This window comes from Streptomyces humi (genome assembly GCF_001005085.2).
Taxonomy (GTDB): Bacteria; Actinomycetota; Actinomycetes; order Streptomycetales; family Streptomycetaceae; genus Streptomyces; species Streptomyces humi.
Genome location: NZ_LBMU02000086.1, coordinates 1 through 48,677 on the forward strand (window position 1 = coordinate 1; position 48,677 = coordinate 48,677).

At 72.4% G+C, this 48,677-nt stretch carries 49 protein-coding genes; 23 read left to right on the forward strand and 26 right to left on the reverse strand.

All coding sequences use genetic code 11. The features are described from left to right. The first annotated feature begins 333 nt into the window (after positions 1–333). From AAW13_RS33890 to AAW13_RS33900, 3 genes are all read left to right on the forward strand, one after another. A complete protein-coding gene (locus AAW13_RS33890; protein ID WP_046732498.1) occupies positions 334–1,251 on the forward strand; it encodes an MHYT domain-containing protein in 918 nt (305 codons plus the stop codon). 64 nt (positions 1,252–1,315) lie between these two features. Next, positions 1,316–2,818 carry a metallophosphoesterase family protein gene (locus tag AAW13_RS33895; RefSeq protein WP_046732497.1) on the forward strand — a complete coding sequence of 501 codons (1,503 nt, stop codon included), beginning with the start codon at positions 1,316–1,318 and terminating at the stop codon, positions 2,816–2,818. A 66-nt stretch (positions 2,819–2,884) separates the two neighbouring features. Beyond that, positions 2,885–3,928 carry an LLM class flavin-dependent oxidoreductase gene (locus tag AAW13_RS33900; RefSeq protein ID WP_046732496.1) on the forward strand — a complete coding sequence of 348 codons (1,044 nt, stop codon included), beginning with the start codon at positions 2,885–2,887 and terminating at the stop codon, positions 3,926–3,928. Position 3,929: 1 nt separating this feature from the next. Here the strand turns inward: AAW13_RS33900 and AAW13_RS33905 are convergent, their stop codons facing one another. Further along, positions 3,930–4,895, reverse strand: coding sequence for a TauD/TfdA dioxygenase family protein (locus AAW13_RS33905; protein ID WP_046732495.1), 966 nt, complete (start codon positions 4,893–4,895; stop codon positions 3,930–3,932). 133 nt (positions 4,896–5,028) lie between these two features. Here AAW13_RS33905 and AAW13_RS33910 point away from each other — a divergent pair, with 133 nt between their 5' ends. After that, positions 5,029–6,006, forward strand: a complete 978-nt coding sequence (locus AAW13_RS33910; RefSeq protein ID WP_046732494.1) for an aminoglycoside phosphotransferase/kinase family protein — start codon at positions 5,029–5,031, stop codon at positions 6,004–6,006. On the opposite strand, the gene AAW13_RS33915 is transcribed toward AAW13_RS33910, so the two are convergent. Continuing rightward, a complete protein-coding gene (locus tag AAW13_RS33915; RefSeq protein WP_046732493.1) occupies positions 5,996–7,546 on the reverse strand; it encodes a glycoside hydrolase family 32 protein in 1,551 nt (516 codons plus the stop codon). The two genes, AAW13_RS33910 and AAW13_RS33915, sit on opposite strands and share 11 nt — an antisense overlap. A gap of 177 nt (positions 7,547–7,723) precedes the next feature. Here AAW13_RS33915 and AAW13_RS33920 point away from each other — a divergent pair, with 177 nt between their 5' ends. The 4 genes from AAW13_RS33920 to AAW13_RS33935 are packed head-to-tail and all read left to right on the forward strand — an operon-like array spanning position 7,724 to position 12,327. Continuing rightward, complete coding sequence (locus AAW13_RS33920) at positions 7,724–9,133, forward strand: extracellular solute-binding protein (RefSeq protein ID WP_046732502.1); 1,410 nt, start codon at positions 7,724–7,726, stop codon at positions 9,131–9,133. Next, positions 9,130–10,083 (forward strand): carbohydrate ABC transporter permease, encoded by a 954-nt coding sequence (locus tag AAW13_RS33925; RefSeq protein ID WP_046732492.1) that lies wholly within the window; start codon positions 9,130–9,132, stop codon positions 10,081–10,083. Before AAW13_RS33920 ends, AAW13_RS33925 begins: the two co-directional genes overlap by 4 nt. A gap of 28 nt (positions 10,084–10,111) precedes the next feature. After that, the gene (locus AAW13_RS33930; protein ID WP_046732491.1) at positions 10,112–10,966 is read left to right on the forward strand and encodes a carbohydrate ABC transporter permease; all 855 of its coding nucleotides are present in this window, start codon (positions 10,112–10,114) and stop codon (positions 10,964–10,966) included. After that, positions 10,963–12,327: a glycoside hydrolase family 32 protein gene (locus AAW13_RS33935; protein WP_046732490.1), complete on the forward strand. Its 1,365-nt coding sequence runs from the start codon at positions 10,963–10,965 to the stop codon at positions 12,325–12,327. Before AAW13_RS33930 ends, AAW13_RS33935 begins: the two co-directional genes overlap by 4 nt. Here the strand turns inward: AAW13_RS33935 and AAW13_RS33940 are convergent. Then, on the reverse strand, positions 12,290–13,354 hold the full coding sequence (locus AAW13_RS33940; protein ID WP_046732501.1) for a LacI family DNA-binding transcriptional regulator: 1,065 nt from the start codon (positions 13,352–13,354) through the stop codon (positions 12,290–12,292). The two genes, AAW13_RS33935 and AAW13_RS33940, sit on opposite strands and share 38 nt — an antisense overlap. Before the next feature lie 100 nt (positions 13,355–13,454). Here AAW13_RS33940 and AAW13_RS33945 point away from each other — a divergent pair, with 100 nt between their 5' ends. Continuing rightward, the gene (locus AAW13_RS33945) at positions 13,455–14,282 is read left to right on the forward strand and encodes an aldo/keto reductase (RefSeq protein ID WP_046732489.1); all 828 of its coding nucleotides are present in this window, start codon (positions 13,455–13,457) and stop codon (positions 14,280–14,282) included. Positions 14,283–14,286: 4 nt separating this feature from the next. Here the strand turns inward: AAW13_RS33945 and AAW13_RS33950 are convergent, their stop codons facing one another. Continuing rightward, entirely contained in the window at positions 14,287–15,162 is an 876-nt protein-coding gene (locus AAW13_RS33950; protein ID WP_046732488.1) for a helix-turn-helix domain-containing protein, read from the reverse strand. Positions 15,163–15,323: 161 nt separating this feature from the next. Between AAW13_RS33950 and AAW13_RS33955 the strand changes: the two genes are divergently transcribed. Further along, positions 15,324–16,199 carry an oxidoreductase gene (locus AAW13_RS33955; protein ID WP_046732500.1) on the forward strand — a complete coding sequence of 292 codons (876 nt, stop codon included), beginning with the start codon at positions 15,324–15,326 and terminating at the stop codon, positions 16,197–16,199. 9 nt (positions 16,200–16,208) lie between these two features. On the opposite strand, the gene AAW13_RS33960 is transcribed toward AAW13_RS33955, so the two are convergent. The 4 genes from AAW13_RS33960 to AAW13_RS33975 form a co-directional block, all read right to left on the reverse strand. Next, entirely contained in the window at positions 16,209–16,679 is a 471-nt protein-coding gene (locus AAW13_RS33960) for a peroxiredoxin (RefSeq protein WP_046732487.1), read from the reverse strand. Further along, the gene (locus tag AAW13_RS33965) at positions 16,680–17,057 is read right to left on the reverse strand and encodes a DoxX family protein (RefSeq protein WP_046732486.1); all 378 of its coding nucleotides are present in this window, start codon (positions 17,055–17,057) and stop codon (positions 16,680–16,682) included. It abuts the gene before it with no gap. 65 nt (positions 17,058–17,122) lie between these two features. Next, a complete protein-coding gene (locus tag AAW13_RS33970) occupies positions 17,123–18,565 on the reverse strand; it encodes a family 43 glycosylhydrolase (protein WP_046732485.1) in 1,443 nt (480 codons plus the stop codon). Positions 18,566–18,712: 147 nt separating this feature from the next. Next, the gene (locus tag AAW13_RS33975) at positions 18,713–19,213 is read right to left on the reverse strand and encodes a MarR family winged helix-turn-helix transcriptional regulator (protein ID WP_046732484.1); all 501 of its coding nucleotides are present in this window, start codon (positions 19,211–19,213) and stop codon (positions 18,713–18,715) included. A gap of 199 nt (positions 19,214–19,412) precedes the next feature. On the opposite strand from AAW13_RS33975, the gene AAW13_RS33980 reads away from it, so the two are divergent. Together AAW13_RS33980 and AAW13_RS33985 are read left to right on the forward strand one after the other, a co-directional pair. Next, on the forward strand, positions 19,413–19,832 hold the full coding sequence (locus tag AAW13_RS33980; RefSeq protein ID WP_046732483.1) for an SH3 domain-containing protein: 420 nt from the start codon (positions 19,413–19,415) through the stop codon (positions 19,830–19,832). Between the two features lie 212 nt (positions 19,833–20,044). Continuing rightward, on the forward strand, positions 20,045–20,809 hold the full coding sequence (locus tag AAW13_RS33985; protein WP_071659773.1) for an XRE family transcriptional regulator: 765 nt from the start codon (positions 20,045–20,047) through the stop codon (positions 20,807–20,809). A 59-nt stretch (positions 20,810–20,868) separates the two neighbouring features. Here AAW13_RS33985 and AAW13_RS33990 read toward each other — a convergent pair whose 3' ends face one another. From AAW13_RS33990 to AAW13_RS34020, 7 genes are all read right to left on the reverse strand, one after another. Beyond that, the gene (locus tag AAW13_RS33990) at positions 20,869–22,194 is read right to left on the reverse strand and encodes an MFS transporter (RefSeq protein WP_046732561.1); all 1,326 of its coding nucleotides are present in this window, start codon (positions 22,192–22,194) and stop codon (positions 20,869–20,871) included. A 206-nt stretch (positions 22,195–22,400) separates the two neighbouring features. Further along, positions 22,401–23,351, reverse strand: coding sequence for a VOC family protein (locus AAW13_RS33995; RefSeq protein WP_046732560.1), 951 nt, complete (start codon positions 23,349–23,351; stop codon positions 22,401–22,403). Next, positions 23,332–24,450 (reverse strand): 4-oxalomesaconate tautomerase, encoded by a 1,119-nt coding sequence (locus AAW13_RS34000; protein ID WP_240528808.1) that lies wholly within the window; start codon positions 24,448–24,450, stop codon positions 23,332–23,334. Before AAW13_RS34000 ends, AAW13_RS33995 begins: the two co-directional genes overlap by 20 nt. Further along, positions 24,447–25,160, reverse strand: coding sequence for a 4-carboxy-4-hydroxy-2-oxoadipate aldolase/oxaloacetate decarboxylase (locus AAW13_RS34005; RefSeq protein ID WP_046732559.1), 714 nt, complete (start codon positions 25,158–25,160; stop codon positions 24,447–24,449). Before AAW13_RS34005 ends, AAW13_RS34000 begins: the two co-directional genes overlap by 4 nt. Continuing rightward, on the reverse strand, positions 25,157–25,912 hold the full coding sequence (locus AAW13_RS34010) for a PIG-L deacetylase family protein (RefSeq protein WP_046732558.1): 756 nt from the start codon (positions 25,910–25,912) through the stop codon (positions 25,157–25,159). Before AAW13_RS34010 ends, AAW13_RS34005 begins: the two co-directional genes overlap by 4 nt. A 52-nt stretch (positions 25,913–25,964) precedes the next feature. Beyond that, the gene (locus AAW13_RS34015) at positions 25,965–26,615 is read right to left on the reverse strand and encodes a GntR family transcriptional regulator (protein WP_046732557.1); all 651 of its coding nucleotides are present in this window, start codon (positions 26,613–26,615) and stop codon (positions 25,965–25,967) included. Positions 26,616–26,730: 115 nt separating this feature from the next. After that, the gene (locus tag AAW13_RS34020) at positions 26,731–27,588 is read right to left on the reverse strand and encodes a LysR family transcriptional regulator (RefSeq protein WP_046732556.1); all 858 of its coding nucleotides are present in this window, start codon (positions 27,586–27,588) and stop codon (positions 26,731–26,733) included. 146 nt (positions 27,589–27,734) lie between these two features. Between AAW13_RS34020 and AAW13_RS34025 the strand changes: the two genes are divergently transcribed. Then, entirely contained in the window at positions 27,735–28,541 is an 807-nt protein-coding gene (locus AAW13_RS34025; RefSeq protein ID WP_046732567.1) for an EamA family transporter, read from the forward strand. A 70-nt stretch (positions 28,542–28,611) separates the two neighbouring features. On the opposite strand, the gene AAW13_RS34030 is transcribed toward AAW13_RS34025, so the two are convergent. The 3 genes from AAW13_RS34030 to AAW13_RS34040 are packed head-to-tail and all read right to left on the reverse strand — an operon-like array spanning position 28,612 to position 31,234. Continuing rightward, positions 28,612–29,772, reverse strand: coding sequence for an NAD(P)/FAD-dependent oxidoreductase (locus AAW13_RS34030; protein ID WP_046732555.1), 1,161 nt, complete (start codon positions 29,770–29,772; stop codon positions 28,612–28,614). Continuing rightward, the gene (locus AAW13_RS34035) at positions 29,769–29,966 is read right to left on the reverse strand and encodes a ferredoxin (RefSeq protein WP_046732554.1); all 198 of its coding nucleotides are present in this window, start codon (positions 29,964–29,966) and stop codon (positions 29,769–29,771) included. Before AAW13_RS34035 ends, AAW13_RS34030 begins: the two co-directional genes overlap by 4 nt. A 38-nt stretch (positions 29,967–30,004) precedes the next feature. Continuing rightward, positions 30,005–31,234 carry a cytochrome P450 gene (locus AAW13_RS34040; RefSeq protein ID WP_046732553.1) on the reverse strand — a complete coding sequence of 410 codons (1,230 nt, stop codon included), beginning with the start codon at positions 31,232–31,234 and terminating at the stop codon, positions 30,005–30,007. Positions 31,235–31,725: 491 nt separating this feature from the next. On the opposite strand from AAW13_RS34040, the gene AAW13_RS34045 reads away from it, so the two are divergent. Further along, the gene (locus AAW13_RS34045) at positions 31,726–32,766 is read left to right on the forward strand and encodes a zinc-dependent alcohol dehydrogenase (protein WP_046732552.1); all 1,041 of its coding nucleotides are present in this window, start codon (positions 31,726–31,728) and stop codon (positions 32,764–32,766) included. Here the strand turns inward: AAW13_RS34045 and AAW13_RS34050 are convergent. Continuing rightward, positions 32,750–33,421 (reverse strand): TetR/AcrR family transcriptional regulator, encoded by a 672-nt coding sequence (locus AAW13_RS34050; protein ID WP_046732566.1) that lies wholly within the window; start codon positions 33,419–33,421, stop codon positions 32,750–32,752. The two genes, AAW13_RS34045 and AAW13_RS34050, sit on opposite strands and share 17 nt — an antisense overlap. 214 nt (positions 33,422–33,635) lie before the next feature. Between AAW13_RS34050 and AAW13_RS34055 the strand changes: the two genes are divergently transcribed. The 5 genes from AAW13_RS34055 to hemC all read left to right on the forward strand — a co-directional run bounded on the left by AAW13_RS34055 (position 33,636) and on the right by hemC (position 39,351). Further along, a complete protein-coding gene (locus AAW13_RS34055) occupies positions 33,636–35,108 on the forward strand; it encodes an MFS transporter (RefSeq protein WP_046732551.1) in 1,473 nt (490 codons plus the stop codon). Positions 35,109–35,140: 32 nt separating this feature from the next. Beyond that, entirely contained in the window at positions 35,141–36,421 is a 1,281-nt protein-coding gene (locus AAW13_RS34060) for a histidine kinase (RefSeq protein ID WP_079179066.1), read from the forward strand. Then, complete coding sequence (locus AAW13_RS34065) at positions 36,409–37,053, forward strand: LuxR C-terminal-related transcriptional regulator (protein WP_046732550.1); 645 nt, start codon at positions 36,409–36,411, stop codon at positions 37,051–37,053. Before AAW13_RS34060 ends, AAW13_RS34065 begins: the two co-directional genes overlap by 13 nt. Before the next feature lie 146 nt (positions 37,054–37,199). Continuing rightward, a complete protein-coding gene (locus tag AAW13_RS34070) occupies positions 37,200–38,156 on the forward strand; it encodes an ATP-dependent DNA ligase (RefSeq protein WP_046732564.1) in 957 nt (318 codons plus the stop codon). 259 nt (positions 38,157–38,415) lie between these two features. Further along, entirely contained in the window at positions 38,416–39,351 is a 936-nt protein-coding gene (hemC, locus tag AAW13_RS34075) for a hydroxymethylbilane synthase (protein ID WP_046732549.1), read from the forward strand. A gap of 26 nt (positions 39,352–39,377) precedes the next feature. On the opposite strand, the gene AAW13_RS34080 is transcribed toward hemC, so the two are convergent. The 4 genes from AAW13_RS34080 to AAW13_RS34095 all read right to left on the reverse strand — a co-directional run bounded on the left by AAW13_RS34080 (position 39,378) and on the right by AAW13_RS34095 (position 42,192). Next, entirely contained in the window at positions 39,378–39,905 is a 528-nt protein-coding gene (locus AAW13_RS34080) for a hypothetical protein (protein ID WP_046732548.1), read from the reverse strand. 193 nt (positions 39,906–40,098) lie between these two features. After that, complete coding sequence (locus AAW13_RS34085) at positions 40,099–40,953, reverse strand: ABC transporter permease (protein WP_046732547.1); 855 nt, start codon at positions 40,951–40,953, stop codon at positions 40,099–40,101. Then, a complete protein-coding gene (locus AAW13_RS34090) occupies positions 40,913–41,740 on the reverse strand; it encodes an ABC transporter ATP-binding protein (protein WP_046732546.1) in 828 nt (275 codons plus the stop codon). Before AAW13_RS34090 ends, AAW13_RS34085 begins: the two co-directional genes overlap by 41 nt. Beyond that, complete coding sequence (locus tag AAW13_RS34095) at positions 41,737–42,192, reverse strand: MarR family winged helix-turn-helix transcriptional regulator (protein WP_046732563.1); 456 nt, start codon at positions 42,190–42,192, stop codon at positions 41,737–41,739. Before AAW13_RS34095 ends, AAW13_RS34090 begins: the two co-directional genes overlap by 4 nt. Positions 42,193–42,483: 291 nt before the next feature. On the opposite strand from AAW13_RS34095, the gene AAW13_RS34100 reads away from it, so the two are divergent. After that, a complete protein-coding gene (locus AAW13_RS34100; RefSeq protein ID WP_046732545.1) occupies positions 42,484–43,275 on the forward strand; it encodes an RNA polymerase sigma factor SigF in 792 nt (263 codons plus the stop codon). Between the two features lie 6 nt (positions 43,276–43,281). Here the strand turns inward: AAW13_RS34100 and AAW13_RS34105 are convergent, their stop codons facing one another. Continuing rightward, a complete protein-coding gene (locus AAW13_RS34105; protein ID WP_046732544.1) occupies positions 43,282–43,599 on the reverse strand; it encodes an ANTAR domain-containing protein in 318 nt (105 codons plus the stop codon). Between the two features lie 132 nt (positions 43,600–43,731). On the opposite strand from AAW13_RS34105, the gene AAW13_RS34110 reads away from it, so the two are divergent. Then, a complete protein-coding gene (locus AAW13_RS34110) occupies positions 43,732–44,547 on the forward strand; it encodes a VOC family protein (RefSeq protein ID WP_046732543.1) in 816 nt (271 codons plus the stop codon). Positions 44,548–44,553: 6 nt separating this feature from the next. On the opposite strand, the gene glgX is transcribed toward AAW13_RS34110, so the two are convergent. Next, entirely contained in the window at positions 44,554–46,815 is a 2,262-nt protein-coding gene (glgX, locus tag AAW13_RS34115) for a glycogen debranching protein GlgX (RefSeq protein WP_240528809.1), read from the reverse strand. 23 nt (positions 46,816–46,838) lie between these two features. Beyond that, the gene (locus tag AAW13_RS34120; protein ID WP_046732542.1) at positions 46,839–47,342 is read right to left on the reverse strand and encodes a hypothetical protein; all 504 of its coding nucleotides are present in this window, start codon (positions 47,340–47,342) and stop codon (positions 46,839–46,841) included. 317 nt (positions 47,343–47,659) lie between these two features. Between AAW13_RS34120 and AAW13_RS34125 the strand changes: the two genes are divergently transcribed. Then, positions 47,660–47,953, forward strand: a complete 294-nt coding sequence (locus tag AAW13_RS34125) for a DUF5133 domain-containing protein (RefSeq protein WP_046732541.1) — start codon at positions 47,660–47,662, stop codon at positions 47,951–47,953. A 102-nt stretch (positions 47,954–48,055) separates the two neighbouring features. Next, positions 48,056–48,677: maltotransferase domain-containing protein (locus AAW13_RS34130; RefSeq protein WP_143145063.1), on the forward strand; the 622-nt coding region annotated here is incomplete at its 3' end.

Consider the following 48,677-nt stretch of genomic DNA (forward strand, 5'->3'; position numbering starts at 1 on the left):
CCTCCCTTCCGCTCCCACCCACTCCCCTTCCGCCCCCTCCGCCGGCCCCATCGGCCCCATCGGCCCCATCGGCCCTATAGGCGGTCGGCCCCATCGGCCCCATCGGCTCCGTCGGCCCCATCGGCTCGGTCGGCCCCATCGGTCTCATCGGCCTTATCAACTCGGTCGGCCCCATTCGGCTCCGTCGCCGTGGCCGGAAGTCGTCGTTGTGACGGGCGGGTCGGACGGTGCCACCCGAGGTACGGCCGGCGTCCTGGCGAACCTCCCGGCGCACGCCCCCGGCGCGTAGTACCTTGCCCCACAATGGCCGTGACTCTGGGGGGAGTTGCACATATGCACGGCACCATCGACGGGTTCCACTACGGCGCGGTCACTCCGGTGGCAGCCTATCTGATGGCCTGCCTGGGCGGAGCCCTGGGGCTGCGCTGCATCGTCAGGTCGCTCTACCACCAAGGGCAGTCATGGCGGCCCGGCTGGCTCGCGCTCGGGGCCGCCTCCATCGGCTGCGGCATCTGGACGATGCACTTCATCGCGATGATCGGCTTCCACGTACGGGAGACCACGATCCACTACGACGCCGGCCTCACCCTGCTCAGCCTCGCGGTGGCGATCGTGGTGGTCGGCATCGGCGTCTTCGCGGTCGGCTACCGCGGCGCGACCGCCGGGACCCTCGGGGCCGCGGGCGTCGTCACCGGGCTCGGCGTGGCCGCCATGCACTACCTGGGCATGTCCGCGCTCCGCCTCGACGGAGCGGTTCACTACGACGGGGTCACGGTCGCCCTCTCGGTGCTGATCGCGATCGCGGCGGCCACCGCCGCGCTCTGGGCGGCCGTGTCCGTCCGCGGCTTCACGGCGAGCCTGGGCGCCAGCCTGGTGATGGGCCTCGCGGTGTCCGGCATGCACTTCACCGCGATGGCCGCGGTACGCGTCGAGGTGCATCCGGCCTCCGTCACCGCCTGGCCGAGCACGTCGTCGACCTCGCTGCTGCTGCCCATGCTGCTGGGCCCGGCGGTGTTCCTGCTGCTGGCCGGGGTGGTGGTGATGTTCGACCCGCTGCTGGTGCTCGGCGAGGGCGACTGGAGCCGGGAGCCCGCGAAGCAGGACGCCGCACCGCCGGTCCGGGCGGCCCGCTCCCGGCCGCCGGGCCCGCGCGGCGGCCGCACTCCCAGGAGCCGGGACGGCCGCCCGACCCGCCCCGCGCCGGGCACCCCGGCGCCCCACGGCACCCCTTCGCACCCCGAGCGGTGGTGACCCGGCCCGCGCCGCGCCAACCCCCGCACCCCGGCACTTCGTTGATCGTTGCTACGGTTCCGGAGTGTCTGACTCCTCACGCGATACCGCAGAAGGCGCCGGCTGGGGCGAGGCCGAGCGGGGTGCCTACCGCCGGCTGATGCCGGACCATGTCGAGAAGCTGTTCTGGTTCGACCCCGGCACCATGTGGGCCGCCCGCAACGGCGTACTGGCGTCCTGGTTCGGCGACCCGACCGGCCGTACCCGCGGCCGCTGGGTGGCCGGGCGGGAGGCCGCCGGGGCACCCGCCGACAAGGTGATCAGGCGGCACGAGGGGGAACGCTTCTCGTTCATGGTGATCGGCGACCCGGGCGAGGGCGACGACTCCCAGTACGCCGTGGTGCCGGGCTTTCTGAAGGTGAGTCAGGGCACCGACTTCGCGGTGATCACGAGCGACGTCATCTACCCGGTCGGCACCACCGACGACTACGGCCCGAAGTTCTTCCGGCCATACCAGGACTACCCGGCGCCGATCTACGCGATCCCGGGCAACCACGACTGGTACGAGGACCTCGGCGCGTTCATGCGCGTCTTCTGCGACGACGCCCCGCCCCTCACCCCCGAACCGAAGCCCCGTCCGCTCACCCGGGCCTGGTGGCGCACCCTGCTGTGGCACCGGCCACGCCCGGCGGACGAGGAACTGCTCGCGCAGGCAAGGAAGTTGCGGGCGACGCCGGAACAGACGGCCGTACAGCCGGGCCCCTACTGGGCGATCGACGCCGGACCGGTCCGGATCGTCGGCATCGACACCGGCCTGCTGGGCACCATCGACGCCGAACAGGGCGCCTGGCTGCGCGAGGTGTCGCGGGGACCGCGCCCGAAGATCCTGGTCACCGGCTCCCCGTTGTACGTGGACGGCGCACACCACCCGTGCCCGATCGAGGGCGGCGGCACCGTGGACGACATCGTCCGCGACCCGGCGCACCACTACGTCGCGGCGATCGGCGGCGACATCCACAACTACCAGCGCTACCCCGTCGACGTGGACGGCCGCACCATCCAGTACGTGGTCGCGGGCGGCGGCGGTGCCTTCATGCACGCCACCCACACCATCCCCCGGGTCTCGGTCGCGAACGTCACCGAGGACGACTTCCGCTGCTACCCGCTGCGCGGTGACTCGCTCGCCTTCTACAGCCGGCTCTACGGCCGCCGGCTGCGGCTCCCCCGCCTCCTCACCCTCACCGCGGCGGAGGCCACGGCCGTGATCACCGAGCGGCTGGGCATCCGGCCCGGCCGCACCCCCACCGCGGACACTCCGGTCACCCGCCGCGCCCGGCTGGTCGCGACCCTGCTCGGCACCGGCAGCCGGCCGGACCGCGGCTCCCGGTTCCGGCTCCCGGTGAAGAAGATCTACACCCAGCTGTTCTCGCCTGGCTCGGTCAGCTACAGCCCGCCGTTCTTCAAGTGCTTCCTGCGTCTGGACGTCACCCCGGAGGCGGTGCGGCTGCGCTGCTTCGCCGCCACCGGCAACCGCCCGCAGGAACTGGACCCGCCGGTCGAGGACGAGATCGTCATCCCGCTCGCCTGATCACACTCCCGCAATGTTCGGGTGCCAGAATCGGGGCAGAACTGACGTACGACCGTTGGAGGACCCGTGCCGTCCACCCCCCGCCCGCTGCGCAGACTGGGCTTCCTCACCATCGGCCTGTTCGACGGCGCGGATCCGGGCAAGGGGCACGAGTCCACACTGGAGATCATCGAGCTGGGCGAGCGGCTGGGCTTCGACAGCGCGTGGGTGCGCCACCGCCACCTCCAGTACGGCATCTCGTCGCCCGTCGCCGTCCTCGCGGCGGCCTCGCAGCGCACCAGCCGTATCGAGCTCGGCACCGCGGTGATCCCGCTGGGCTGGGAGAACCCGCTGCGGCTCGCCGAGGACCTGGCGACCGTCGACCTGCTGTCCGGCGGCCGGCTCAACCCGGGTGTGAGCGTGGGTCCGCCCATGCACTACGAGCAGGTCAGGGAGGCTCTCTACCCGGACACGGCGGACCGCGAGGACTTCGGCTACGAGCGGGTGCGGCGGCTGCTGGACTTCGTGCGCGGCGAACGGGCCACCGACTTCAGCGGGGTGGAGGGCTTCGAGGTCTTCTCCGACGTGGTCCAGCCGCACTCCGCCGGTCTCGGACGCCGCCTCTGGTACGGCGGCGGCAGCCTCGGCTCGGCGCGCTGGGCGGGCGAGCACGGGATGAACTTCCTGACCAGCAGTGTGGTCAAGGCCGAGGGACCGGACGGCGCGGACGGCCCGTACGACTTCGCGGAGATCCAGCGCTCGCAGATCGCCGCGTTCCGGGGCCACCACCCCGACGGCGCGGCGGCCCGGGTCTCCCAGGGGCTGGTGGTGATCCCCACCGACTCCGCCACGCCCGAGCAGCGCGCCCGGTACGAGGCGTACGCGGCCAAGCGGCTGCCCCGCACCACGGCCCCGCAGGGTCCGGCGCGGCTGCTGTTCGCGCCGGACCTGGTCGGGACGTCGGCCGAGATCGCCGCGCGACTGCACGCGCACGCCGGTTTCCGCGAGGTGGACGAGGTGGCCTTCGCGCTGCCGTTCACCTTCGAGCACGAGGACTACGTCCAGATCCTCACCGACATCGCGACCCACCTGGGCCCGGCGCTGGGCTGGCGTCCCGCGGCGGCCGGCTGACTCACCAGCGGCGCGGCCGCGTGCCGGTGACGGGCTGCGACGGTTCGCCGTCCACGCCGACCGGTACCTCGCCGTGCAGCATCACCCGGTGCATGACGCGGGGGAATCCGAGATGGGCGCTGTCGCTGGGCGCGAGGTGGATGGTGGCGCGGTTGTCCCAGAAGGCGACGCTGCCCGGCTCCCAGCGGAAGCGGACGGTGTACTCCGGTCGTACGGCCTGTTCGAGAAGCATCCCGAGGAGCGCGGCGCTCTCCGGACGGGAGACGCCGACGATCTGCTCGATGTAGTAGCCGTTGACGTAGAGCACCCGCTCGCCGGTCTCCGGGTGGACGCGCACCAACGGGTGCACCGAGGCCACCTGGTGGTCCAGCAGGTGCCGGAGGTACGCGTCGTCGCCGGGGCGGGGCTGGTAGCCGACGCCGAGGCGGTGTTCGGCGCGCAGCCCGTCGGCGAACGCGCGCACGGGTGCGGAGAGGCCGGCGTAGGCGGCGGCGAGGTTGGACCAGGTGGTGTCGCCGCCGTACGGCGGGACGGTCTCGGCGCGCAGGACGGTCGCCGCCGGCGGGTCGATGCGGGCGCCGTGGTCGCAGTGCCAGCCGCGCAGCAGGGTGTGCCGACGCCGCTGGAGCCACTCCTCGTGCTCCATCCCGAAGCGGCCGCCCAGCTCCAGCCGGTCGGCGGTGGTCTCCACCTCCGGGAAGTCCGGGGGTGAGGCACCGCCGCGCCGTCCCAGGACCACGGGTTCACCGAAGCGCCGTGCGAAGGCGACATGGCCCGCGTGGTCCAGCCGCTGGTCCCGGAAGAAGACGACCTTCCACCGGAGCACGGCCTCCCGGATCACCCCGACCACCGCGTCGTCGAGGTCCTCGGTGAGGTCGACCCCGGTGATCTCGGCGCCGATGTGCCCGGCGACCGGGTGCACCCCGACCCCCGCGGTGCGCTCGGCCGTGCCCTGGTCCGTCGTCATGCGTGCTCCGATGGTCGTAGGTACCGCTTCCCCGAAGATCGTGACAGTCCGGCGCACTCCGCAAAAGACGTTGCGGAACGCGTCGGACGCGTGATGATCGCAGTGCAGCGGATCTTCACCGAAGGAGTGACCCATGCATGACACGGCCGACCTCATCGCCGAGCGCTACGGGCTCGGACCGGGCCCCTGGACCCTCACCCCCGTCACCCGGGGCGCGCTGGGCCGGATCTGGAAGCTCACGAACGCGGCCGGCACCGCCTGGGCCGCGAAGCAGCTGCTCTTCGGCTGCGACGAGGACGGCGTGGCGCGGGAGGCCGGGTTACGGCTCGCCGCCGAACGCCTGGGCATCGACTCGCCGCGCCTGTTCGCCGACCGCGGCGGCGCCCACGTCACCCGGGTCCCGGTCGCCGACGGCGTGACCCACGTGAAGCTGTACGACTGGATCGAGGGCACCCGGGCGGACCCCACGGACCCGGCGGTCCTGGACTGGTTCGGCCGGACGATGGGCCTGCTGCACCGGGCGGGCGCGGGCGCGACGGAGGCACCCGACGAGTGGTACGAGCGGTGCCCCGCGGAAGCCGACTGGCGGGACCTGCACGCGAAGGTGACCGAGGCCGGGCTGCCCTGGGCGGACGCGCTGGGCACGTTCATCGGCACGTCGGCGCGGGACCTGGCCCGGTGGGTGAGCCCGTCCGGCGCGGACGACCGGGTGATCTCGCACCTCGATCTGCAACCCCAGAACGTCCTGGCCGGCCCCGCCGGACCCGTGCTGCTCGACTGGGACAACGCCGGACCCGTCTCCGCGGAACGGGAGTTCGCGCAGGCCCTCTACGTGTGGTCGGGCGGCAACCGGGCGGACCCGGCCGCCGCCCGGCGCCTGACCCGGGCCTACCGGCGGGCGGGCGGCACCGCCACCGTCCGCGGCCCGGAGTCCTTCGCCATGCTCTTCGCCACCTCGCTGAACTACGTCCACGTCCAGGCCGAGGCCGCCGTGGACCCCCGGCTGACTCCCGATCAGCGCGAGTTCGGGAGCGGTGAGGTCGCCGCCCGGCTGGCCGACGTGCCGGACCTCGCGGCGGTGTCCCGGCTGGTCGCGGCCGTCACACCGTGAACTCCCTGACGACGGTGTTACGGAACACCGCAGGACCGCCGATGGTGAACAGCGCCAGCCGGTCGTCGACGAGATACGGGAACACCTCGCTGGAGTGTGTGTGCCGGCCGTCACCGACGAACATCTCCACGGAGGTGCGGTCGACGAGGATGCGCAGCTTCACCGAACCCGTGGAGAGGTCGAACGGGGTGTGGCTCTCCTGCCGGTCGCCACTGGTGTCGGGGTTCACGGTGTTCCGCCGGTTGAGGAACGCGTAGTCGCCGTAGACCCCGGCGTCGATGTGCCGACCGCCGTCCGGCGACCGGCGCAACTGCGCTCCCGCGCCGGTGACTTCGGACCAGGTGATCTCGGTGGTCAGCTCGTACGACGTGCCCCTGTAGTCGAGGAGGAGGGTGCCGTCGACGGTCAGGTCACCGAGATCGACCGTGCGGGAGACGTACGCGTCGAGCGCGGCGACGGGCTGGGAGGCGAGGTAGTAGCCGCCGTCGGAGGCATGCTTCAGGGTGACTTCGCGGACGATGGAGTCGGTGCCGTTGAAGCCGTCGCAGTCGATGGTGGGGGTGGTGTTCGGGTAGGCCCAGTCGTTGAGCCAGCCCAACGCGTAGCGTGCGGAGTCGTCGAGGACGCCGGCGCGGTCCCGCTTCTCGAAGGTGACGGCCGCGTACCAGTCCCAGCCGTGATCGAGCCACTGCGGGTCGGCGGCGTCGGCGGTGAACGCGCTGCCGTCGAAGGAACCGGTCCAGTAGGCGTAGGTGTTGGGCAGTCCGGAGCCGGTGCCGTCCGCGCTCACCCCCAGCACCCACTTGACGGTGCCGTCGTCGGCGGTGATCTCGAACAGGTCGGGGCACTCCAGGGTGCCGATGCCGTCCTTGACGAAACCGCCCGCGTAGGTCCAGGACCTGAGGTCCGCCGAGTGGTAGAAGCCGACCTTGTTCCGCTCGGCGAGGGCCATCACCCAGCGGTCGTCGACCTCGTCCCGGATCACCTTGGGGTCGCGGAAGTCGGCGACACCCGGGTTGGGCAGGACGGGGTCGGTGCCGTGGTCGGTGAAGGTACGGCCGCCGTCCGTGGAGTAGTAGAGGAACTGCTCCTGGTGGTCGGTGCCGCCGCCCGGTGACATGGTGACGATCACGATGACCGCGCCCGCCCCGAAGCCCGCCGTGTCACCGGTGTCGACGACGGCGGAGCCCGACCAGACGTCGCCGTTGACGGTGGTGTCCTTGGGTACGGCGATCCCCCGGTCGGTGAAGGAGACCAGGTCGGTGCTGGTGGCGAGGCGCCAGGCGGTGCCCACGACGCCGTCCAGGTAGTCGGCGTTGTAGAGGTAGTAGTAGTGGTACTCACCGTCGATCCAGACCGGGCGCTGGGGGTCGTTCTTCCACTGGTCGGGGACCGTGAAGTGGTAGGCGGCACGGTAACTCGCGCAGCCGCGCACGGCTTTGGTCCTGGGCTTGGCGGCGGCCGGTGTGGTGGGCAGCACTGCGGCGGTGGCCCCCGCGGCCGATCCGGCGAACAGTGCTCTTCTGGACAGCCCTGGCATCACGCATCGTCCCTCTCGTGTCAACCGGCCGTCCCTGCGGCTCAGAAGCCGGCCGGTTGAATCCAGGACTGTAGACCTAACTCGTTAAAGGTCAAGCTTTCGCGACCCTTGACAGGCCCCTGACGCCTTCACATCATCTGGGCATCGAACATTTCCTAAAACGAGTTAGGCATGTGGATGACCGACTCGCACCTCTCCCGCCGCGCCCTGCTGCGGTACGGCGCCTACGGGGCGGGGGCCGCCGCGCTGGCCGGCACCGCCGCGAGCTGGGACCGGCTCACCGGGGCCGACATACCCGGCCGGGACGACGGTTCACTCGTCGTGGCCACCCTCGGTTCCGCCTTCGACCCGGCCGCCGTGCAGGCGCTGAGCGCCGGCTTCCGGAAGCTCCATCCCGACGTCCCGCTGCGGGTGAACGCCGTGCAGGCCGTGGACTGGTCGGACTTCTTCGCGAAGATCCTCACCCAGATCGCGGCGGGCACCGCGCCCGACCTGGTCTACGTCGCCACCGAGGGCGTGCAGCTGTTCGCGCAACGGCTCGGGGTGCCGCTGGACCGCTGGGTGAGGCGCGACGCGGCCGAGCTGCGCGAGTACTTCGCCGACGTCCATCCCTCGCTGGTGGAGTCGATGATGTACGAGGGGAGCCTGCACCAGCTGCCGGTCGAGTTCAACGCGGCCGACATGTATCTCAACAGGCAGGTGCTGAACCGGGCCGGCGCGGGCTTCCCGCCGGCCGACTGGACCCGCGACGACTTCACCGCGCTGCTGCGCGAGATGAAGCGGTCCAGCGACTCCCATTTCACCCCGTACTTCTGGACCAACCGGCTGTGGGGCGGGGTGGTGCCGTGGCTGTTCGACAACGGCACCAACCTCCTCGCCGAGTCCAGGGCGCCCGGCGGGAGCTGGCTGTGGGACACCTTCTACCCGGCGGCCGACCGCGCGGGCCGGGGCGGTGGTTTCCGCTGGACCACCCCGCAGGCCACCTCCGCCCGGGTCGAGGAGACGTACGACTACCTCGCCTCGCTCATCCAGGAGGACCTGTGCACCCGGCCCGAGGGCGGCAACGGCACCAACCTGGTCGGGGTCTTCTCCACCGGCCGGGTCGGGGTGACACCGGCGGGCGGCTTCTGGGCGGGCGGTCTGCATCTGGCCGGGATGAAGGCAAACGCCTACGACGTCCAGTACTTCCCGCGCTGGCGTACCCAGCGCATGCAGTTCGGCGCGGCGGGCTACGCGATGCTGCGGACCTCGAAGAAACAGGACGCGGCCTGGGAGTTCATCAAGTACGCGGCCCGCAAGGACGTGATGACCGAGCTGTTCACGGCCAACCAGACCACTCCCGCCCGGCGTTCGATGCTGACCGCCGGCCGCTACCGGGAGACCGGCCCGACGCGCTGGCAGGTCTTCTACGACACCCTCGACAAGTTCCCCGACACCGGCCCGATCCCGGCTCCGCCGCAGGTCGCCGAGGTGACCGACGTGCTGCTCAAGTACACCGGGACGGCGCTGGCGAGCCCGCGCTCGGTGGCGCCGGCGCTGCGCCGGATGCAGGGCGATCTGGAGCAGGCCATGGAGCGTGCCCTATGACGAACACTCAGATCAGCGCCGGGCGGGCCCGTTCCGCGTCCGCTCCGCCCGCGGTGTCCGTGCGGCCGCCGGCCCGGGAGCGCGGCACGCGGTTGCTGACCGCGCTCTTCCTGACGCCCACGATCGTCGGGATTGTCGTCTTCACGGTCGTACCGATCGTCGGGTCGATCGTGCTGAGCTTCTTCGACTGGAACGTGATCGATCCGCCGAGTTTCGCCGGTGGCGCCAACTACCGTGAGATCGCCAGTGATTCGACCGTCCTGGTCTCGTTCCGTAACACCCTCGTCTTCATGGTGCTCGCGGTCGCCCTGCAACTGGTGATCGCGCTGTCGCTGGCCCTCACGCTGAACGGCCGGATGCCCGGCTGGCTGCGCTCGGTCTTCCGGTCGGCGTTCTTCTTCCCGCTGGTGCTGTCCGCCGCGTCGATCTCGGTGGTGATGAAGTACCTCTTCAACCAGGACTTCGGCGTGGTCAACTGGCTGATCGGGCTGTTCGGCATCGCGCCGGTGCCCTGGCTGACCTCGGAGCACGGGGCGATGGCCACGGTGATCATCGTCTATGTGTGGCAGCAGTTCGGCTTCTCGTTCCTGCTGTTCGTCGGGGGTCTGAACAACATCCCGAAGGAGATCCACGAAGCCGCCGCCCTCGACGGGGCGACCGGCCCGCGCAAGCACCTCGCGATCACGCTGCCGCTGCTGTCGCCGACCCTGCTGGTCGCCTCGGTGGTCGGCATCATCAACGCGCTCCAGGTCTTCGAGCAGCCCTACGTCCTGACCGACGGCGGCCCCGGCGACTCTACCCGCACCGTCGTGATGGTGATCTACGAACGGGCCTTCGAGCAGCTCCGCTTCGGCGAGGCGTCCGCGGTGGGCGTGCTGCTGTTCGTGCTGATCATGGCGGTGACCGCCGTCCAGTTCCGGCTCAGCCGGCGTTTCGTCCACTACCAGTGAGCCGGTGAGACCCTTGAGTCAAGCGACCATGAGCCAAGCGACCCCGACCCTCGGCAGCGTCCGGTACCGGCTGGCGCCCTGGGCGCGGATCGCCGGACTGACGGTGTGCGCGCTGCTGACGCTCGGTCCGGTCATCTGGACCGTCTCGACCTCCCTGCGCACCCCGGCCGAGTCCTTCGACCTGCCACCGCGGATCATCCCGGCCCACCCGAGCACGGCCGCCTACCGGGGCGTCTTCGACCAGATCGACGTCTGGCTGCTCGCTCTCAACTCCACCCTGGTGACCGCCCTGGTCGCGGCCGGCCAGATGGTCACGGCCGGCCTCGCGGGATACGCGTTCGCCCGCCTCGATTTCCGTTTCAAGCGACCGCTGTTCGGGCTGGTGCTGGCGACCATGATGGTTCCGCTCCAGGTCACGATCGTGCCGGTTTTCCTGGTGCTGAAGTCGATGGGCCTGACCGACACCCTCCTCGGCCTGATCGTCCCGGCGTTCCCGACCGCGTTCGGCACCTTCCTGATGCGGCAGTACTTCCTCGGCATGCCGAAGGACCTCGGCGAGGCGGCCATGCTGGACGGCGCGGGCCCCTGGCGGATCTTCCGGTCCGTGTACGCCCCGCTGGCCACACCGGGGCTGGCGATCGTCGGCGTGCTGGCCTTCAACTACCACTGGAACGAGTTCTTCCGCCCGCTCATCCTCGAGACCTCCGGCCAGAACTACACGCTGCCGCTGGGCCTGGTCTCCCTCCAGGGCAACCTGGGCACCGGCTCCGTCTCGGTCGTCCTCGCCGGTGTCGTGCTGTCGATGCTCCCCGCCGTCGCCGTGTTCCTCGTCGGCCAGCGCCCTCTCCGCGAGGGCATCACCTCCGCAGGAGTCAACCGTTGAGCCCCGCCGCTCCCCAGGACCCGAACGCCCCGCGGTTCCGGGTCCGCCCGCCCGCCAACTGGATCAACGACCCCAACGGCCCGTTCCGTTGGCAGGGCCGCTACCACCTCTTCTACCAGTACAACCCCGCCGCGCCCGTGCACGCGAACATCCACTGGGGCCATGCCTCCAGCCCCGACCTGGCCCGCTGGGAGCACCACCCGGTCGCACTGACCCCGACCCCGGGGGGCCCGGACGAGGCCGGCTGCTGGTCGGGGTGCGTGGTGGACGACGACGGCACCCCCACCGCCGTCTACACCGGGGTCGGCCACGACCACACCGGCCTCGGCACGATCTGCCTGGCGCGGGCCGCCGACCCGCTCCTCGTCCGGTGGCGCCCGGAGCCGGCCCCGGTCGTCGCCGCGCCGCCCGCGGGCCTCGACGTGGTGATGTTCCGCGACCCCTTCGTCTTCCGGCACGCCGGCCGCCGCCACGCCCTCGTCGGCGCCGGTCTCGCCGACGGCACCGCGTCCGTCCTGGTGTACGACTGCGACGACCTGACCGACTGGCGGTTCACCGGGGTCCTGCTCGACGGGGGCGACCCGGTCGCGGCGGACGCCTTCGGCGACAAGGCGGTGGGCTGGGAGTGCCCGCAGCTGTTCCGGACCGGCGACGGTGATCACGTCCTGGTGGTCTCCCTGTGGGACGGCGACCCGTGCTCGACCGGCTACCTGACGGGGCGTCTGGTCCCGGACGCCGGGGCGGGGCTGCGCTTCGAGCCCCGTGCCGGCGGGCGGCTCGACCACGGCCGGGACTTCTACGCACCCGCCGTGCTTCAGGAGGACGGGCGTGCCCTGCTGTGGGGCTGGTCGTGGGAGGCCCGGGACGCCCCCGGGGACTGGGCGGGTGTGCTCACCGCGCCCCGGGTCGTCGGCACGCGACCCGACGGCGGCCTGCGCGTCTCCCCCGCCCCTGAACTGGCACTCCTGCGGGCACCGGCCCCGTTCGGCGTGGGGCCGCTCCCGGTCTCGTACGACCTGGAGGTCACCGCGCACGACCGTACGACGGTGACCCTGCTCCGGTCGGCGGGCAGCCGGCTGACGATCCGGCTGGATCCCCGGCACGGGACCGTCACCCTGGACCGCACCGGCTGGCCGCGCGCCGGCCGGGAGGGCGCCGCGCCCGTCACTGTCGGCACCGCCCCGGACGCACGGCTCACCGTCCGGGTCCTCGTCGACGGCTCACTGCTCGAACTGTTCGTGGCGGACCGGGCGGCGGTCACCGAGAGGGTGTATCAACGACCGCGTGATGTGCGGGAGTTGACGGTCGAAGGGGATGCCGGGGTCATCGGGTGGGAGCTTGTCCCACCGACGACCGGCTGACCACCGGGCAGGCGATGCGCCGGACGGTGGCGGGCGGGGTGCGGCCGGTGTCGATGGTGTCGAGCAGCAGCCGGGTCGCCGCCTCGCCCATCGCCCGGTGCGGCAGGGCGACCGAGGTGAGCGGCGGGGTGAGGAACGCGGCCATGTGTTCCTGGTCGTCGTAGCCGATCACCGACAGGTCCTCGGGTACGGCGATGCCGAGCCGGGCCGCCGCGTGCAGGACCCCCGCCGCCACCCGGTCGTTGTAGCAGAAGAGGCCGGTCGGGCGGTGGTGCGGGGCGGCACCGTCGAGAAGCCGGGCGGCGCCCTCGTAACCGGCCGCGATCTCGCCTCCGGTGCGCACGACCCACTCCTTCGGGAGCGGCACGTCCTCGGCCCGCAGGGCGTCCCGGAAGCCGCGCAGCCGTTCGACGGAGGCGATGTCGCCCTGGCCGCCGACCATCGCGACCCTGCGGTGCCCGGCCGCCAGGAGCAGCCGGGCCGCCGTCCGGCCGCCGGCCCGCTCGGCCGGGACGACGGCGGGCAGCGAGTCGTCCTCGGGCAGGCAGTTGGCGAGCACGGAATGGGTCCGGTGCAGGCCCTCGGGGACGCGCACCCGGCGCAGCGACATCGCCGCGTAGATGATGCCGTCGACGCGCCGGTCGAGGAGTTCGGCGACGGCCGCGTCCTCCTTGGCCGGGTCGCCGCCGGTGTCGATGGTGAGGACGAGGTGGTCGTGGTTCCAGGCGGTGTCCATGGCGCCGCGCAGCAGCCGTCCGGCGAAGGGTGAGGACGCGATCTCGTCGGTGACCAGTCCGATCACGGCCGTGCGGCGACGGCGCAGGCCACGGGCGACGGGGTCGGGCCGGTAGCCGAGTTCGACGGCGGCCGCCCGGATGCGTTCCTGGGTGGCGGGTGACAGGTTGCCCTCGGCGCGGCCGTTGAAGACGAAGGAGACGGCCGTGTGCGAGACGCCGGCGCGCCGGGCCACGTCCTTCGACGTGGGCCGTCCACCGCCGCCGCCGTTCCTGCCCTCGCCGCCGCCCATGCCGCCCGCTGTCCGCTCGTCGTGCCCGCTCCGCTTGATCACCGCTCACCCTATCCGTGAGGGTGGGAACTGGACACAGTCGAGAGAAGGGCCCATCGCGATGAGTATTCCGGTGTACACGCTCAACGACGGCACCACGATCCCCGCCATCGGCCTGGGCACCTGGCCGATGGACGACGCGCAGGCGGAGCGGGCCGTCCGGGACGCGCTGGAGACGGGTTACCGGCTCGTGGACACGGCGGTGAACTACCGCAACGAGACCGGCGTCGGCCGGGGTGTCGCGAGCAGCGGTGTGCCCCGCGAGGAGGTGCTGGTCACGACGAAGCTGCCGGGGCGCCACCACGGGTACGAGGAGACCCTCGCCTCGTTCGAGGAGTCGCGGCGGCGGCTGGGTCTGGAGTACGTGGACCTGTACCTCATCCACTGGCCCAACCCCCGGGTGGGCAAGTACGTCGACTCGTGGCGGGCGATGGTCAGGCTGCGCGAGGAGGGTCTGGTGCGCTCCATCGGCGTCTCCAACTTCACCGAGGAGCATCTCGGCCGGCTGGAGAAGGAGACCGGGGTGCTGCCGTCGGTGAACCAGGTGGAGCTGCATCCGCTGTTCCCGCAGGAGGAACTGCGGGCGTTCCACGCGGAGAAGGGCATCGTCACCGAGAGCTGGAGCCCGCTCGGTCAGGACGGGCGGCTGCTGAGCGACCCCGCGATCGTCGGCGTGGCGCAGGCGCTCGGGGTGACGCCGGCGCAGGTGATCCTGCGCTGGCATGTCCAGCTCGGGGCCGTCGCCATCCCGAAGTCGGCGGACGCCGGCCGGCAGCGGACGAACCTGGACGTGTCCGGTTTCCAGCTGCGGGACACCCAGATGACGGCCGTGTCCGAACGCGTCCACCAGCGGCTGGGCGGTGACCCGGACGGACACGAGGAGTTCTGATCCGCTACTCCTCCATGCGCTCCCGGGAGGCCTCCCGGCCGGTCCCGGTCGCGGTGAGGCTCCCGAGGATGTCGATGAGTTCGGCGTCGCGGCTGCCGGGTTCGGCGTGGAAGACGACGAGGGCGAGCCCGTCGGTGCCGTCCATGACGAGTTTGTCCGAGTGCAGTTCCAGGTCGCCGACGAGCGGGTGGGTCAGCCGGCTGACCCGGCCGCGCAGCGGCCGCACCTCGTGCCGGGCCCACAGGGTGCGGAAGCGCTCGCTGCGCAGCGAGAGGTCGCCGACCAGGTCGCGCAGGCGGGGGTCGTCGGCGTCGCCTCCGGCGTAGGCGCGCAGGGTGGCCACGCCCTCCCGGGTGAGGTCGTCCCAGTCCCGGCGCAGTTCCCGTTCCGCGGGGTCGAGGAAGACGGCCCGCAGCAGGTTGACACCGGGCCGGTAGTTCGGGGACAGCGCCGTGCACAGCGTGTTGGCGGCGAGGCAGTCCCGGTAGCGGTTCTGCACGTAGGCGGGGTTGCGGGTCCAGCCGTCGATGAGCTGAAGGATGCTGGCGGGCACCTGTTCGGTCCGGTGCGGGGCTCGGGTCCGCGGATCCCGTACGCCGGCGGGCCGGTCCTGGGCCAGGGACACCAGGTGGGCGGTGGCGTCGGGGTCGAGGCCCAGCACCCCGGCGAGCGCTTCGAGCACCTGCACGGAGGGGTTGCGGTCGCGGCCCTGCTCCAGCCGCAGGTAGTAGTCGGAGCTGATGCCGGCGAGCATCGCGACCTCCTCGCGGCGCAGCCCCGGTACGCGGCGCAGGCCGCCGCCGGGCAGCCCCACGTCCTCGGGCCGCACCAGGGCGCGGCGGGCCCGCAGGAACTCACCGAGCGCGTTCGAACCGTCCACGCCCCCACCCTACGGTCCGGCCCGCCGCGGTGCCTGGCCCTGGCACTCCCAGGAACACCGGGGCTTAGCCACGACGGAGGCGGTCGCCGCAGGGTGGTCGGTGAGGAGAGGGAACACCGGTCCCGCCGGTGCTCCCCGGCACTTCCGAGAGGCACGACACCATGACCGCACAGCTCGCCGGAACCCTGACCCCGGCGGACGGCCTGACCCTCACCCGCGTCGGCTACGGCGCCATGCAGCTCGCCGGGCCGCACGTCTTCGGCCCGCCGAAGGACCGTTCGCGGGCCGTCGCGGTGCTGCGCGCCGCGGTCGCCGCGGGCATCACGCACATCGACACCGCCGACTTCTACGGCCCGGTGGTCGTCAACGAGATCATCAAGGAGGCCCTGCACCCCTACCCGGCGGAGCTGCGGATCGTCACCAAGGTCGGCGCCCGGCGGGCCGCCGACGGCAGCTGGGTGGTGATGCGGCACCCCGAGGACCTGAAGGCGCAGGTGTACGACAACCTGCGCAGCCTCGGAGTGGAGGCCCTGGACGTGGTCAACCTGCGTCTGGGGGACATGGACACCCCGAACGAGGACCCGGTGGCCGAGCAGTTCGGCGCGCTGGCGGAACTGCGCGAGGCGGGTCTGGTCCGGCACCTGGGGCTGAGCACGGTCTCCGCCGGGCAGCTGGCCGAGGCCCGGGCGATCGCGCCCGTGGTCACCGTGCAGAACCTGTACAACCTGGCCAACCGGCAGGACGACGCGCTGGTCGCGCGGACCGCGGCCGAGAACATCGCCTTCGTGCCGTACTTCCCGCTGGGCGGTTTCAGCCCGCTCCAGTCCGAGACGCTCAGCAAGGTCGCGGACCGGCTCGGTGCCTCGGCGCAGCAGGTGGCACTGGCCTGGCTGCTGCAACGCTCCCCGAACATCGCGCTGATCCCGGGCACCTCCTCCCCCGGGCACCTGCGGGAGAACATCGCCGCCGCCTCCCTGGTGCTGCCGGGGGACGCGGTCGTCGAACTGGACGGGATCGGCCGGCGGGCCGCGGGCTGACGACCGGGCTCACTCCCCCGCGTGGGCGCGGAGCGCGGCGAGGGCCCGGTCGGCGTGCGTGTTCATGCGCAGTTCGCTGCGGACAACCTCCAGGACGGTACGGTCCGGGGCGATGACGAAGGTGGCCCGCCGGGTCGGGGCGAGCGAGAAACCGCGCTTGACGCCGAACAGCTCCCGGACCGTGCCGTCGGCGTCGGAGAGCAGCGGCATGCCGAGGGTGTGCTTGCCGGAGAACTCCTGCTGCCGCTCCACGGTGTCCCCGCTGATCCCGACGGGCCGGGCGCCGGCGGCCGCGAACTCGCCCGCCAGGTCCCGGAAGTGGCAGGCCTCCGCGGTGCAGCCCGCCGACAGGGCCGCCGGGTAGAAGAAGAGCACGACCGGCCCGTCGGCCAGCAGTTCCGTGAGCGTCCGGACCGTACCGGTCTCGTCCGGCAGCGCGAAGTCCTCGACCGTGGTTCCGACCTCGATGGTTCCGGCCATCTAGCGGCCCTCCTCGTCACGTGCGACACCGCGCGCCCACAGCACCAGGGGGACCTGGAGCGGCAGCCGGGCGAGGGCCGCGGTCCGGTACGGTTGCGGCCGCTTCTGCCAGTCGACGGCCATCTGCACGTTGGCGGGGAACACGCCGACGAAGAAGGCGGCGGCCGCCCGGGCCGCCGCCGCGCGGGTGCGCGGCAGCGCGATCCCCGCGGCCAGCGCCAGCTCCACGGCCCCGCTCCCGTACGTCCAGGTCCGCGGCGACCCCGGCAGGGCCTTGGGGATGGTGGCGTCGAACTGCTTCGGCACGGCGAAATGGGCGACACCGGCGGCGGCCAGCAGCCCCGCCAGCAACAGGGGTGAACGTTCGGACCGGGACACGCAGCCTCCTCTGACGACCTGCGCCGGATATTACCCGGCGGTACGGTCCCGGTCCGCGCCGGGCCCTACTCCTGGTAGTAGGTGGCGTCCTGCTTGTCCAGCGTGGTGCTGACCGTCCGGACGTAGAGCAGGTTGTCGTAGTGCCGTACGTACCGGCCCGGGTAGTTGTACGACTCCAGGGAGAGGCCGGCCGGGTCGGCGAGGCCGGCCCGCTGGTGGAACGAGGCGTCGCCGTCGAAGGTGGCGGTGCCGTCGTCCTTCTCCAGCCACACCTCGAAGTTCCTGTGCCGCAGGTAGTAGCCGGGGTAGTTGGCCGACTCCAGCGAGACGGTGCCGGTGCCGGCGAGTCCGCTGACGATCCGGAACTGGGAGTCGGCGAGGTCGGTCACGTTCGCCTCGGTCCGCGCGCGGAAGTCGTAGTGGCGGATGTAGCGGTCCGGGTAGTTGTACGAGGAGAGGCGGACCGGGGTGACGCCGTCGGCGACCGGGACGCCGAAGTCCGGGGTGCCGTCGGCGTTCCAGTAGATCTTCTGCATGCGGGTACGGCGGTTGGGGTCGTTCAGCGGATCGCCGGTGATGTCCTTGTAGTTGCGGTCGTGGTAGACGAGGACGTCCGACTTCCCGTCCTCGGAGACGGTGAACGAGTTGTGCCCGGGCCCGTACTGCGAGGTCGCGGCGTCGGTCTTGAGGACGGGCGTCGGGCTCTTGGTCCAGGAGGCGGCGTCGAGCAGGTCCGAGGACGCGGACGCGGTGAGCATGCCGAGGCAGTAGTTGGCGTCGGTGGCGCTGGCGGAATAGGTCATGAAGACCTTGCCGCCGTGCTGGACGACGGCCGGGCCCTCGTTGACCTTGTAGCCGACCGTCTCCCAGGAGAGCGTGGGCCGGGAGATCTCCACCGGAGTGCCGCTGATGGTCCAGGGGTTGGCCAACTCGGCGATGAAGAGGCTGGTGTTGTTGTCCTCGGAGGGGTTGTGCTGCGCCCACGCCAGATAGCGCACGCCGTTCACGACGAAGGTGGTGGCGTCGAGCGAGAAGCTCTCCCAGGCGGTGGTGATCTGGCCCTTCTCGGTCCAGGTGCCGGTGAGCGGGTCGGCGGCGTCGGTCTCCAGGACGTACATGCGGATCGCCCAGACGTCACTGGTGGAGCCGGCGGCGAAGTACACGTACCACTTGCCGTCGATGTGGTGGATCTCGGGCGCCCAGATGTGTGCGCCCATGACACCGCCGGCGTGCTTGGTCCAGATGGTGGTCTCGGGGGCGGTGGCCAGGCCCTGGAGGGTGGCGGCCCGGCGCAGCACGATCCGGTCGTACTCGGGGACGGTCGCGGTGAAGTAGTAGTAGCCGTCGGTGTGTTTGTAGATGTGCGGGTCGGCCCGCTGTTCGGCGAGGGGGTTGGTGAAGGTCACGGCGGGAGAGGAGGGGACGGCCGCGTGAGCGGGGGTGGCGGTCAGGATCAGGGCGAGTGCGGCCAGGACGGCGGTCAGCGCCCGGCCGATGAGACGTCTCACGGTGTGGAGGGTTCCTTCCGGCGGCCAGCATGTTCGTAATATCGAACGACGTACGGAACTTCGACCGAAAGGTAAGGGGGTGGCAATGACACGTCAATGGGTCGGACGTGCCGGGTTGAGATCCAAGGGCCTTGCGGGGCCGGGGTGTCACCCCTCGGCGGGCTCGTCCTCGACCGCGTACGACAGGAAGTCGTCCACCATGCGGTGGAAGAGCACGGCCAGCTGACGCAGCTCCTCGGGCCGCCATTCCCCGAGGGCCAGCTGCATGCCGCGGGCGCCGGCGTCCCGGACCCGGTCGACGGCCTCCCGGCCGGCGTCGGTGAGCTCGATCCGCTGGGCCCGGCGGTCGTCGGGGTCCGGGACGCGGGTGACATGGCCCGACCGCTGGAGCTGCTGCACCGTGCGGGTCACGTGCGACGCCTCGACTCCGAGCCGCTGCGCCAGCTCCCCCGGGCGCAGCGGCTCGGAGTCGGCGACCTGGCGCAGCAGTGCCACCGCGGCCCGGTCCAGCGGGACGCCCGCCAGGGTCATCAGCCGCTCGTGCTGACGGGCGCGGGTGCTCAGATAGGTGATGCGCGTCAGAGCGCGCTCGATCTCCACGACCTCCGGGGTCGCGGCGGGGACGCTGGACAGCGGTTCCGTGGACATACCGGCCAGTTTACCATGTCGTTGCGTAACTCAAGTAAGTAGCCACTCGTCTCACCGCCCGTGCCCCACGCCCCCCGTCCCCGGGAACGTCCCACGCGTCCCCGGGCACGCGGGGACGACATGGCGCCCGCCGGTCACGGCAATCCTCCCCATCGTGATCACGCTTCGTGGTCACGAGCACGACAGCACGGAGGTTTCCATGTCCCGTCGGATCCTGAAGAACGGCCTGCTGGCCACCGTCGCGGTGTTCGCGTTCCTGCCCACGGCCGGAGCCGCCACCGCGAGCGCCGCCACCCCGATCCCCGCGCCCCAGGGAATCGTGCAGTACTACAACTACACCACCCTGCCCGCCCAGGTGGCCCGCCCTCACCACCGGCACTACGGGTACCGCGGCGTCGGCCGGGTCACCACGCACCACGTCCGCCTCAACGTCCGTTCCGGCCCGAGCACCCGCTACCGCGTCGTCGGCCACCGACACAGCAACCGGCTCGTCCCGGTGACCTGCAAGGCGTACGGCGGCTCGGTGCGCGGCAACCACACCTGGTACCGGCTCCCGCACCGCGAGGGGTACGTCGCCGCCCGCTACGTCCGGGTCGGGCACGCCGTTCCCTGGTGCTGACACCCCCGCGGCACTGACGCCCCGCTCCCGCCGTACTCCCTGACCGTCGAGGCCTGTTCGGGAACCCCCGGGTTTCACGAACGGGCCTTCGACGCGCCCCCCGTTTCACCGTCTTCACACCTGTCCGCCGATTGCGGGCCCGGTTCCCATGGGAAGCCATCCCGACAACAGGGGCGAAACGCCCATAGCGTAATGAAGTCGAGGCACGCACCATGCGGCACCCCGAAGGAGCGCCCACCACCCCACCGGACGATTCGCCCGCGGCGCGGCTGCGCGAGCTCAAGGAGCGCACGGGGCTGAGCCTGGCGGCGCTGGCCGCCCGCACCCCGTACAGCAAGTCGGCCTGGCACCGCTACCTCTCCGGCGCGAAACGGCCGCCGCGCCCGGCCGTCGAGGCGCTGGCCCGGCTCGCAGGCGCCGATCCGGCCACCGTACTGGCGCTGTACGAGGCCGCCGAGGCGGAGCCGGCGGTCGAGCCGGCCGCGCGGCAGCCGCGGGCCGGGCGGTGGTGGCGGCTGCCGCTGACCGTGCTCGCACTGCTCACCGTGGCCGGGGTCACGGCCACCGCCGTGACCGTGTCGTACCGGCGCGGCACGCCGGACGCGCAGCCCGTGTCCGCGGCGCCGAGGTGCCACGGCCGGTCCTGTCAGGGCGAGTTGCCGAACGCTTCGGCGTGCGCCCGGGACGCGCAGACCAAGAGCGCCGTCGCCGACGCCGCCTACGACGTCCGGCTGCGCTGGTCCCCCACCTGCGGCACGGCCTGGTCCGAGGTACGGCTGCACACCCCGCACGCCCGGGAGGTGTCGGTCAGGGCCGGGCAGGACGTGCTCTCCGCGAGTTATCCCGCCGAGGACTCCGCCGGCTACACCAGTCCGATGCTCGCGGTGCCGACGCCCCGCGGCGTGGAGGCCTGCGCCGACGTCGAGGGGAAACTGGCGTGCACCGGGCTGGAGGCCCAGCCCGATCTGGAGGAGTGAGGGAAAAGCGGCGCCGCGCCCGTGGAAGGAGCGCGGCGCCGGACCGCTGGGACGTGCCGTCAGTGGGCGGCGGCCAGTTCCTCCCGGTCCTCGCGGGCCCGCGGCTGTCGCGCCGAGCGCAGGGCGGCGATGCCGATGAACACCATCGAGGAGACACCGGCCAGCGCGAACGCGGTGAAGCCCCAGTCGCCGTTGCCCGCCGCGAGCAACTGGCCGCCCAGCCACGGGCCGAAGACGGCGCCGAAGCGGCCCATGCCGGAGGTCCAGCCGACGGCGGTGGCGCGGTTGTCCGGGGTGGAGCGGATGGAGACGGTCGCGTAGATCATCGTCTGGGCGCTGTTGAGGAAGACGCCGGTGAGGAAGACGACCAGGGTGGTCACACCCATCGGCAGGTGGACGCTGAGCAGATAGACGCCGACGGCGGTGAGGGCGAACCAGACAGCGGCGATGCGCGGGGCGCCGAAGCGGTCGGCGGCGCGGCCGGCCAGCAGCATGCCCACGATCCCGCCGAGGTTGAACACGACCACGAAGGTGAGGGCGTTGGCGAGTGCGTAGCCCTCGGTGCGCATCAGGGTGGGCAGCCAGGTGGCGACACCGTAGACCAGCAGCAGACCGCCGAAGGAGGCCAGCCAGTAGAGCAGGGTCTGGAGCCACTCGCCGCCGCGGAACAGGCCGAGCAGCGCGTCCCAGCGGTCGGCGGCGGTCTTCCTGGCCGCGGCGGTGGGCAGTTCGACCTGGTAGCGGTCGGCCAGGTCGGCGGCCTCCGCGGTGCGGCCCTTGGCGACCAGGAAGCTCAGCGACTCCGGCAGGAACCGGATCAGGACGGGGACGAAGAGCAGCGGGAGCACGCACACCCAGAACGCGGACCGCCAGCCGAACGGGTCGATCAGCCACTTGGCCACGTACGCGGAGAGGATGCCCCCGGCGTGGTGGGCCGTCATGAGCAGGCCGATGGTGATCGCCACCCGGCCACCCCTGGCGTAGTCGGAGACCATGCTGATCGCGGTCGGCAGCAGCCCGCCGAGGCCGACCCCGGCCAGGGTGCGGCCGAGGCCGAAGACCGCGACGCTGCCCGAGACCGCGCAGATGCCGGAGGCCAGCGAGAACAGCGTGACGCAGCCGGTCATCAGCTGCTTGCGGCCGATCCGGTCCGCGACCGTGCCCGCGGTCAGGGCGCCCACCAGCATGCCGAACGTGGCGTAGGAGCCGAGGTCGCCCGCCTGGTCCGCGGTGAGGCCGAAGGTCTTCGTCTCCAGCAGGTGGGGCAGCACCGAGCCGTAGATGAACATGTCGAGGCCGTCGAAGAGCACGGCCAGCCAGCACAGGCCGACCACCAGAAGAGCCAGTCTGCCGCCGCGGGCGGAGGGGGCGGGTGAGGAGGACATCGTTGTTTTCCTCTCGTCCAGGAGGCGTTCCCTGGAGGGGATCAGTGAGCGGGCCGCGCGGCTCGTGCGGCTGGCCCGTGGTGCGCTAGACGTTAAGGACCCCGATCCCGAGTGTCAACGTTTTTGTTAACAATCTCAGGAAAGCGAAAGAGGGCGCCCCGCGCACAGCCGTGCGCCGGGCACCCCCCTTGCGGACCGGTGGCGGATCAGGCGACCGGCGGTGTCCCGTGCGTGTGGAAGGACTCGATCGTCTTCAGGCCCCAGGCCTGCCCCTTGGCCCGCTCGGCCTCGGTCCAGGTGATCAGCGGCCAGTCGGGGGCCAGCACCAGCCGGGTCAGCGGGTTGCACAGCTCGATGCGGTTGCCGCCGGGCTCGTAGACGTACAGGAAGAACGTCTGCTGGATGGCGTGCTTGTGCGGGCCGGTCTCGATGAACACCCCGCTGTCGATGGCGAGATCGGCCGCGCGCAGCACGTCCTCACGGGTGTCGGTGGCGAACGCGATGTGGTGCAGGCGTCCGGCCGAGCCGGTCCAGTCGGACGTGTAGACGACGTCGTACGACTTGTTGGTGAAGGTCAGCCAGCGGGCGGCGATCCGCCCCGTGTCGAGGCGGATCTGCTCGGTCGGCCGGGCGCCCAGCACCCGTTCCTGGAAATCGGCGTTGGCGAGCACGTCGGCGGCCAGGAAGTTCACGTGGTCGAGGCGGCGGACGCCGACCCCCCGGTTGGGCTTGGCCTGCGGCTGGTTCTTCAGCGCCGGCCTGAGCCCGTCGGGGGCCTGGTAGTGCTCGCTCTCCCAGTAGAGGGCGTGCTCGTGGCCGTCCGGGTCGGTGGTCACGTAGAGCTTGCCGAGTCCGGGTTCGTCCTCGGTCCAGTGGCCGGTGCCGCCCGCCTCCTCGACCGCCCTGACCCGCCGGTTCAGCGCCTCCTCGCTGGAGGTGCGCAGGGCGAGCCGGCCGAGGCCGGGCTGCTCGCGGGCGGTGAGCACCAGGCTGTGGTGCTCGTAGTCGTCGAAGGTGCGCAGGTAGACGGTGTCGCCGTGGCGGCCGTTGACGGTCAGTCCGAGGTAGTCCGTGAAGAAGGCGACGCTGGCGTCCAGGTCCGGGGTGAAGAGCTGGGCATGGCCGACATGGGCGATGTCACCGAGGGGCGGGGCCATCGTTGCCTCCTTGGGGTTGTGCGGGGACGGCGGCGGCACGGGGGAAGACGGTGCCGTCGAAGATCTTGCGGGCGGTGCGGACGACCGCGGTGCGGCGGACGGCCGGCGGGTTGCCGTCGGCTCCTGGGTCGACGCCGGCGTCGATCTCCAGGAAACCGGTGGGGTGTTCGATGCGGAGACGGTCCCCGTGGTCCGGGAGCCGGGCGATCCCCTCCCCCACCCCGCCGGGCAGCCGCAGGCCCGCGGCCACGCCGGCGGCGCCGAGGACGCCGATCGAGGTGTGGCAGCGCACCGGGATGAAGGTCCGGGTGGCGACCGCGCCCCCGGCGCGGGGCGGGGCGAGCAGGCTGAGCTTGGGCACGGTCGCGGTCTCGACGTCGCCGAGGCCCATCAGTCCGCCCGCCGCCAGCCGGATCTCGTGGAGCCGGTCGGCCAGGGCGAGGTTCTCCTCCAGGTCCTTGGGCGTCTCGTACCCGGTGACACCGAGGGCGCTCGCCGCGACGAGCACGGTCGGCATGCCGTTGTCGACGCAGGTCACCGTGGTACCGGCGACGGTGTCACGGACGTTGCCGGTGGGCAGCAGCGGTTTCCGTCCGGGCGGGAACTCGATCACCACCGGGGCGGCCGTGCCCGGGACTCCGGAGATCTCGGCATGCCCGGTGTAGTCGACGCGCCCGCCCGGGGTCGCGAAGGTGGCGACCGCCGACTCCCCCGTGTTGAGCATGCGGATGCGCACGGACGTCTCGCCGTCACCGGCGGCCACGAGCCCCCGCTCCACGGCGAACGGGCCGACGCCGGCGAGGATGTTGCCGCAGTTCTGGCGGTCGGTCACGACCGGCCGGTCGACCGCCACTTGCAGGAAGAGGTAGTCGACGTCCGCCTCGGGATCCTCCGACGCCGAGACGACCGCCACCTTGCTGGTGAGGGGGTGCGCCCCGCCCAGGCCGTCGATCTGGCGCGGGTCGGGGCTGCCCATGACCCGCAGCAGCAGGTCGTCCCGGGCGGCGGGGCCGGCGGGCAGGTCCCCGGCCAGGAAGTACGCGCCCTTGGAGGTGCCGCCGCGCATCAGCATGCAGCGCACCTCTTCGGACCCGGTCACTTCGCCTGCTCCTCGTACTCCTCGTACTCCTCGTACGTCCGGTACTCCACGCCGAGCCGCCGGAGCGTCTCCCGCAGTCCGTAGCGGTCCAGGCCGAGCTGGCCGTCGAGGAAGGCGGCGCGGGTCGCGGCCTCCTTGGCCTCACGGGCCGCGGACTTCTCGGCGGTCTCGCGGGCGCGTTCCCTGGGTACGACCACCACCCCGTCGTCGTCCGCGAGGATCACGTCGCCGGGGCGGACCACCTGGCCGTCGATGGCTACCGGCACGTTGACCGAGCCACCGGTGGCCTTGACCGTGCCCTGCGCGGAGACCGCCCGGGACCAGGCGGCGAAGCCCATCTCGCGCAGCTCCTGGGTGTCGCGGATGCCGGTGTTGAGGACCACCCCGCGCACCCCGCGCTGCTTCAGCGCGGTCGCGAAGAGCTCGCCGAACAGGCCGTCCGTACAGGGCGAGGTGGTGGTGACGACCAGGATGTCGCCCTCGCCGCACTGCTCGACGGCCGCGTGGATCATGAGGTTGTCGCCGGGCCAGCCGAGCACGGTGACGGCCGTACCGGCGACCCGTACGCCCTGCTGGACGGGCCGGATCTCCGGACCGAGGAGCCCGGTCCGCCCCATCGCCTCGCTCACGGTGGCCACCCCGAAGCCGGCCAGCGCGTCGACGTCCTTCAGCTCCGCCTTCGGCGGGTCGGTGACGATCACGCCGCTCATGCCAGCTCCTTCGCGATCTGCGGGAACGGGCGCATGAACGCCTCGGCCATGGTGTCGTGGGCCAGGCCCAGGTTGGGTCCCGCGTTCCGCTTCAGCTGGACGCCCCGGCGGACCGCGAGGTCGGTGTAGTAGGCCCACAGGTGCTGCTGGGCGCCGAGGCACTCCATCGCCTTGCGCTTGGTGTCCCAGACCTCGGTGATGTCCAGCAGGACCTCGGGCCGGAAGCCGCTCATCTCCGGCTGGTGCGGCTCGAAGTAGAACACCGGCGGGGCGCCGATGATGTCGCCCTCGCCCGGGTAGCCGATCGCCTGGGCGAGGATCCGGGCCTCCAGGGCCATGCGGTTGGCGGCCGGGTGGTCGCCGTTGTAGGGGTCGTCGACGGGGTGCGTGAGCACGACGTCGGGCTGGGTCTCGCGGTAGACGGCGACCAGCCGGTCCGTCAGCTCGGCGGAGGCCACCAGCGGGTAGTCGCCGGCGTCGAAGAAGCGGACCTCGGCGCCGAGCGCGGCGGCGGCCCGCTCGGCCTCCTCCCGGCGTATCGCCTTGATCTCCTCGAGGTTCCTGCCCTCGCGCCACGCCTTGGCGGACTCACCTCGCTCGCCGAAGGTCAGACAAGCGATGGTGACCTTCTCGCCCCGGGACGCGGCCAGGGCGATGGCTCCGCCCGCCCGCCACACGAAGTCCCCCGCGTGTGCGGTGACGACCAGGGTGGACCGCGGTGGGTTGGTGGCGGGCGCGTCGGCATGCGTCATTGCAGAAATCTCCTTGGTGGACAGGTGTGCGCCCACCCCGCCCCGGGCGTGCTCAGTCGCGCAGTGCTTCGATCACGCTCGTGAGGTGGGCGCGGACGGCCGCCTCGGCCGCCTGCGGGTCCCTGGCCCTGATCGCCTCGATCATCGCCAGGTGCTCGTTCAGGGAGTGCTGTGGACGCCCCGGGCGCAGCGCCAGCTGGAAGCGGTGCCGCACCAGTTGGGCGTTGAGCCGCTCCAGCAGTTCCACGGCGGTCTGCTGGCCGGAGATCACCCGGATCCGGGCGTGCAGTTCCTGGTTGAGTTCGGAGTAGGTGACCGGTTCGCCGTCGGCGACGGCCTTGGTCATGGCCGCCCCGAGGTCGGCGAGCTCGGTGAGCTGCTCGTCGCTGGCCGCGACGGCCGCCTTCGCCGCGCACAGTCCTTCCAGGACCATGCGGCACTCCGTGATCGCGACCGCCTCCTGCACGGTCACCACCCGCACCCGCGAACCGCGGTTGCGGATGCGCTCCACCAGTCCCTGGGCCTCCAGATCGATCAGAGCCGCACGGATGCTGGCCCGTGTCACACCGAACTCCTCGGCGAGCTCGTTCTCCACCAGCCGCTGGGCCGGGGCCATCTCGCCGTGCAGGATCGCCTGCCGCAGCAGCGTGAGCGCATGCTGCTTGGCCTGCTCTCCGCTGGTCGGACGGGCTTCTTTCGGCATCGTGCCCTCCCTGAGTGAGTGCCTGTCGAACGTAAATCTAGCCAAACAAGATTGTCAACAATTTTGTCTGCCGTATTGCCGGGACTGCTCGGCGGGGCGTGGCCGGACCGCACGCTCAGCCGGTGCGGTACAGCTCGCTGAGCAGTTCGAGCACGGCCTGCTGGGCGGGGTGCGGATCGTCCCGCCACCAGGCCAGCCGGACGGCGACCGGTTCGGCGTCCCGCACCGGCCGGTAGACGATGCCGGGCCGCGGGTACTGGTGGGCGGTGGACTCCGCGGTCACCCCGATGCCACGGCCGGCGGCGATCTCGGTCAGCCAGTCGTCGACGGAGTGGGTCTCCTCGACGGCCGGGCGGAGCTCCGGCGGCCACAGTTCGGGCGTGGTGGTGCCGGTGCGCCGGTCGGTCAGGACGGTCCGCCCGGTGAGATCCGCGAGCCGTACGGACCGGCGCCGGGCCAGCGGATCGTCGGCGGCCGTCGCGCACAGCCGCCGTTCCAGGCCCACGATGGCCGTGTCGAAGCGCCGGTCCACCAACGGCCGCCGTACCACGGCCAGATCGCAGGCCCCTTCGCCGAGTCCCGCGGACGGCGAGTTCACCCGGATCAGATGCAGGTCGGTCGCGGGGTGCGCCGCGTGCCATCCCCGCTGGAAGGCGACGGTGTGCCGCCCCACCGCCGACCAGGCGTACCCGATCCGCAGCCGGGCCGGCCCCGCGGCGGCCTCCTCGACCAGCCCGGCGACGTCCGCCAGCACCCGCCGGGCCCGCTCCACCACCCGCAGCCCGGTCGCCGTCGGCGTGACCTCCCGCGAGGTGCGCCGCAGCAGCCTCACCCCGAGGGTCCGTTCGAGCCCGGCCAGGGTGCGGGAGACGGCCGCCTGGGACACCCCGAGGACGATCGCCGCGTCGGTGAAGGTGCCCTCGTCGACGATCGCGACGAGACAGCGCAGCTGGCGAAGCTCCACTCCATCCATACGCTCATCGTATAGATGGCGGCCCGCATGCATTGTGCGCATACGAGAGCCGGGACCACCCTCTCCCCATGAGACGAGCTCTCGAACACCCGGCGATCGCGCCCTCCCCGATACCGGCCGAGCCCGCCCCCGCCCGGCTCAAGGGGGTGGCGACCATGTTCGGCAGCGGCCTGTCCAACCAGACCGGCGCGGCCATCGGCTCCCTCGCGTTCCCCGTCCTCGGCCCGCTCGGTGTGGTGGCGGTACGGCAGTACGTCGCCGCCCTCGTGCTGGTCGCCGTCGGCCGCCCCCGCCTGCGCGCCCTCACCTGGCGGCAGTGGTGGCCGGTGCTGCTGCTCGCGGTGGTCTTCGGCACCATGAACCTGACCCTGTACACCGCGATCGACCGGATCGGCCTGGGCCTCGCGGTCACGCTGGAGTTCCTGGGCCCGCTCACCGTCGCGCTGGCCGCCTCCCGCCGCCGGCTGGACGCGGGGTGCGCGGTGCTGGCCGCGGCCGGAGTGGTGGTGCTGATGCGTCCGCGGCCGTCGACGGAGTACGCGGGGCTGGCGCTGGGCCTGGTGGCCGCGTGCTGCTGGGCGTCGTACATCCTGCTGAACCGGCTGGTCGGGCAGCGGGTGCCCGGCGCCCAGGGCGCGGCCGCGGCGGCGTGCGTGTCCGCGCTGACGTTCCTGCCGATCGGGGTCGTGGTGGGCCTGCGACACCCGCCGACGGCCGGGGCGGTCCTGTGCGCGGTGGCCGCGGGCGTCCTCTCGTCGGCGGTCCCGTACCTGGCCGACCTGTTCACCCTGCGGAGCGTCCCGCCCCAGACCTTCGGCCTGTTCATGAGCGTCAACCCGGTCCTGGCGGCGCTGGTGGGCCGGTTGGTCCTGGGCCAGACCCTGGGCGCCCCGGAGTGGGCGGCGATCGGGGCGGTGGTCGCGGCCAACGCGGTGAGTCTGGCGTCCCGTTAGGAGGCAGGGGAACCGCGCGACCGGCGACCACCGGCCTGCGGCTCCCCTGCCTCGTCCAGCCCGCCCCGGTTCAGCCGACGGCCTCCCGCCAACTCGTCGCCACCGCGATCCGCTGCCGCCACCCCCGCAACGCCTTCGGCGTCACGCCCACCGCCAGCACCCCACCCAGCCGTTCCCCCCTCCGATAGGCGGCGACGAACCGGCCCTCCGTCAGATCCCCCTGCACCACACGCACTTCCTCGGCGCCCCGGAGGTACCCGTAGGCCTGGATCCGCATCCCGTACTGGTCCGACCAGAAGTACGGCACCGGCGCGAACGCCTTGCGCGTGCGGGGGCCGAGCAGATTGCGGGCCGCCGCCGTCCCCTGCTCCGCCGCGTTCGTCCGGTGCTCGATCCGCATCCCGACGCCGAACAGCGGGTTGTGCCAGCGGGCCACGTCCCCCGCCGCGTACACACCGGGCGCCGCCTCGCAGTACTCGTCGCACACCACCCCGTCGCCCACGGTCAGCCCGCTGCCGGCCAGCCACTCGACGTTCGGCCGTGAACCGACCGCGACCAGCACCTCGTCGGCCTCGACGACCTCCCCGTCGGCGAGCCGTACCCCGTCCCGCGACACCTCGGTCACGGTGACCCCGGTCCGCAGGTCGACCCCACGTTCCAGATGGGCCCGGGACAGCACCCGCCCCACCTCCTCGCCGACGGCGTGCGCGAGCGGCACCGGGGCGGGTTCCAGCACGGTCACCTGTGCGCCCAGCTTCCGGGCGACGGCCGCCGCCTCGGCGCCGAGGAACCCGGCGCCGACCACCACCAGCCGCCGTCCAGGCCCGATCCGCTCCCGGAGGGTGAGCGCGTCGTCGAGGGTCCGCAGCACATGCGCGCCCTCCCCGGGCAGCCGGCGCGCCCGTGCCCCCGTGGCCACGATCAGCCCGTCGTACGTCAGCACTCGGCCGTCGGCCAGACGCACCGAACGGTCCGCCGTGTCCAGCCCGGCGGCCGCCACCCCGAGCCGCAACTCCAGCTTCAGGGAGTCGAGTTCGTCGGGTGCGCGGAGTGCCACCCGGTCCGGGGCCCACTCGGCCGACAGCACCTGCTTGGACAGCGGCGGCCGGTCGTAGGGCGCGTGGGGTTCGTCGCCGACGACGGTGAGGGTGCCCGCGTAGCCGTCGCGGCGGAGCGTCTCGGCCGCCGCGAGCCCGGCGGCCGAGGCGCCGACGATGACGATCCGGTTCACCGCTCGGTCAGCCGGATCGCCGCGGCCGGGCAGATGGCCACGGCCTCGCGTACGGCGTCGAGGCTGTCCGGCGCGGGTTCCTCGTCGGTCACGAAGGCGATGCCGTCCTCGTCCCGCTGGTCGAAGACCTCGGGAGCGGTGAGCACGCACTGCCCGGAGGCGACGCACTTCGGTTCGTCCAGTTCGACACGCATGGTGTGCTCCTTGCTGTTCGTGGGGGGAGTGGGTGGGGTCACCAGGTGACGGGGAGTTCGTAGACCCCGTACACCGAACCGTCGTGCTTGAACGGCAGTTCGGCGATGTCGGCGGCGAGCCGCAGGCCCGGTACGCGGCGGTAGAGGGTGCCGCAGACGACCTGGAGTTCCATCCGGGCCAACGGCTGGCCGAGGCACTGGTGGACGCCGAAGCCGAACGCGACGTGCCGGCGGGCGTCACGGGTGAGGTCGAGGCGGTCGGGGTCGGGGAAGGCCTCGGGATCGCGGTTGGCGAGGTCGTTGGGCAGGATCACGCCCTCGCCGGCCCGGATCAGCTGCCCGGCGACCTCGATGTCCGCGAGGACGGCGCGACGCCGGCCGCCGTGCACGATGCTCAGGTAGCGCAGCAGTTCCTCCACCGCGGAGGCGATCAGCTTCGGATCGTCGGTGTCCCGCAACAGGGCCAGCTGCGCCGGGTGTTCGAGCAGCGCGAGGGTACCGAGAGCGATCATGTTGGCGGTGGTCTCGTGGCCGGCGAGCAGCAGCAGGACGCCCATCTGCGCGGCGTCGAGTCGGGACAGCTCCCCCGACTCGACCCGGGCCACGAGCCCGGACAGCAGGTCGTCGCCGGGGTGCGTCATCTTCTCGCCCATCAGCTCGTCGAGATAGCCGATCAGCTCGCCGTGCGCGGCCGTCCGCTCCTCCACCGCCGCGTCCCGTTTGATGAGGATCCTGCTGTTCTCCTGGAAGAAGTCGTGGTCGTCGTACGGCACGCCGAGCAGGGCGCAGATGACCAGCGAGGGCAGCGGAAGCGCCAGGGCCTGGACCAGGTCGACGGGTTTCGGTCCGGCGAGCATCGCGTCGACGAGGTCGTCGGCGATGGTCTGCACGGCCGGGCGCAGCGCCTCGACACGCTTGATCGCGAACGGGGCGGTCACCATGCGGCGCAGCCGGGCGTGCTCGGGGTCGTCCATCAGGATGAAGCCGATGTCGTTCTTGCCGCTGCCGGGCGCCTGGAGCGGATATCCGGGGCTGGTGAGGTCGGCGCTGACCCGGGGGTCGAGCAGTACGGCACGCTGGTCGGCGTACCGGGTGAGCAGCCAGTAGTCCTTGCCGTCCCAGAGCCGGACCCTGGCGAGCGGGCCCTCCTGCTGGGCGGCGGTCAGGGCCGGCGGCGGGTCGAAGGGGCAGCCCGCGGCCCGCGGCATCGGGAACCCGGGTACGCGCGCCGCCGGGTCGTGTTCGGCGCCGGTCAGGGTGTCGGCCATCTCTGTCTCCTCGGTGTGGGGGGGGGCTCCGCTCGGTGCGGAGCGCCGGGACGATGGGTGCGAGGCCTTGATGAACACACGCAAACGAGTGATGCCGACTGCTCCCGGCCAGTTCCGTGACCGGTGGCTGACGTGCTCCAGGTCACCCGGAGACGCCGTCCGCACTCCGGCCACGTCAGCTGCGGCGACCGTCACCTCCCTCGCGGCGCAGACATGCAATGACCCGTCGTTCGGGGCGGTCAATTCGCTTGCTTGACTCAAGTAAGCCACATGTGCTTGCCTAACTCAAGTAATCGGGGTCGCGCCGAGCGGGGCCGCCCCGACGGGCCCGCCCGGCGGACGGGCCCGGCGCCGGACCCGTGGGGACGGGGACCGGCGCGGCCCTCGGGCCGGCCGTCGGCCCATTCCCCCCGGCCCGGCCGGCCCGAGGGCGCCTCCTCGGGCGGACCTTCCGACGCCTTCCAGACACCCCAGAAAGCGAGAGTCACCCCATGGCCACGATGAAATCCGTACAGACCGGTGGCGTCGGCAGGATCGAGGTCGTGGACGTCGAGCGTCCCGTGCCCGGTCCGAAGGACGTGCTGGTGCGGATCCGCGCGGGCGGTGTCTGCGGCACCGACGTCACCTTCCTGAACCTGGGCGGCATGCCCGCCCGCGCGCATCTGGGCGGCGACCTGGTACCGGTCGCGCTGGGCCACGAGCCGGCCGGCGAGATCGTCGAGGCCGGCGCCGACGTCACGGGGCTGAAGGTGGGCGACCGGGTGGTGGTGAACCCGCAGGACGCGCCCACCGGGATCATCGGCTGCGGCGGGAGGTACGGCGCGCTCAGCGAGTACCTGCTGATCGAGAACGCCGAGGCCGGCCGGAGCGTCGCGGTCTTCCCGGACTCCGTGCCCTTCGAGGTCGCCGCCCTCAACGAGCCGATGGCGGTCTCCCGGCACGCGGTCAACCGCTCCGGGGCGGGGCCCGACGACCAGGTGGTGGTCTTCGGCGCGGGCCCGATCGGCCTGGGCGCCGTGATCTGGCTGAAGCTGCGGGGGGTGCGGCACGTGGTCGTCGCCGACGTCATCCCCTCCCGGCTGGAGAAGGCGCTGGCCGTGGGCGCGGACGCGGTGGTCGACTCCGCCCGGGAGGACGTCACCGCCCGCCTCACCGAACTGCACGGGCAGAGCGCCAACGCGCTGGGCCAGCCCCGGCCGGGCACCGGCATCTACCTCGACGCGGCCGGCGCTCCCGCCGTCTTCGACACGGTGGTGGCCAACGCCAGGTGGCACGCCAGGCTGGTGATGGTCGCCGTGCAGAAGAGGGGCGAGGTCGACCTCGGCGGCATGCTGCGCAGCGAGCTGACGCTGATCGCCTCGCAGGGCTACCCCACCGAGATCTTCGAGGTCACCCCCGAACTGGTCGAGCACCACGAGCGGTTCGCGCGGCTGATCAGCCACCGGGTCCCGTTCACCGAGGTGGCGCACGCCTTCGAGCTGGCCCGCACCCCGGGCGCGGCCGAGAAGGTCGTCGTCACCTTCGATGCGTAGCGGGCGGCCGCGGCGCCGTGACGGGCGCCCGCCACAGTCCGAGCAGCGCGTCGGTGAGTCCGGTGGCCGCGTCGCTCCAGGTGGCGCGCGGGGTGGCGGTCCCCTCGGCGAGGGCGCGTTCCCGTTCGGCGCAGGTGTGCAGGATCAGTGTCCGCGCCATCTGGCCGCGTTCGGCGCGGACCTCGGCGGGCAGCTCCGGAAGACGCCGGTTCAGTCCGGCCACGGCCTCGCGCAGCGAGGGCGAGGCCAGGGACTCCTCGATCATGATGTCGTACAGGGCCGGGTCGGTCGCCACCTGGGCGCAGAAGCGGGCGTACCAGGTGGGGCTGCCCAGGCTCGCGAGGTGTTCGGTGATCGGGCGGACCAGGCAGTCCACCCAGTCACGGACGTCGTCGGAGTCGCCGACCGCGGCCAGCAGCCGGACCCGGATCTCCTCGATCCGGTCGAAGTGCCGGGCGGCGATCGCGCGGACCAGGTCGGCCTTGGTGCCGAAGTGGTAGCCGACGGCGGCGTTGTTGCCCTGCCCGGCGGCCTCGCTGACCTGCCGGTTGGACACGGCGTACACGCCCCGCTCGGCGAACAGGCGCTCCGCCGTGCCGAGGATGGCCTCGCGCGTGGCGCCCGCCTGCTCGGCCCGCGCCGTCCTGCCCGCCATGTCCACCACCGCTCCGGGACCGCGCACCACCCGGTCCGGCCGGTCCCGCGCGCCGCACCGGGGCCCCGCCCGGGGCGGCGGGGTCCAGCCGAAAAAGCCTACGCGGCGACGCCGCCGGATGCGGCCGAGCCCTGCCAGTAAAGTAAGTCAAGCGACTGACTTAAATTGAGTCCCGGTCGCTTCCCGTCCTGCATGCCTACGGAGGCCTTCTCCCATGTCCGATGCCCCTGTCCGGTCAGCCGGGTCCACGAGACCGGCGCGACCGAACCCGAACGCGGTGGTGGCGGTGCTGGCCCTGGCCGGCATCACCGTCTCGCTGATGCAGACCCTGGTCATCCCGATCGTCCCCGAGCTGCCGAACTACCTGAACGCCTCCGCGTCCAACGCCGCCTGGGCGGTGACGGCGACCCTGCTGGCCGCCGCCGTGGCGACCCCGGTGGCCGGCCGGATCGGCGACATGTTCGGCAAGCGGCTGATGCTGCTGATCAGCCTGGTGCTGCTGGTGGCCGGCTCGGTGGTGTGCGCGCTGAGCGACACGCTGGTCCCGATGATCGTCGGCCGTACCCTCCAGGGCCTCGCGGCCGCCGTGGTGCCCCTCGGCATCAGCATCATGCGCGACGAACTGCCGCCGGAGCGCCTCGCCGGTTCGACGGCGCTGATGAGCGCCTCCCTGGGTGTCGGCGGTGCGCTGGGTTTGCCGACCGCGGCCTTCATCGCGGACCACTACGACTGGCACGTCCTGTTCTGGACCTCGGCCGCCCTCGGCGTCGTCGCCTTCGCCCTGGTCATGCTGCTGGTGCCGGAGTCCAGGGTGCGCTCGGGCGGCCGCTTCGACGCGGTCGGCGCCGTCGGCCTCGCGGTCGGACTGGTCTCGCTGCTGCTCGCGGTGTCCAAGGGCGCAGACTGGGGCTGGGCGAGCGGCACCACGCTCGGCCTGTTCGCCCTCGCGGTGGTCGTGCTCGTCGCCTGGGGCTTCTTCGAACTGCGCGCCGCCCAGCCGCTGGTGGACCTGCGCACCACCGTCCGCCGCCAGGTGCTGTTCACCAACCTCGCGTCGATCGCGTTCGGCTTCTCGATGTTCGCGATGTCCCTGGTGCTGCCGCAGCTGCTCCAGCTGCCCACCCAGACGGGCTACGGCCTCGGCAGATCCATGATGACGGTCGGTCTGGTGATGGCCCCGCAGGGCCTGGTCATGATGGCCTTCGCCCCGGTCTCGGCCGCCATCACCAAGGCGCGGGGACCGAAGATCACCCTCATGACCGGCGCGGTGATCGTCGCCGCCGGTTACGGCCTGAACATCGTCCTGATGTCCGAGGTCTGGCACCTGATCCTGGTCTCCTGCGTCATCGGCGCCGGTGTCGGCTTCGCCTACGGCGCGATGCCCGCGCTGATCATGGGGGCGGTGCCGGCGTCGGAGACGGCCGCCGCGAACAGCCTCAACACGCTGATGCGGTCCATCGGCACCTCGGTGGCCAGCGCGGTGGCCGGGGTGATCCTGGCCCAGCTGACCATCAGCCTGGGCGGCCACACCCTCCCGTCCGAGAACGGCTTCAAGGTGGTCATGGCGATCGGCGCGGGCGCGGCCGTCCTCGCCTTCGTCCTCGCCGCCTTCCTGCCCGGCCGCCGTCCGGCGGACGCCGAGCCCGACCCGGCGGCCGCCGAGCTCTCGGCCGAGCCGGTGGGCTGAGCGGCCTCGTGCGGCGTTCCCCGGACTTCCCGGTGCGGCGGCCCGTACCCCCGGCGGGCGGCCCGCCCGCCGGGTTCGTCCCGGTCGTACGGCAGGCGGGACGAGCCACCGGCCGGCTCGTCCTGGCCGCCGCGACGGCCTTCGGGTCGTACCTCTTCATCACCGTGCTGCTGCTCACCGCGGTCGGCACGGTCGCGGTGGTGGGTGCCTTCCTGCTGCCGGAGACCGTGCTGCTGGTCCGGCGGATCGCCGGGGCCAAGCGGCGGCAGACGGCCGTGTGGACCGGCCGGGAGATCCCGGAGGTCTACCTGCCGCTCACCGGAACCGTCCGGGAACGGGTGCGGACGGCCCTGCGGGACCCGGGGACCCGCACCGACTTCCGCTGGATGGCGGCCTGTTACCTGTACGGCTGGCTGCCCGTGCTGATGGTTCCGCTGTGGCCGGCCGGGCTGGTCGTGGACGGGGTGTGGTGCGGCCTGCTGCGGCGTCGCGCGGTCGTGCTGCCGCTGATCGGCCGGCTGGCCGACCTGGACGCGGCCTGGTCCACCGCTCTGCTCAGGCCGTCCCCGAAGGCCCGCCTCACCGAGCGGGTCGAGGAACTGACCCAGACCCGGGCCGGCGCGATCGCCGCGCACGCCGCCGAACTGCGCCGCATCGAACGCGACCTGCACGACGGCACCCAGGCCCGGCTGGTCTCCCTGTCGATGCGGATCGGCCTGGCGAAACGGGCCTGCGACCGTGATCCCGGGTCCGTGCGCCGGCTGCTGTCCGAGGCGCAGGACCTGGCCGAGGAGGCACTGACCGAGCTGCGGCACGTGGTGCGCGGGGTCCATCCGCCGATCCTGACCGACCGGGGGCTGGTGGGCGCCGTGCGGGCGCTGGCCGCCAGCAGCGCGCTGGAGGTGGCCGTGCGGGTGGACGGTCTCGCCGACGCCGCGCGGGCGCCGGCCGCCGTGGAGGCCGCGGCCTACTTCGTGGTGGCCGAGTCGCTGACCAACTCGGCCAAGCACAGCGGGGCACCCACGGCCGAGGTACGGCTGACCCGGGTACCGCGCGGGCTGCGGGTACGGGTGCGCGACGAGGGACGGGGCGGCGCCGACGAGCGGGGCACGGGCGGGACCGAACCGGGGGCACCCCTGGTCTCCGGGGACCCGGGCGGGGTCTGCGCGGGCGCGCGCCGGGGCTCCGTGGGGGTGGGTACCGGGCTGCCCGGGATGCGCAGGCGGGTCGCGGCGCTGGACGGGACGACCACGGTGAGCAGCCCCGTCGGGGGCCCGACCGTGATCGAGGTGGAGCTGCCGTGCGTGTGGTGATCGCCGAGGACAACGCCCTGCTCCGGGAGGGCCTGGTGCTGCTGCTGACTTCGGCGGGTCACGAGGTCGCCGCGGTCGCGGGCAGCGGTCCCGAGGTCCTGCCGGCCCTGCTCGGGCACCGGCCCGACGTCGCCGTACTGGATGTGCGGATGCCTCCGGGCTTCCGCGACGAGGGCCTGCGGGCCGCCCTGGAGGCGCGTCGGCGGCTGCCCGGACTGCCGGTGCTGGTGCTCTCGCAGTACGTCGAGGAGTCGTACGCCGCCGAGTTGCTGGGCGGCGGGGCGAGCGGGGTGGGCTACCTGCTGAAGGACCGGGTGGGCCGGGTGGACGAGTTCCTCGACGCGCTGGAGCGGGTCGCGGCCGGCGGTACCGCACTGGACCCGGAGGTGGTGACGGAACTGATGACACACCGCAGGGACTCCCCGCTGGACTCGCTGACCCCGCGCGAACGCGAGGTGCTGAAGCTGATGGCCGAGGGGCACGACAACACCACCATCGGCCGCACGCTCGTCATCACCGAACGCTCGGTCAGCAAGCACATCGGCAACGTCTTCCTGAAGCTGGGCCTGCCGCCGAGCGACAGCGGGCACCGCCGTGTACTGGCGGTGCTGGCCTACCTGCGCCACCGCTGACCGCGCGCCGGAACCGGGCAGGCGAGGCCTGTTCGGGGGGACCGGGCGGCCGAGGCCTGTTCGGGGGAAAGGGTGCGGCGCGGCGCGTGCGGCGGGCGTGGCCGGTCCACACCTTCTGCGTGACCGCACTGCCGCTGATCCCGCCGATGCTCGCCACTCCCGGCAGGCTGCCGCCCGCCGCGCAGGACGCCCGGTGGGCGTACGAGACCAAGCAGGACGGCCAGCGCACGGTCGTCTACCTCCCAGGCGACGGCACCCTGCGGCTGCGGGCCCGCTCCGGCGAGGACATCACCGCCGCCTACCCCGAACTCCAGCCCCTCGGCGGGGAGCTGGGCCGGCTCCCGGCGGTCCTGGACGGTGAGGTGCTGGCCCTGGACGACCACGGGCGCGCGGACTTCCAGCTGCTCCAGAGCCGCATGGGCCTCGCCCACGCCCCGGCCCGGGCGGCCCGGATGGCGGCCCGGGTCCCGGTCCACCTGGTCCTGTTCGACGTACTCCACCTGGAGCAGCCGCTGCTCACCGTGCGGTACGCGGACCGGCGGGCCCGGCTGGAGGCCCTGGCCCTGGACGGGCCGTACTGGTCGACGCCGGGCGCCGTGGTCGGGCACGGCGCCGAGGCGTTGCGGGCCACCCGGGAGCACGGACTCGAGGGCGTGGTGTGCAAGCGGCTGGACTCGGTGTACGAGCCGGGGGTGCGGTCCCGGGCCTGGATCAAGATCCGGAACATGCGCGCCGAGGACGTACTGGTCGGCGGCTGGCTGCCGGGCAAGGGGCGGTTGACCGGCCTGCCGGGCGCGGTGCTGGTGGGCCAGCGGTCCGCCGACGGACGGCTGCGGTACGTCGGCGGGGTGGGCACCGGCTGGAGCGGCCCGGAACGCGCCGAACTGGCCGCGCTGCTGCGGGCCGCCGCGACGGACACCTGCCCCTTCGACCCGGTGCCCCCGGTCCGTGACGCCCACTGGGTGCTGCCCCGCCTGGTCGGCGAGGTCAGCTACAGCACCCGTACCCGGGCCGGGCTGCTGCGCCAGCCGTCCTGGCTGCGGCTGCGTCCGGACCTCGCCCCGGAGGAATCGGCGGCGGACCTGCCGGAGAACCTGCCCTGACCGTGCCGGGACCGGCCGGAGAACCTGCCCTGACCCTACGCGGCGACGGCCGGAGGACCTGGCCCCGAGCGGCGACGACCGGAGAACCCGGCCTGAACCCGCGCGGCGACGACCGGAGAACCCGGCCTGAACCCGCGCGGCGGCGACCGGAGAACCCGGCCTGGCCCCGCGCGGCGACGGCCTCGGAGGCAGTTGCGCCGGCCCGGCGGCCGACAGGATGTCGGAATCCGCGGAGGGCTCCTGGGTCTATCGTGTCCCCATGGCCGTGCCCGAGTTGATCCGCATCGTCTCCCGCGACTCGCCGATGGCGCTCGCTCAGGTCGCTCGCGTGCGGGCCGAGTTGGCCGTCCTGCATCCGGGGGTGCGCACCGAGGTCGTACCGGTGAGAACGACCGGTGACAAGTGGCTCGGCGACCTCTCCCAGGTGGAGGGGAAGGGCGCGTTCACCAAGGAGGTGGACGCCGCGCTGCTGGCCGGCACGGCCGACCTCGCCGTGCACTGTGTGAAGGACGTGCCCGCGGACCGCCCGCTGCCCGCCGGGACGGTGTTCGCCGCGTTCCTGAAGCGGGACGACATCCGCGACGCCCTGGTCCACCCGGGCGGGCTGACGCTGGACCAGCTGCCGCCGGGCACCCGGATCGGCACCTCCTCGGTCCGCCGGGTGGCCCAACTGGCGGCAACCCACCCGCATCTGGAGTGCGTGCCGTTCCGGGGCAACGCCAACCGGCGGCTGGAGAAGCTCGCCGCCGGCGAGGCGGACGCGCTGCTGCTCGCGGCGGCGGGCCTGGAGCGGATCGGCCGTACCGACGTGGTGACCGAGGTGCTGGACCTGGAGACGATGATGCCGCCCATCGGCGCGGGCATCCTCGCCCTCCAGTGCCGTGAGGGCGACAGCGACCTGATCGACGTGGTGAGCGACCTCGGTGATCCGGCCACCCACCGGGAGGCCACCGCCGAGCGGATGTTCCTGCATGTGCTCCAGGGCCACTGCAACAGCCCGATCGCCGGCTGTGCCCGCGTCGACCACGCCGGTGAACTGTCGCTGCGCGCCTGTGTGTTCACCCCTGACGGCAAGACCCGGCTGAACGCCCACGAATGGGCGGGCCGCCTCGACCCGGCGACCCTCGGCACCTCGGTCGCCGTCGCCCTCCTGCGCCAGGGCGCCCGCGAACTCATCGACGGCATCCCGCACTGACGCGGGGAGGGCGGGCCTGACGCGGGTCAGGCGGAGGGGCCGGGTTCCGTCTGGTCCTTGAGGAAGGTGCTGACCTGGTGGGCCAGGCTGCCGGGGCCGGCGGCCTGGCAGGGCGTGGCGGCGGTCGACTCCAGCACGCCGATGCCGCCCGCCCACAGCCGGCGTTCGGTCCACTCCTCGTCGACGCGCAGCTGGATCTGGATGTCCACCTGGGCCAGCGCGCTCTCGGGCGCGGCCGCGTAGAGGACGGCGGTGGCGCGGCGCAGCGGGTACACGTCGAAGCCCTCGATGAACTGGGAGTTGCGCCAGTCGATGAACGCGCCCTCCCCGTCGGACCCCACCCGGACATCGATCTGACCGTCCTCCAGCTGGACGCTGAAGTGGCCGGAGCCGCGGTTCTCGATGGTGACGCGGGCACTGAAGTACGTCAGCCCGGCCGCGGCGTCGTCCCGGCCGCGCGGCGGCTCGGCCGCCTCCAGGCGGTGGACGCGGACCCGCAGACCGGCATGCTCGTCGTACTCGTGCCAGTCCCCGACCACGTTCGGCTCGTACACAGTGCCCCTCTCGACCCACGCTGTCTATCTGTGCGCTCAGCGCACTGTCAAATGAGCAGAATGCGCTGTGGCCAGGGGGTTCGCCCGCTTTGATCGCTGATCAAGCGTTGCGCAGCGGATATCCCGCCCCGGGTGTCCGGGCGGGAGCCGGGCGCGTGCCGCACATCACGTCGGCGTCCCGCCCGCCCCAAGATCAGCGGGCCAGGCGGCCGAGCAGCGAGGAGGCCGCGGCGACACCGAGGGCGGCGGCCACCGCGAGCACCCCGAAGTCGAGGCCGAGATGCGCGGGTGTGCCGAGCAGCAGCCCCCGGAGGGCGTCGACCTGGTAGCTGAGCGGATTGATCTTGCTGACCACCTGGAGCCAGCCCGGCATGATCGCCACCGGGTAGAGGGCGTTGGACCCGAAGAACAGGGGCATGGTGATGGCCTGCCCGATGCCCATCAGACGGTCGCGGCTGAGGACGATGCCCGCGATGCTCATCGACAGGCAGGAGAAGAACGCGGAGGCGAGGACGACGGCCAGCCCGACCCCGAGCAGCTTCAGCGGGTTCCAGGTGAGCGAGACTCCGAGGATCGCGGCGATGACGATCACCACGACGGCCTGGATCAGGGACTTCACCCCGGCCGCGAAGGCCTTGCCGGTGATCAGCGCCGAGCGTGGGGTCGGGGTGACGAGCAGCTTGTTGAGGATGCCCGCGTCGCGTTCCCAGATGATCTGGATGCCGTAGAAGATGGCGATGAACATCGCGGACTGGGCGATGATGCCGGGTGCCAGGTAGTCGATGTAGGGGATGCCGCCGGTGGGTATCGCCCGGATCCGGGTGAAGGTCTGGCCGAAGATCAGCAGCCAGAGGGCCGGCTGGATCGCCCGGGTGTAGAGCTCGGTGCGGTCGTGGCGCAGCTTCTGGAGTTCGACGGCGCACATGGCGACGATCCGGGCGGGCAGCAGCCGCCAGCCGGAGCGCGGCTGGGGCGGGGTGAGCAGCAGGGACGCCGCTGCCGTGCGCTCAGCCGACGCGCTTCGCGGTGCGGCGGGTGCTTCGGACATCGCGGAAACCTCCTGACTGGTCGTCGAGGCCGCTGCCGGCCACGTCGCGGAAGACGTCTTCGAGCGTGGGCAGGGTGTCGGTGCCCCGGCGTTCGGCGAGGCCCTGCCGCAGTTCGGCGGGGGTGCCGAGGGCGCGGATCCGGCCGCGGTGCATCAGGCCGACGCGGCCGCAGTGCTGGTCGGCCTCGTCCATGTAGTGGGTGGTGACCAGGACGGTCATGCCGGTGGCGGCGCGTACGGCGTTGATCTGGTCCCAGACGCCGGTGCGGGCGATCGGGTCGAGTCCGATGGTCGGCTCGTCGAGGATCAGCAGCCTCGGCGCGCTCACCAGGGCCTGGGCCAGTTCGAGGCGGCGGACCATACCGCCCGAGTAGGTGCCGGCGAGCCGGTCGGCGGCGTCGGCGAGGTCGACGGCGGCCAGCGCCTCGGCGACCCGTTCGGCCCGTTCGCGCCGGGGGACGTCGAAGACGCGGGCGAACAGGGCGACGTTCTCGCGTCCGGTGAGTCCGCTGTCGGCGGACAGCTGCTGCGGGACGTAGCCGAGCAGTCGGCGTACGGCCATCCGCTCCCGGCCGGTGTCGTGGCCGAAGACGCTGACCATCCCGGCGGGGACGGGGAGCAGAGTGGTGATGCAGCGGATGGCGGTGGTCTTGCCGGCGCCGTTGGGGCCCAGCAGTCCGAAGACCTCGCCCTCGCCGACGGTCAGGTCGAGCCCGTCCACGGCCCTGGTGTCCCCGAACGAGTAGGCCAGCCTGGTGCAGGCGACCGCGGGGGTGTCCGGCGTCATGATTCCTCGGCCTCCTCGTGCAGGGTGACGGCGAGTCTGCGCAGTGCGGGAAGCGCGGCTTCCAGCAGGTGCTGGTCGGTCGTGTCGAGCCGGGAGACGTGACCGGCGACGAGTTCCGCCCGGCGCCGCCGCCAGTCCGTGAGGCGCTGCGCGGCGGCCTCGGTCAGCCGCAGCCGGGCGGCCCGCCGGTCGGCCGGGTCGGTCTCCCGTACCAGGTAGCCGTCCTTGACGAGCTGGTTGACCAGCGTCGACACCGAGTTGCTCGCCAGGTAGAGCTCCTTGGCCGCGTCCGAGATGCCGATGCCCGGCCGGGACTCGACGAGCCGCAGCAGTTCCACCTCGGCGCCGCGCAGCCGGGGCAGCGCGAGCCCGCGGCGCAGTCGGCGGCGGATCAGCCGCTGGATGCCGACGAGCGCGTCGGCCAGCTCTTCCGGAAGGGATTCGGATTCCAGGGATTCCACGTTCGAAGATTACCTCTGCTACAGAGGTATCTCCTCCCAAGGAACGGTCAAGCCCGGCGCGCGACGCGGGTTGCGGCACGAACCTCTCCCGGTGAGACCAATCTCACCTTTTCTGGGCATCTGTTTTGCTTTACCCCATTCGGGGCATTCGCAGCTATGTGCTTCGGATCGGAGGCACGTGCGTGGGAGCCGGTGTTCCGCCGGCCGCCCCCTGGCCTCCCAGGGTCCGAGCGCGTTCCTCCCACGGTCCACATTGGCACCTCGCTGAGGGAGGTGCGCGCGATGCGTACCACCAGCCTCGCCAAGCCTCATCCGCATGACGACTCACCCGACACCGCCGCCGACTTCGCGCGGCTCGCCGAACTGCCCGAGGGACCGCAGCGCCGGGTGCTGCGGGACGAACTGGTCGAGCTCTGGCTGCCCATGGCCGAGCGGATCGCGGTGCGGTTCCGTGGCCGCGGGGAGGCCCTGGAGGACCTCTACCAGGTCGCCGCGCTGGGACTGGTGAAGGCCGTCGACCACTACGACCCGGAGCGCGGCCGGGCCTTCGAGGCGTACGCGGTGCCGACGATCACCGGGGAGATCAAGCGGCACTTCCGCGACCACATGTGGAGCCTGCACGTGCCCCGCCGGGTCCAGGAGCTGCGCAACCGGGTCCGGGTCGCCCTCAAGGAACTGGGGCAGACCACCGCGGGCCGCACGCCCACCGTCGCCGAGATCGCCGAGCGGGCCCAGCTCACCGAGAGCGAGGTGCGGGCCGGCATGGAGGCGCTGGAGTGCTTCTCCGCGCTGTCGCTGGACGCCGAGGTGCCCGGCGGCGACGGCTACGTCCTGGGCGACACCCTGGGCTGCCCGGATCCCGGCTACGACCTGGTCGACGAGCGCACCGCGGCGGAACCCTGCCTCCAGGGCCTGCCCGAGCGCGACCGGCTCATCCTCTACCTGCGGTACTTCCGCGGGATGACGCAGAGCAGGATCGCCGAGCAGCTGGGCATCTCGCAGATGCACGTCTCCCGCCTGCTCACGGCCTGCTTCGACCGGCTGCGCGAGGAACTGCTGGCCGAGGGCGCCTGAGCCGGCTCACCCGGCGGGCGGTGCGCCGGGGATCTGGGTCGGGCCGTACCGTTCCAGGGCGTCGGCCAGCTCTGCGCGGATCTCGGGAGGCATGTCACCCGAGCGGCCCCAGACGAGGATCAGGTCCGCGACGTTGCGCAGCTTGATGTTGGTGTGCTGGGAGACCTCCTTGAGCACCGCCCAGCCCTCGTCGGGCGAGACCCGGCCGAGCGCGACCACCATCCCGATGGCCTGGTCCACCACGGCGTGGGAGGCGATCGCCTCCTTCAGCTGGTCGACCTCCTCCTGGAGGTGCAGGATCCGCTCCGGCTCGCTCTCGCTCACCCACCCATCGTCGTCATCCGACTGGCCGAGCGCCAGTGGGGTACTCGGCAGGCGTTCCTCCCGCTTCCGGTTGGAGACTGGTGTTCAGACCGGTTTCCCCCGGCCGGTCCCGACCACCAGGACGCGAGTGCCATGAACCACGACATGTCTGCCCCCGGCCCGGCGCACAGGAAGCGGGACGTCCTCTCCACGCACTCGGTGTTCGGCGCTCCCTGCTGGGTGAGCCTGACCAGCCGCGACCTCCAGACCACGGAGGACTTCTACGGCGCCGTGCTCGGCTGGCGATGGCGCAGCGTCCGGCTCGGCGACCACTTCCGGATCGCCCTGGCGGACGGGGTGCCGGTGGCGGGCATCGCCGCGGTCGCCGCGATGTGGCAGATGGCGGTGGCCTGGACGCCGTACTTCGCCGTGCCCGACGCGGACGAGGCGGTGGCCCGGGCCCGGGAGCGCGGCGGCACGCCGGCGGTCGGTCCGCTGTCCTTCCCGCCGGGCCGGGCCGCGCTGATCGCCGACCGGGACGGCGCCGTCTTCGGCATCTGGGAGGGGGAGCTGGTCTCCAACTGGGAGACCTGGCGGCGGGCCGCCCCCACCTTCATCCGCCTGCACACCCGTAACGCGTTCGACTCGGCGATCTTCTACGGCGAGGTCCTCGGCTGGGCCTCCGACCGGCCGGGCTGCTGCGAGGTGGAGTACGAGGCCGGCGAGGTGGTGCTGCGCAGCCGGGGCGACGCGGTGGCCCGTATCGACTCGGGGGCGGTGGAGGCGGCGCCTGATCCGTCGGTGCGGCCGCACTGGCAGGTGCACTTCGCGGTCGCGGACGTCGGCGAGTGCGCGCGGGCGGCCGAGAAGCACGGCGGCAGCGTCCTGCGGGAGCTGGACACGGAGGCGGTCCTGCGTGACCCGGACGGGGCGCAGTTCACCGTGACGGTCCGCCCGCTGCTCCCCTGACGCCCCTCAGCCCCCGCGGTTCCGCGCGCCCCGGCCGCCCCGCACGTCCGCGCCGCCTGTGCCTTTCCTGCTGGTCCTGCTGCTCCTGCCGTTCCTGCTGCCGTTGCCGTCCCTGCCGTCCCAGCCGTCCTTGCCGTCCTTGGCGTCCTTGGCGTCCTTTGCGCGGGAGGGCCGGGACAGCAGGACCAGACTGCGGGCCTCGACGCGCAGCCTGGTACCGGCCTTGCGTTCGCGTTCGTCGGGGATGCCCTCGGGGTCGGCGGTGTCGATGAGGGTCGTCCAGCGCTCGCCGTAGGACTCGTCGGGCAGCCGGAAGTCGGCCGGTTCCCAGTGGCCGTTGAGGAGCAGCAGGAACGAGTCGTCGACCAGGCGCCGCCCGTAGGGGTCGCGTTCGGCGATGGCGTCGCCGTTGAGGAAGACCCCGAGCGTGTGCGCGTCGGGGCGCTGCCAGTCCCGGTCGGTCATCTCGCGGGCGTCGGGCAGCAGCCACACCAGGTCCGGCAGCGGCTGCCCGGGGTGCACGGCGGTCTCGCCCCGGAAGAAGCGGCGGCGCCGCAGTACCGGGTGGGCGGCGCGCAGGGCGATGACGTACCGGGTGAAGTCGGTGAGGGTGCGCTGTTCCCCGGTCAGGTCCCAGTCGGTCCAGGAGACCTCGTTGTCCTGGCAGTAGGCGTTGTTGTTGCCGCGCTGGGTACGGCCGAGTTCGTCGCCGTGACTGAGCATCGGGATGCCCTGCGAGAGCAGCAGGGTGGCGAGGAGGTTGCGCTGCTGGCGGCCCCGCAGTTCGAGGACGGCGGGGTCGGTGGTCTCGCCCTCGGCACCGCAGTTCCAGGACCGGTTGTGGCTCTCGCCGTCCCGGTTGCCCTCGCCGTTGGCCTGGTTGTGCTTGTCGTTGTACGACACCAGGTCGCGCAGGGTGAAACCGTCGTGCGCGGTGACGAAGTTGACGCTCGCCCGCGGCCTGCGCCTGCTGTGCTGGTAGAGGTCGGAGGAGCCGGTGAGCCGGGAGGCGAACTCGCCGAGCGAACCGGGTTCCGCCCGCCAGAAGTCCCGTACGGCGTCCCGGTAGCGGCCGTTCCACTCGGACCACAGCGGCGGGAAGTTGCCGACCTGGTAGCCGCCCTCCCCCACGTCCCAGGGTTCGGCGATGAGCTTGACCCGGCTGATCACCGGGTCCTGCTGGATCAGGTCGAAGAACGCCGAGAGCCGGTCCACCTCGTGGAACTGCCGTGCCAGGGTGGCCGCCAGATCGAACCGGAAGCCGTCCACGTGCATCTCGGTCACCCAGTACCGCAGCGAGTCCATGATCAGCTGGAGTACGTAGGGATGCCGCATCAGCAGGCTGTTCCCGGTGCCGGTGGTGTCGTAGTAGTGCGCCCAGTCGCCGTCGACCAGCCGGTAGTAGGAGGCGTTGTCGATGCCCCGGAAGGACAGCGTGGGGCCCATCTCGTTGCCCTCGGCGGTGTGGTTGTAGACCACGTCGAGGATCACTTCGAGGCCGGCCGCGTGCAGCGCCTTCACCATCGCCTTGAACTCGTTGACCTGCTGGCCCCGGCTGCCGAACGCGGCGTAGGCGTTGTGCGGGGCGAAGAAGCCGATGGTGTTGTAGCCCCAGTAGTTGGACAGGCCCCGGTCCTGGAGGACGCCGTCCTGCACGAACTGGTGGACCGGCATCAGCTCGACCGCGGTGACGCCGAGCGAGGTCAGGTGCTCGATGACCGCCGGGTGGGCGAGACCGGCGTAGGTGCCCCTGAGGCGTTCGGGCACCTCCGGATGGGTGGCGGTGAGGCCGCGGACATGAGCCTCGTAGATCACCGAGTCGGAGTACGTCCGCCGGGGCGGACGGTCGTCGCCCCAGTCGAAGTAGGGATCGGTGACCACCCCGAGCATGGAGTGCCCGGCACTGTCGGCCGGGGACGGCCCGCCGGGCGTGCGCTCGTACAGGGAGGCGTGGTTGTCGATCTGGCCGTCGACCGCCCTGGCGTACGGGTCCAGGAGCAGCTTCGCCGGATTGCAGCGGTGGCCGACGCCCGGGTCCCAGGGCCCGGTCACCCGGTAGCCGTAGCGCTGGCCGGGGCCGACCCCGGGCAGAAAGGCGTGCCAGACGAAGCCGTCGACCTCGGTCATCGGGACCGGGGTACGGGTGCCGGCGTCGTTCACGAGGACCAGCTCGACCCGCTCGGCGACCTCGCTGAACAGGGCGAAGTTGGTCCCCTGGCCGTCGAAGGAGGCGCCCAACGGGTAGGGGTGCCCGCTCCACACGGGCACCCCTTTCCGGGACTTGCTCGCCGTCACCGGGCGCCCTCCAGGACGCCGCCGGCGGGTTCGGCCAACTGGGCGACCGGCTGGCGGCGGGGGACATGGAGGGTCCGGCGCAGACTGGGCGCCGGCGCGGTCGGGACCAGCGGCACCCGCTCGCCGGACCGGGCGCGCTGCGAGAACCAGATGATCTTGCTGCCGGTCTCCGAGGCGCAGCAGCCCCAGCCGTCGCTGGTGGCGGCGATGTGCGCCAGACACGACCGCAGGTCCTGGTCGGGGCGCAGGTCACGGTCGTCGTCACCGATGGCGGTGATCAGGTGCTGCCCGTTCCACCACATCTCGATGGACGTGTGCTTGTCCGTCGCGTGCTGGTCGATGGCGGTCAGCAGCAGTTCGGCACCGCGGCGGACGGGCTCCACGAGGTTGTCGAGGTCCCAGTAGCGGAGATGGGCGGCCAGGATGCGGCCGACCTGTCCCACCCGTTCCTGGCTGACCTCGACGTCGAGGTGGTAGTAGCAGGGCACTGCGGTCTTCATTGTCGCTTCGCTCCTCACCGGCGCGGCTCGCGTCCCCCTCACCGTCCGGAAATCCGTTCCGGACGCACAGCGTGAGCACTGATCGCTTCTGAGTCACCATCCACATTGCGGCCGCTACGCCATTCGTGCAACACGAGAAGCGCAGGGGACGGATGAGGAGTGGTTGAAGATCCAACAAGACGATGCGTCATCATGCGTGCACCATGAGTGAAAGCCTCGATTCGCCGTAACGGCTCCGTGCCTCTCCGTGCCCGGACGCTCCCCCGAACGTCGGGGACACGTGCCCACTCGAGAGCGTCGGAAGGAAAGACACGGCCATGCTGCTACCCGCGAAGGCCGAGGTGGCCCGGCAGCTGCGACGATACCGGGCGTGGGAGCGAGTGATGCTCGCCTCGCCGCAGGACCGCGAGGTGCGGTCCACCTTCGAGGACTCGGGCTACACGCTGTGCGTGCTGATGGGCAAGCGCTGCGCCCGGGAGGCGGTGGACGCGGCCGAGCGCTATCTGCGCACCAGCCTCGTCACCTATGTGCGGGAACAGGGCGGGCGGACCCAGCTGACCGGGCGGGTCCGGCGCGGGCCGCCGTCGGACCGGCGTTCCGCGAGGCAGTGACCGCACGGACGGACCCCGCGGGAGGACACCTGTCCTCCGGCGCACTACGGATCGCGGAGCCGGGCCCCGGGCCCGGCTCCGCGCACGGCGGAGGTGAGACCCATGAAGGCCAACGAGACCATCGGCCGTGTTCCGGTGCGTGACGTCCGGCCGGCCCTGGAGTGCGGCGGGCGTCCGGCGAAGGCGGTTCCCGGCGAGACCTTCCCGGTCACCGCCACGGTGTTCCGCGAGGGCCATGACGCGGTCGGCGCCAATGTGGTGCTGTGCGATCCCGAGGGCCGCCGCGGCCCCTGGACGCCGATGCGCGAACTGGTTCCCGGCACCGACCGCTGGGGCGCCGAGGTCACCCCGGACGCGACGGGCCGCTGGACGTATCACGTGGAGGCCTGGAGCGCCCCGCTCGGCACCTGGCGGCAGCACGCCCGGGTGAAGATCCCGGCGGGCATCGACACCGGTCTGGTCCTGGAGGAGGGCGCGGAGCTCTACGAGCGCGCGGCCGCCCAGGTCCCCGAGGGGCCGGAGCGCGAGCGGGTCCTGGCGGCGGCCCGGGCCCTGGGCGACGACTCGCTCCCGCTGCACAACCGGCTGGCGAACGCGCTGGCGCCCGAGGTGGACGAGATCCTCGCGCGGTTCCCGCTGCGGGAGCTGGTGACGGCCTCGGAGCCGCTGCCGCTGCTGGTCGAGCGCGAACGCGCCCTGTTCGGCTCCTGGTACGAGTTCTTCC

What these genes read in the sequence shown, in the direction of transcription:
- AAW13_RS34040 (WP_046732553.1), bottom strand. Translation starts at nt 31,234, where the DNA reads ATGGCCGACACCCTGACCGGCGCCGAACACGACCCGGCGGCGCGCGTA.
- AAW13_RS33930 (WP_046732491.1), top strand. Translation starts at nt 10,112, where the DNA reads ATGAGCCAAGCGACCCCGACCCTCGGCAGCGTCCGGTACCGGCTGGCG.
- AAW13_RS33945 (WP_046732489.1), top strand. Translation starts at nt 13,455, where the DNA reads ATGAGTATTCCGGTGTACACGCTCAACGACGGCACCACGATCCCCGCC.
- AAW13_RS33960 (WP_046732487.1), bottom strand. Translation starts at nt 16,679, where the DNA reads ATGGCCGGAACCATCGAGGTCGGAACCACGGTCGAGGACTTCGCGCTG.
- AAW13_RS34055 (WP_046732551.1), top strand. Translation starts at nt 33,636, where the DNA reads ATGTCCGATGCCCCTGTCCGGTCAGCCGGGTCCACGAGACCGGCGCGA.
- AAW13_RS33925 (WP_046732492.1), top strand. Translation starts at nt 9,130, where the DNA reads ATGACGAACACTCAGATCAGCGCCGGGCGGGCCCGTTCCGCGTCCGCT.
- AAW13_RS34005 (WP_046732559.1), bottom strand. Translation starts at nt 25,160, where the DNA reads ATGAGCGGCGTGATCGTCACCGACCCGCCGAAGGCGGAGCTGAAGGAC.
- AAW13_RS33920 (WP_046732502.1), top strand. Translation starts at nt 7,724, where the DNA reads ATGACCGACTCGCACCTCTCCCGCCGCGCCCTGCTGCGGTACGGCGCC.
- AAW13_RS33890 (WP_046732498.1), top strand. Translation starts at nt 334, where the DNA reads ATGCACGGCACCATCGACGGGTTCCACTACGGCGCGGTCACTCCGGTG.
- AAW13_RS33990 (WP_046732561.1), bottom strand. Translation starts at nt 22,194, where the DNA reads ATGTCCTCCTCACCCGCCCCCTCCGCCCGCGGCGGCAGACTGGCTCTT.
- AAW13_RS34035 (WP_046732554.1), bottom strand. Translation starts at nt 29,966, where the DNA reads ATGCGTGTCGAACTGGACGAACCGAAGTGCGTCGCCTCCGGGCAGTGC.
- AAW13_RS33975 (WP_046732484.1), bottom strand. Translation starts at nt 19,213, where the DNA reads ATGTCCACGGAACCGCTGTCCAGCGTCCCCGCCGCGACCCCGGAGGTC.
- AAW13_RS34110 (WP_046732543.1), top strand. Translation starts at nt 43,732, where the DNA reads ATGAACCACGACATGTCTGCCCCCGGCCCGGCGCACAGGAAGCGGGAC.
- AAW13_RS33995 (WP_046732560.1), bottom strand. Translation starts at nt 23,351, where the DNA reads ATGGCCCCGCCCCTCGGTGACATCGCCCATGTCGGCCATGCCCAGCTC.
- AAW13_RS34015 (WP_046732557.1), bottom strand. Translation starts at nt 26,615, where the DNA reads ATGCCGAAAGAAGCCCGTCCGACCAGCGGAGAGCAGGCCAAGCAGCAT.
- AAW13_RS33985 (WP_071659773.1), top strand. Translation starts at nt 20,045, where the DNA reads ATGCGGCACCCCGAAGGAGCGCCCACCACCCCACCGGACGATTCGCCC.
- AAW13_RS34120 (WP_046732542.1), bottom strand. Translation starts at nt 47,342, where the DNA reads ATGAAGACCGCAGTGCCCTGCTACTACCACCTCGACGTCGAGGTCAGC.
- AAW13_RS34085 (WP_046732547.1), bottom strand. Translation starts at nt 40,953, where the DNA reads ATGTCCGAAGCACCCGCCGCACCGCGAAGCGCGTCGGCTGAGCGCACG.
- AAW13_RS33980 (WP_046732483.1), top strand. Translation starts at nt 19,413, where the DNA reads ATGTCCCGTCGGATCCTGAAGAACGGCCTGCTGGCCACCGTCGCGGTG.
- AAW13_RS34090 (WP_046732546.1), bottom strand. Translation starts at nt 41,740, where the DNA reads ATGACGCCGGACACCCCCGCGGTCGCCTGCACCAGGCTGGCCTACTCG.
- AAW13_RS33910 (WP_046732494.1), top strand. Translation starts at nt 5,029, where the DNA reads ATGCATGACACGGCCGACCTCATCGCCGAGCGCTACGGGCTCGGACCG.
- AAW13_RS34100 (WP_046732545.1), top strand. Translation starts at nt 42,484, where the DNA reads ATGCGTACCACCAGCCTCGCCAAGCCTCATCCGCATGACGACTCACCC.
- AAW13_RS33955 (WP_046732500.1), top strand. Translation starts at nt 15,324, where the DNA reads ATGACCGCACAGCTCGCCGGAACCCTGACCCCGGCGGACGGCCTGACC.
- AAW13_RS33940 (WP_046732501.1), bottom strand. Translation starts at nt 13,354, where the DNA reads ATGGGCGGCGGCGAGGGCAGGAACGGCGGCGGCGGTGGACGGCCCACG.
- AAW13_RS34010 (WP_046732558.1), bottom strand. Translation starts at nt 25,912, where the DNA reads ATGACGCATGCCGACGCGCCCGCCACCAACCCACCGCGGTCCACCCTG.
- AAW13_RS34020 (WP_046732556.1), bottom strand. Translation starts at nt 27,588, where the DNA reads ATGGATGGAGTGGAGCTTCGCCAGCTGCGCTGTCTCGTCGCGATCGTC.
- AAW13_RS34050 (WP_046732566.1), bottom strand. Translation starts at nt 33,421, where the DNA reads ATGGCGGGCAGGACGGCGCGGGCCGAGCAGGCGGGCGCCACGCGCGAG.
- AAW13_RS34045 (WP_046732552.1), top strand. Translation starts at nt 31,726, where the DNA reads ATGGCCACGATGAAATCCGTACAGACCGGTGGCGTCGGCAGGATCGAG.
- hemC (WP_046732549.1), top strand. Translation starts at nt 38,416, where the DNA reads ATGGCCGTGCCCGAGTTGATCCGCATCGTCTCCCGCGACTCGCCGATG.
- AAW13_RS34070 (WP_046732564.1), top strand. Translation starts at nt 37,200, where the DNA reads ATGCTCGCCACTCCCGGCAGGCTGCCGCCCGCCGCGCAGGACGCCCGG.
- AAW13_RS33915 (WP_046732493.1), bottom strand. Translation starts at nt 7,546, where the DNA reads ATGCCAGGGCTGTCCAGAAGAGCACTGTTCGCCGGATCGGCCGCGGGG.
- AAW13_RS33905 (WP_046732495.1), bottom strand. Translation starts at nt 4,895, where the DNA reads ATGACGACGGACCAGGGCACGGCCGAGCGCACCGCGGGGGTCGGGGTG.
- AAW13_RS34125 (WP_046732541.1), top strand. Translation starts at nt 47,660, where the DNA reads ATGCTGCTACCCGCGAAGGCCGAGGTGGCCCGGCAGCTGCGACGATAC.